Source organism: Mesorhizobium sp. WSM4906, assembly GCF_029674625.1.
GTDB lineage: Bacteria > Pseudomonadota > Alphaproteobacteria > Rhizobiales > Rhizobiaceae > Mesorhizobium.
On record NZ_CP121355.1, the window covers coordinates 3,414,049 to 3,470,512 of the forward strand.

Annotated in this window: 50 protein-coding genes and 1 other RNA gene (1 of these 51 cut by a window edge); 38 read left to right on the forward strand and 13 right to left on the reverse strand. The window is 64.4% G+C overall.

Annotated features, from left to right (window positions below; all coding sequences use genetic code 11):
- Positions 1–176: 176 nt before the first annotated feature.
- Entirely contained in the window at positions 177–968 is a 792-nt protein-coding gene (locus QAZ22_RS16235; protein ID WP_278201770.1) for a GH25 family lysozyme, read from the reverse strand.
- A 281-nt stretch (positions 969–1,249) separates the two neighbouring features.
- Here QAZ22_RS16235 and QAZ22_RS16240 point away from each other — a divergent pair, with 281 nt between their 5' ends.
- Complete coding sequence (locus tag QAZ22_RS16240; RefSeq protein WP_278201771.1) at positions 1,250–2,638, forward strand: serine hydrolase; 1,389 nt, start codon at positions 1,250–1,252, stop codon at positions 2,636–2,638.
- A gap of 7 nt (positions 2,639–2,645) precedes the next feature.
- Here QAZ22_RS16240 and QAZ22_RS16245 read toward each other — a convergent pair whose 3' ends face one another.
- The 3 genes from QAZ22_RS16245 to QAZ22_RS16255 are packed head-to-tail and all read right to left on the reverse strand — an operon-like array spanning position 2,646 to position 8,399.
- Positions 2,646–3,311 (reverse strand): class I SAM-dependent methyltransferase, encoded by a 666-nt coding sequence (locus QAZ22_RS16245; RefSeq protein ID WP_278201772.1) that lies wholly within the window; start codon positions 3,309–3,311, stop codon positions 2,646–2,648.
- The gene (locus tag QAZ22_RS16250) at positions 3,308–4,606 is read right to left on the reverse strand and encodes a DUF3419 family protein (RefSeq protein ID WP_278201773.1); all 1,299 of its coding nucleotides are present in this window, start codon (positions 4,604–4,606) and stop codon (positions 3,308–3,310) included. The genes QAZ22_RS16245 and QAZ22_RS16250 overlap by 4 nt, the downstream gene beginning before the upstream one ends.
- A gap of 43 nt (positions 4,607–4,649) precedes the next feature.
- On the reverse strand, positions 4,650–8,399 hold the full coding sequence (locus QAZ22_RS16255; protein ID WP_278201774.1) for a hydantoinase B/oxoprolinase family protein: 3,750 nt from the start codon (positions 8,397–8,399) through the stop codon (positions 4,650–4,652).
- A gap of 174 nt (positions 8,400–8,573) precedes the next feature.
- Between QAZ22_RS16255 and QAZ22_RS16260 the strand changes: the two genes are divergently transcribed.
- The 7 genes from QAZ22_RS16260 to QAZ22_RS16290 all read left to right on the forward strand — a co-directional run bounded on the left by QAZ22_RS16260 (position 8,574) and on the right by QAZ22_RS16290 (position 12,592).
- On the forward strand, positions 8,574–8,777 hold the full coding sequence (locus tag QAZ22_RS16260; RefSeq protein ID WP_278201775.1) for a hypothetical protein: 204 nt from the start codon (positions 8,574–8,576) through the stop codon (positions 8,775–8,777).
- Between the two features lie 132 nt (positions 8,778–8,909).
- Positions 8,910–9,629 carry a DnaJ family molecular chaperone gene (locus tag QAZ22_RS16265; RefSeq protein ID WP_278201776.1) on the forward strand — a complete coding sequence of 240 codons (720 nt, stop codon included), beginning with the start codon at positions 8,910–8,912 and terminating at the stop codon, positions 9,627–9,629.
- Positions 9,626–10,393 carry an N-acetylmuramoyl-L-alanine amidase gene (locus QAZ22_RS16270; protein WP_278201777.1) on the forward strand — a complete coding sequence of 256 codons (768 nt, stop codon included), beginning with the start codon at positions 9,626–9,628 and terminating at the stop codon, positions 10,391–10,393. Before QAZ22_RS16265 ends, QAZ22_RS16270 begins: the two co-directional genes overlap by 4 nt.
- A 186-nt stretch (positions 10,394–10,579) precedes the next feature.
- Positions 10,580–11,290 (forward strand): lytic transglycosylase domain-containing protein, encoded by a 711-nt coding sequence (locus tag QAZ22_RS16275; protein ID WP_278201778.1) that lies wholly within the window; start codon positions 10,580–10,582, stop codon positions 11,288–11,290.
- Positions 11,291–11,451: 161 nt separating this feature from the next.
- An RNA gene (rnpB, locus tag QAZ22_RS16280) (RNase P RNA component class A) lies at positions 11,452–11,852 on the forward strand.
- Positions 11,853–12,017: 165 nt separating this feature from the next.
- On the forward strand, positions 12,018–12,302 hold the full coding sequence (locus QAZ22_RS16285; RefSeq protein ID WP_278201779.1) for a type II toxin-antitoxin system ParD family antitoxin: 285 nt from the start codon (positions 12,018–12,020) through the stop codon (positions 12,300–12,302).
- Positions 12,299–12,592: a type II toxin-antitoxin system RelE/ParE family toxin gene (locus QAZ22_RS16290; RefSeq protein ID WP_278201780.1), complete on the forward strand. Its 294-nt coding sequence runs from the start codon at positions 12,299–12,301 to the stop codon at positions 12,590–12,592. Before QAZ22_RS16285 ends, QAZ22_RS16290 begins: the two co-directional genes overlap by 4 nt.
- A 20-nt stretch (positions 12,593–12,612) precedes the next feature.
- On the opposite strand, the gene QAZ22_RS16295 is transcribed toward QAZ22_RS16290, so the two are convergent.
- A complete protein-coding gene (locus tag QAZ22_RS16295) occupies positions 12,613–13,728 on the reverse strand; it encodes a cystathionine gamma-lyase (RefSeq protein ID WP_278201781.1) in 1,116 nt (371 codons plus the stop codon).
- A gap of 398 nt (positions 13,729–14,126) precedes the next feature.
- Between QAZ22_RS16295 and mraZ the strand changes: the two genes are divergently transcribed.
- The 23 genes from mraZ (at position 14,127) to QAZ22_RS16410 (ending at position 41,441) form a co-directional block, all read left to right on the forward strand.
- Positions 14,127–14,585, forward strand: a complete 459-nt coding sequence (mraZ, locus tag QAZ22_RS16300; RefSeq protein ID WP_278207863.1) for a division/cell wall cluster transcriptional repressor MraZ — start codon at positions 14,127–14,129, stop codon at positions 14,583–14,585.
- The gene (rsmH, locus tag QAZ22_RS16305) at positions 14,582–15,598 is read left to right on the forward strand and encodes a 16S rRNA (cytosine(1402)-N(4))-methyltransferase RsmH (RefSeq protein WP_278201782.1); all 1,017 of its coding nucleotides are present in this window, start codon (positions 14,582–14,584) and stop codon (positions 15,596–15,598) included. The genes mraZ and rsmH overlap by 4 nt, the downstream gene beginning before the upstream one ends.
- Before the next feature lie 4 nt (positions 15,599–15,602).
- A complete protein-coding gene (locus QAZ22_RS16310; RefSeq protein WP_278201783.1) occupies positions 15,603–15,998 on the forward strand; it encodes a hypothetical protein in 396 nt (131 codons plus the stop codon).
- The gene (locus tag QAZ22_RS16315; RefSeq protein WP_278201784.1) at positions 15,995–17,719 is read left to right on the forward strand and encodes a penicillin-binding protein 2; all 1,725 of its coding nucleotides are present in this window, start codon (positions 15,995–15,997) and stop codon (positions 17,717–17,719) included. Before QAZ22_RS16310 ends, QAZ22_RS16315 begins: the two co-directional genes overlap by 4 nt.
- A 54-nt stretch (positions 17,720–17,773) precedes the next feature.
- A complete protein-coding gene (locus QAZ22_RS16320) occupies positions 17,774–19,228 on the forward strand; it encodes a UDP-N-acetylmuramoyl-L-alanyl-D-glutamate--2,6-diaminopimelate ligase (protein WP_278201785.1) in 1,455 nt (484 codons plus the stop codon).
- On the forward strand, positions 19,225–20,658 hold the full coding sequence (locus tag QAZ22_RS16325; protein ID WP_278201786.1) for a UDP-N-acetylmuramoylalanyl-D-glutamyl-2,6-diaminopimelate--D-alanyl-D-alanine ligase: 1,434 nt from the start codon (positions 19,225–19,227) through the stop codon (positions 20,656–20,658). The genes QAZ22_RS16320 and QAZ22_RS16325 overlap by 4 nt, the downstream gene beginning before the upstream one ends.
- 20 nt (positions 20,659–20,678) lie before the next feature.
- On the forward strand, positions 20,679–21,761 hold the full coding sequence (gene mraY / locus QAZ22_RS16330) for a phospho-N-acetylmuramoyl-pentapeptide-transferase (protein ID WP_066990736.1): 1,083 nt from the start codon (positions 20,679–20,681) through the stop codon (positions 21,759–21,761).
- 8 nt (positions 21,762–21,769) lie between these two features.
- Entirely contained in the window at positions 21,770–23,170 is a 1,401-nt protein-coding gene (gene murD / locus QAZ22_RS16335) for a UDP-N-acetylmuramoyl-L-alanine--D-glutamate ligase (protein ID WP_278201787.1), read from the forward strand.
- Positions 23,170–24,321: a putative lipid II flippase FtsW gene (gene ftsW, locus QAZ22_RS16340; protein WP_278072732.1), complete on the forward strand. Its 1,152-nt coding sequence runs from the start codon at positions 23,170–23,172 to the stop codon at positions 24,319–24,321. Before murD ends, ftsW begins: the two co-directional genes overlap by 1 nt.
- Positions 24,322–24,327: 6 nt before the next feature.
- Positions 24,328–25,452, forward strand: a complete 1,125-nt coding sequence (gene murG, locus QAZ22_RS16345; RefSeq protein WP_278201788.1) for an undecaprenyldiphospho-muramoylpentapeptide beta-N-acetylglucosaminyltransferase — start codon at positions 24,328–24,330, stop codon at positions 25,450–25,452.
- Positions 25,449–26,855, forward strand: coding sequence for a UDP-N-acetylmuramate--L-alanine ligase (gene murC, locus QAZ22_RS16350; protein WP_278201789.1), 1,407 nt, complete (start codon positions 25,449–25,451; stop codon positions 26,853–26,855). Before murG ends, murC begins: the two co-directional genes overlap by 4 nt.
- Entirely contained in the window at positions 26,852–27,817 is a 966-nt protein-coding gene (murB, locus tag QAZ22_RS16355) for a UDP-N-acetylmuramate dehydrogenase (RefSeq protein WP_278201790.1), read from the forward strand. The genes murC and murB overlap by 4 nt, the downstream gene beginning before the upstream one ends.
- A 310-nt stretch (positions 27,818–28,127) precedes the next feature.
- Complete coding sequence (locus tag QAZ22_RS16360; protein WP_278201791.1) at positions 28,128–29,054, forward strand: D-alanine--D-alanine ligase; 927 nt, start codon at positions 28,128–28,130, stop codon at positions 29,052–29,054.
- Positions 29,042–29,983, forward strand: a complete 942-nt coding sequence (locus tag QAZ22_RS16365) for a cell division protein FtsQ/DivIB (RefSeq protein WP_278201792.1) — start codon at positions 29,042–29,044, stop codon at positions 29,981–29,983. Before QAZ22_RS16360 ends, QAZ22_RS16365 begins: the two co-directional genes overlap by 13 nt.
- Positions 29,980–31,287: a cell division protein FtsA gene (gene ftsA, locus QAZ22_RS16370; protein ID WP_278072738.1), complete on the forward strand. Its 1,308-nt coding sequence runs from the start codon at positions 29,980–29,982 to the stop codon at positions 31,285–31,287. Before QAZ22_RS16365 ends, ftsA begins: the two co-directional genes overlap by 4 nt.
- A gap of 67 nt (positions 31,288–31,354) precedes the next feature.
- Positions 31,355–33,010 carry a cell division protein FtsZ gene (gene ftsZ, locus QAZ22_RS16375; RefSeq protein ID WP_278201793.1) on the forward strand — a complete coding sequence of 552 codons (1,656 nt, stop codon included), beginning with the start codon at positions 31,355–31,357 and terminating at the stop codon, positions 33,008–33,010.
- A gap of 370 nt (positions 33,011–33,380) precedes the next feature.
- Positions 33,381–34,316, forward strand: coding sequence for a UDP-3-O-acyl-N-acetylglucosamine deacetylase (lpxC, locus tag QAZ22_RS16380; RefSeq protein WP_278201794.1), 936 nt, complete (start codon positions 33,381–33,383; stop codon positions 34,314–34,316).
- 203 nt (positions 34,317–34,519) lie between these two features.
- Positions 34,520–35,389: an outer membrane protein assembly factor BamD gene (locus QAZ22_RS16385; protein WP_278201795.1), complete on the forward strand. Its 870-nt coding sequence runs from the start codon at positions 34,520–34,522 to the stop codon at positions 35,387–35,389.
- 10 nt (positions 35,390–35,399) lie between these two features.
- Complete coding sequence (gene recN, locus QAZ22_RS16390; RefSeq protein WP_278201796.1) at positions 35,400–37,073, forward strand: DNA repair protein RecN; 1,674 nt, start codon at positions 35,400–35,402, stop codon at positions 37,071–37,073.
- Between the two features lie 246 nt (positions 37,074–37,319).
- Complete coding sequence (gene ligA / locus QAZ22_RS16395; RefSeq protein ID WP_278201797.1) at positions 37,320–39,527, forward strand: NAD-dependent DNA ligase LigA; 2,208 nt, start codon at positions 37,320–37,322, stop codon at positions 39,525–39,527.
- On the forward strand, positions 39,527–40,213 hold the full coding sequence (locus tag QAZ22_RS16400) for a TIGR02453 family protein (RefSeq protein WP_278201798.1): 687 nt from the start codon (positions 39,527–39,529) through the stop codon (positions 40,211–40,213). Before ligA ends, QAZ22_RS16400 begins: the two co-directional genes overlap by 1 nt.
- A 206-nt stretch (positions 40,214–40,419) precedes the next feature.
- Complete coding sequence (locus QAZ22_RS16405; protein WP_278201799.1) at positions 40,420–41,148, forward strand: AzlC family ABC transporter permease; 729 nt, start codon at positions 40,420–40,422, stop codon at positions 41,146–41,148.
- Positions 41,145–41,441, forward strand: a complete 297-nt coding sequence (locus QAZ22_RS16410) for an AzlD family protein (protein ID WP_278201800.1) — start codon at positions 41,145–41,147, stop codon at positions 41,439–41,441. Before QAZ22_RS16405 ends, QAZ22_RS16410 begins: the two co-directional genes overlap by 4 nt.
- 1 nt (position 41,442) lies before the next feature.
- On the opposite strand, the gene QAZ22_RS16415 is transcribed toward QAZ22_RS16410, so the two are convergent.
- The 3 genes from QAZ22_RS16415 to QAZ22_RS16425 all read right to left on the reverse strand — a co-directional run bounded on the left by QAZ22_RS16415 (position 41,443) and on the right by QAZ22_RS16425 (position 44,976).
- Complete coding sequence (locus QAZ22_RS16415) at positions 41,443–43,287, reverse strand: aminopeptidase P family protein (RefSeq protein ID WP_278201801.1); 1,845 nt, start codon at positions 43,285–43,287, stop codon at positions 41,443–41,445.
- A 153-nt stretch (positions 43,288–43,440) separates the two neighbouring features.
- On the reverse strand, positions 43,441–44,313 hold the full coding sequence (locus tag QAZ22_RS16420) for a 50S ribosomal protein L11 methyltransferase (protein ID WP_278201802.1): 873 nt from the start codon (positions 44,311–44,313) through the stop codon (positions 43,441–43,443).
- 78 nt (positions 44,314–44,391) lie between these two features.
- Complete coding sequence (locus tag QAZ22_RS16425) at positions 44,392–44,976, reverse strand: SCO family protein (RefSeq protein WP_278201803.1); 585 nt, start codon at positions 44,974–44,976, stop codon at positions 44,392–44,394.
- A gap of 223 nt (positions 44,977–45,199) precedes the next feature.
- On the opposite strand from QAZ22_RS16425, the gene QAZ22_RS16430 reads away from it, so the two are divergent.
- From QAZ22_RS16430 to QAZ22_RS16440, 3 genes are all read left to right on the forward strand, one after another.
- On the forward strand, positions 45,200–45,685 hold the full coding sequence (locus QAZ22_RS16430; RefSeq protein ID WP_278201804.1) for a CreA family protein: 486 nt from the start codon (positions 45,200–45,202) through the stop codon (positions 45,683–45,685).
- Between the two features lie 52 nt (positions 45,686–45,737).
- Positions 45,738–46,379 (forward strand): DapH/DapD/GlmU-related protein, encoded by a 642-nt coding sequence (locus tag QAZ22_RS16435; protein WP_278201805.1) that lies wholly within the window; start codon positions 45,738–45,740, stop codon positions 46,377–46,379.
- A 304-nt stretch (positions 46,380–46,683) separates the two neighbouring features.
- A complete protein-coding gene (locus tag QAZ22_RS16440; protein ID WP_278207864.1) occupies positions 46,684–47,112 on the forward strand; it encodes a low affinity iron permease family protein in 429 nt (142 codons plus the stop codon).
- A 39-nt stretch (positions 47,113–47,151) separates the two neighbouring features.
- Here QAZ22_RS16440 and QAZ22_RS16445 read toward each other — a convergent pair whose 3' ends face one another.
- On the reverse strand, positions 47,152–48,018 hold the full coding sequence (locus QAZ22_RS16445; RefSeq protein WP_278201806.1) for an SDR family NAD(P)-dependent oxidoreductase: 867 nt from the start codon (positions 48,016–48,018) through the stop codon (positions 47,152–47,154).
- A gap of 196 nt (positions 48,019–48,214) precedes the next feature.
- Here QAZ22_RS16445 and QAZ22_RS16450 point away from each other — a divergent pair, with 196 nt between their 5' ends.
- Positions 48,215–48,496, forward strand: coding sequence for a hypothetical protein (locus QAZ22_RS16450; RefSeq protein ID WP_278201807.1), 282 nt, complete (start codon positions 48,215–48,217; stop codon positions 48,494–48,496).
- 63 nt (positions 48,497–48,559) lie between these two features.
- Here QAZ22_RS16450 and QAZ22_RS16455 read toward each other — a convergent pair whose 3' ends face one another.
- A complete protein-coding gene (locus QAZ22_RS16455) occupies positions 48,560–49,135 on the reverse strand; it encodes a TMEM175 family protein (protein ID WP_278201808.1) in 576 nt (191 codons plus the stop codon).
- 142 nt (positions 49,136–49,277) lie between these two features.
- Here QAZ22_RS16455 and QAZ22_RS16460 point away from each other — a divergent pair, with 142 nt between their 5' ends.
- Complete coding sequence (locus QAZ22_RS16460; RefSeq protein ID WP_278201809.1) at positions 49,278–50,486, forward strand: MFS transporter; 1,209 nt, start codon at positions 49,278–49,280, stop codon at positions 50,484–50,486.
- Between the two features lie 22 nt (positions 50,487–50,508).
- On the opposite strand, the gene QAZ22_RS16465 is transcribed toward QAZ22_RS16460, so the two are convergent.
- From QAZ22_RS16465 to QAZ22_RS16475, 3 genes are all read right to left on the reverse strand, one after another.
- Positions 50,509–51,981, reverse strand: a complete 1,473-nt coding sequence (locus QAZ22_RS16465) for an MATE family efflux transporter (protein WP_278201810.1) — start codon at positions 51,979–51,981, stop codon at positions 50,509–50,511.
- 122 nt (positions 51,982–52,103) lie between these two features.
- Positions 52,104–53,585, reverse strand: a complete 1,482-nt coding sequence (locus QAZ22_RS16470) for an esterase-like activity of phytase family protein (protein ID WP_278201811.1) — start codon at positions 53,583–53,585, stop codon at positions 52,104–52,106.
- 174 nt (positions 53,586–53,759) lie between these two features.
- Complete coding sequence (locus QAZ22_RS16475) at positions 53,760–54,785, reverse strand: LacI family DNA-binding transcriptional regulator (protein ID WP_278201812.1); 1,026 nt, start codon at positions 54,783–54,785, stop codon at positions 53,760–53,762.
- 193 nt (positions 54,786–54,978) lie between these two features.
- Between QAZ22_RS16475 and QAZ22_RS16480 the strand changes: the two genes are divergently transcribed.
- Positions 54,979–56,010 (forward strand): Gfo/Idh/MocA family oxidoreductase, encoded by a 1,032-nt coding sequence (locus tag QAZ22_RS16480; RefSeq protein ID WP_278201813.1) that lies wholly within the window; start codon positions 54,979–54,981, stop codon positions 56,008–56,010.
- Positions 56,011–56,012: 2 nt separating this feature from the next.
- Positions 56,013–56,464, forward strand: the 5' portion of a protein-coding gene (locus QAZ22_RS16485; RefSeq protein ID WP_278201814.1) for a sugar phosphate isomerase/epimerase. 454 nt of this gene lie beyond the right edge of the window; only the first 452 of its 906 coding nucleotides appear in the window; its start codon is at positions 56,013–56,015; its stop codon lies off the right edge, out of view.

The window sequence follows — 56,464 nt, forward strand, 5'->3', positions numbered from 1 at the left end:
CCCTTTCGAGACCGCCGCATGATCGCCAGCACCCGGCCGGGTCTGAATAGGATCATGCGTAGATTTCAAAGCCCAGGAGCGCCATTCGGCACCCTGGTGGGGTGCGCCGCTCCGCATCACCAGCGGTTGCAACTATCGCCGCCCGCCCTGTCGAAAAGCAGGCACGGGGGCCGATGTCAACGGGTGTTCTGCCGCAGCCACTTGTTCCAGGCAGCTTCCGAGCCGTTGAAAACGTTGATGTCGGACTTGCCGGTCATGCCGGGTACGATGCCGGTGCCGGTGTACTGCCAGAAGGTGAAGGGATGGCTGCCATACTTCTGACGCGGATGACCGGCGACCGAGCGCAGCCAATAGGGATAGCCGCGGAATGTCGCCAGTTGGTTGTCGTCGAAGAAGTCGAGCGAGGTGTAGATGATCGGCTTCTTGCCGTAATGGCGCTCGACGATCTCGAGGAAGGTGGTCATCTCGGTGCGCACGGTCGCGGGATCTGGGCGCAGCCTGCAGGTCGGCGACTTGGGGTTCCATTCCATGTCGAGCACCGGCGGCATTGCCGACGCATCTCTTGGAACGTTGGCGATGAACCATCTCGCCTGGGTGGCGGCCGGCGTGCAGAAATAGAAGAAATGATAGGCCGCGCGCGGGATTCCGGCGGCCTTGGTGCGTGCCCAGTGTTCGTTGAAATAGTCGTCGAACCGGTCGCCGCCCTCGGTCGCCTTGATGAAGGCGAAGGAAATACCGTTGGCCTTGGCCGTCGGCCAGTCGACCGAGGTCTGGTATTTGGAGACGTCGGTGCCGTGGATGGCATAGTTCCATGGCGCGCCGCTGTCCCATTCATGCGGCTTGGAATCTTCGAAGCGCGGCGCGCGCACCGCGACTGCCTGCGACGACGGCGACAGCGGCGAAAGATCGTCGACGGTCGAGCAGGCGCCCAACAGCGTAAGCATCAGGATGGCCGCAAGACGGCGCATGGTATCCCCCGAGCCGGGATCAGCCGGCCGCTGATGGGTCCTTCACTGATGGTGGTCGCTTACGCGGGCCCCCTCCGGACGATCGCCCCACAGGACCGCCCTTCTTTCATGCATGTCGGTGTCCCAAAGCAGCTTGGCGCTTTTGGGCGTCATCCCTCCGTGATCGCCGAACATGGTTGATAATCCATTGACGGCGCTCGACATCGGTCGTGATTTTGCGGAAGCAATGGCGGCAAATCGATGACATAAAGCGTGCCGGAAATCCAAGGGGCGGGAAAAAGATGCGGGCTGTCGTGAAATTCATCAAGTGGCTGCTGGGCCTCGTGGTGCTGGCGGTGGTCGCGCTCTTCGCCTGGCTTTATCTTGCGCCGCCCGAATTGATCCGCGTCGGCTCCGGCTATTCGGCCAAGATCGTCTGCTCGAACGTGTTCATCGTCGGCCGCGACCCGAATGAAGTGCTGGCGGTCGACGTTCAGGCACCAGGCCATCCGCTGCTTCGCCTGATGAAGGTTTCGGTCGACAAGGAAAGAGGGCTGGTTTCGGCTGGTCTGTTCTGGGTGCTGGGCAAGAGCGTCGCCGTCGAGCGCGACGGAGTCGGCTGCGCGTCGGTTCCCGATGGCGACACCGGCAAGGCAAGGCAGGCCGTCCCGCATGTGGCGCCGGCCGCTCCGACGACGCAGCCAGATGCGCTCTGGCCTGATGGCGAGCGCGTGGATGCGTCGCAAAATCCGGAGGTTTCAAAGATCATCGACGATGCCGCCATGGCCGGGACCGGCATGCGTGCGGTCGTGGTGGTGAAAAACGGCCGCATCGTCGCGGAACGCTATGGCGACGGCTTTTCGGTCAAGACGCCGCTGCTCGGATGGTCGATGACCAAGACGGTGAATGCGGCGATCGTCGGCACGCTGATGAAGGACGGCAAGATGGCGCTCGACAGCAAGGGCCTGTTCGCGTCGTGGAAGGCCGATGGGCGGGCGGCGATCAGCCTTGCCGACATGATGGCGATGTCGAGCGGACTGGAGTTCAACGAGGACTACGGCGACGTCGCCGACGTGACGCGTATGCTCTATCTCGAGCCGGACATGGCGGGCTTCGCGGATGCCAAACCGCTCAGCGGCGAAGTGGGCAAGGTGTTTTCCTATTCGAGCGGCACGGCCGTCATGCTGTCGCGGCTGTGGCAGGACGCGATCGGCGACAAGGCGAAGGCGCTGGCATGGCCGCGGACCGCGCTGTTCGAGCCGCTCGGTATGCACAGCGCCGTGCTCGAGACCGACGAGCAGGGCACCTTCGTCGGCTCGTCCTACCTCTACGCCACGGCGCATGACTGGGCGCGCTTCGGCCAGTTCCTGCTGCAGGGCGGCGTCTGGAACGGCGCACAGATCCTGCCGGCTGGCTTCGTCGATTGGATGCGGCAACCCGCGCCGGCATCGAAAGTCTACGGCAAGGGCCAGGTCTGGATCGAGGGTCCGGGCGACGAGGGTAGTCCAGGCGCGGGCGCCGCGGCCGGGCTGCCCAAAGACACCTATTGGATGGAAGGCCATGACGGCCAGACAGTGGCCATCATCCCATCGGAGCAATTGGTGGTGGTGCGTCTTGGGCTGACGCCGGCCAAGCTCGGCTACCGGCCGCAGACGATGGTGGCCGCATTGGTGAAGGCCCTGCATCACTGAGGGCAGGCTACTTTCGGGGGCCGATCACGCCAAGCCAGGCATAGCCGCGATAAAGCGTTCTGAAATGGAAGGTTGCGCCGATCCGTTCGGATTCCGATACAAGCACGTCGCGCAACGAGGCGCGCGGCTCGACATGGAATTTCCGCAGCCAGCCGCGGAGCAAGGTCCTGAACCAGCGCGGCAGCCCTTCCTGCTGGCCGAAATCGACGACATGCAGCGAACCGCCGGGTGCAAGCGCGGCGAGCGCCGCCGAAACCGTCTTTTCCCAGCCGGGGATCATCGACAGCGAATAGGATACGAAGACGCGGTCGAAATGCGAGGTGCCGAAAAGCGCCCTGGCATCGAAATCCGTGGCGTCGCCGCGCGCCAGGTCGACCCTTGCCGCAAGTCCTTCGCGGGCCATTGCGGCCTTGGCCGTTTCCAGCATTTCGGCCGAGATATCGAGGCCGAAGAATCGGGCGTCCGGATAGCGGCGGGCGGCAAGAACGATGTTGCGGCCGGTACCGCAGCCGAGCTCGAGCACGGTGCCGCCTCGCGGCACGTCGAGCCCCGCGATCAGCCGGTCGCGGCCGAGCAGGTAGTATTTACGGGTGAGGTCGTAGATGTGGCGCTGCCAGCGATAGACGCCATCCATCAGCTCGGCATGGCTGGCCGGCAGCTCCGTCGTACTCATGCGGCGCGCTTCACGTAGAGATGGAAGCCGCCATAGATTGCCGAGCGGTCCTTGGCCGAGAATTCGCGCGAGGCCTCGCTGTCATAGTGCCACTGGTCGAGCAGGGAGTTGGAGACGCGGCCGGGCAGCAGGCTGGGCTCGGCCGCGGTGCGGAAGATCACGCGCGCGCCAACCGAGGCCGTGCGGGTGATCTCTGTCCACAGATCGTTGAGCAGGTCGTCTGTCATCCAGTCCTGCGCGTCGAGCAGGACGAAACGGTCGACCGAGCCCGCATCCTTGCCGGCCAGGAATTTGATCAGGTTGGCATGATGGATGGCGACGCGATCGATGTTGGCGCGGATCGTCTCGTAATTGCGCTTTTCCAGATAGGCGGGAAGCGCAGCCTCGCCGGGTTCCGGGTAGCGGCGGGCAAAGGCCTGCCAGGCGAAATAGTTGTTCTTCAGCGGGAAATCGCAAGCGAGCTTTTCCAGCCGCGCTTTCAGGACACTCGCCATCGAGCCGTCGCCGGAGGTAATCAGCGAATCGTACTGTGCCGGCGGGATGCCGAGGCCGAACAGCGAGGCCTTGCGCGACGTCGCCCAGCGCAGGAGCTTCTTGTCGAAGATCGGCGCCAACTCCTCGTTGAAGAAGCGGCGCTGCTCGCCGATGTTTTCGGCCCTCATGATGCCGGCCGGATCGACGCCGAACAGCTTGCCGACGCGATGGCCCATGGCGATGAACAGGCCAAGCAGGCCAGTTTGGTAGAAGTTGCGGTCGAAGACCGAGATGCGGCGTCGGCCGCGCCAGTTCCTACGCTCCCAGTAGTGGCGGCTGACCGGATCGAGATGCGGCGCGATGAAACGGTCGTAAGCTTCAGAATTGTGGCTGGTGTCGGCGGCGCCGAAGAAGCGGAACAGGTCACCCTGCGATGGCAGATGGCGCACGGCTTCCAGCTTCATGCGGTTCAGCGCGATGTGCGCGGCGTTGAGGTCGACGGCGTCGACCCGGGCCGGCGAGCGGGTCAGGTAAGCCAGAATGTTGCAGCCGCCTGACGCGATTGTGACGATGCGATGGCCGGCGCCGAGTTGCATGGCCTCGATGTCGACGTCCGGGTCCTCCCAGATCTGCGGATAGACGAGGCCGGAAAACAAGAAGGCGAAGAGCCGCTCGGAAATGCCGTCCTTCGACAGTGCGCGGTTCTGATAGACCGCTTTTCCAACTTCCTTGCCGCGCCGAAAAACGAGTTCTCCCGAAACATCCGACATGGCAAGGTGATTCCCCGTTTGCGTTGGCGCAAGCGGGTAGCGCAGCGTCATGACAGACAGGTGACAGCCTGTTGACGTTAAGTTTACGCTTCCCTCACGCCTTGCCGAATCCGCCGGGCGTCGGCGTGACGACGATGACTGCCTCGCCGGCATCGAGCGTGGTCTGGTCGCAGGCCTTCAGCACATCGACCGACCCATAGTTGCGCCTGATCTTGGTCGAGCCGGCCTCGCCGTCGCCGCCGCCGTTCAGACCCTGGGGCGGGCGGTTGCGGTGCGAGGAGAGGATCGCGCATTCCATTCTTTCAAGGAAGCGGATGGTGCGCTTGGTGCCGTCTCCGGCGTTCCACTTGCCTTTGCCGCCGGAGCCCCCGCGGATGTGGAAATCCTCCAGCACGACCGGGAAGCGCAGTTCCAGCACTTCGGGGTCGGTGAGCCGCGAATTGGTCATGTGCGTGTGGACGCCGGAGGTGCCGGCGAAGCCGCGGCCCGAATTCATCCGGCCGGCCGGGGAGCCCGAGCAGATCGTCTCGTAGTACTGGTATTGCTTGTTGCCGAAGGTGAGGTTGTTCATCGTGCCTTGCGCGTTGGCCATCGCGCCCATGGCGCCGAATAGCGCGTTGGTGACGTGCTGCGAGGTCTCGACATTGCCGGCGACGACCGCGGCCGGGTAGGCGGGCTTCAGCATGCAGCCGTCGGGGATGACGATGTTGATCGGCCGCAGACACCCGGCATTCATTGGGATCATGTCCTCGACCATGACGCGGAAGGCATAGAGCACGGCGGCCCGGGCGACCGGCTCCGGCGCGTTGAAATTGTTCTTCTCGACCTTCGAGGTCCCGGTGAAGTCGACCGTCGCCTCGCGCTTTTCCCGGTCGACGGTAATCCTGACCTTGATCACCTGGCCGGTGTCGGTCGGGTATTCGTAGTCGGAGCTGTCGGGCAGCCGTTCCAGCACGCGGCGCACGCTCTCGGCGGCATTGTCCTGGACATGGCCCATATAGGCCTCAACGACATCAAGGCCGAAATGCGCGACCATCTTGCGCAGCTCCGCCACGCCCTTTTCGTTGGCGGCGATCTGCGCCTTGAGGTCGGCGATGTTCTGGGCGGGATTGCGGGCTGGATAGGGATGGTCGGTCAGCAGCGTTTCCAGCTCCTTCTCGCGGAAACGGCCGCGATCGACGATGCGGAAATTGTCGAACAGCACGCCTTCCTCGTCGACGTTGGTAGCCAAAGGCGTCATCGAGCCGGGCGCCGTGCCGCCGACATCGGCGTGGTGGCCGCGGGAGGCGACGTAGAACAATATCTCCTCCCCCCTTGAGGGGGAGGTGCCGCCGAAGGCGGCGGAGGGGGTCGTTGCGGCAGTGCTCGACGCTTCGGCTGTGCCTTCTGAGGCGACCCCACCCGACCGCTTCGCGGCCACCCTCCCCTCAAGGGGGAGGGAAAAAACCGGCGTCACCACGGTGATATCGGGCAAATGCGTGCCGCCATTGTAAGGCGCATTGAGCGCGAAGACGTCGCCCGGGTGGATGTCGCCTGAGTTCAGGCGGATGACGGTTTCGACCGAGCGGTCCATGGACCCGAGATGCACCGGCATGTGCGGCGCGTTGGCGACCAGCGCGCCGTTGCGGTCGAACACGGCGCAGGAAAAGTCCAGCCGTTCCTTGATGTTGACCGAATAGGCGGTGTTCTGCAGCGTCACGCCCATCTGCTCGGCGATCGACATGAAAAGGTTGTTGAAGACCTCCAGCATCACGGGATCGGCTTCGGTGCCGAGCGCCGCTTGCCGGCGCTTCCTTTCGACACGACGCAGGAGCACATGGTTCCTGGCCGTGATCTCGGCCTGCCAGCCCGGCTCGACGACGATGGTCTGGTTCGGCTCGATGACGAGCGCGGGGCCGGCCACCTTATGGCCGGGCTTCAAATCCTCGCGCCGGAAGATGCCGGCATCGCGCCAGGCGCCGTCGGCAAAGAATTGCCGGTTCTGCCAGGGACTTGCCGTTCTGTCTTCGAGTTCTGATTCACTTTCTCCGCGTCTGTCGGCTCCGGCATCACTGCCTTCGACGCCGACCGCCTCGACGATCATCGGCTTGTTCTCGTAGACGAAGCCGAACTGTGCCTTGTGGGCGGCCTCGAAATCGCCTCTCGCGCGGAAGATCGAGCCATGCTCGAAATTCACCGGCAACGCCGTATCGGTGCCGTCATAGCGGATTTGCAGGATCGGCTTGGAGGCGATGGCGGCTTCCGTAATGCCTTGCGCGGCAAGCTCGGCGATGACATCTTGGCGCAGTGTCGCAATCAGGTCCTCGATCGAGGAGCGGGACTCTTCGGCGAGCGGTTTGAGCAAGGCCTGCTGGCGCGAGGCGAAAACCGTCGACAGCCCGATGCCGTAAGCCGAAAGCAGGCCCGAGAACGGGTGCATGAGCACCGCTTCCATGCCGAGCGCATCGGCGACCAGGCAGGCATGCTGGCCGCCAGCGCCGCCAAAGCAGTTCAAGAGGTATTCGGTGACATCGTAGCCGCGCTGCACCGAGATCTTCTTGATGGCGTTGGCCATGTTCTCGACGGCGATGGTGACGAAGCCCTCAGCTACCGCTTCCGGCGAGCGTCCATCGCCGATCTCGGCGGCCAAAGCCGTGAATTTTTCGCGCACGGCGTCGACGTCGAGCGGCTGGTCCTGGCTGGGGCCGAAGATCGCCGGGAAGACATCGGGCTGCAGCTTGCCGAGCATGACATTGGCGTCGGTGACGGCGAGCGGCCCACCACGTCGGTAGGCGGCGGGGCCAGGATTGGCGCCGGCGGAGTCAGGGCCGACGCGAAAGCGGCCGGCCTCATAATGCAGGATCGAGCCGCCGCCTGCAGCGACGGTGTGGATGCGCATCATCGGCGCGCGGATGCGCACGCCGGCGACTTCGGTGTCGAAGGCGCGCTCGTATTCGCCGTCATAATGGGCGACGTCGGTCGAGGTGCCGCCCATGTCGAAGCCGATGACCTTGTCGAAGCCGGCGAGCTTCGCCGTCTCAACCATGCCGACGACGCCGCCTGCCGGACCCGACAGCAGCGCGTCCTTGCCCTGGAACATGTCGGCGGCGGTCAGCCCGCCCGACGACATCATGAACATCAGGCGGGGGCCGGCACCCAACTCTCCCGCAACCTTCTGCACGTAGCGCGACAGGATCGGCGACAGATAGGCATCGACCACCGTGGTGTCGCCGCGGCCGACCAGCTTGATCAGCGGCGAGACCTCATGGCTGACCGAGATCTGGCTGAAGCCGACCTTGCGGCAGACCTTGGCCACGGCCTTTTCGTGGTCCGGGTATTTCCAGGCATGCATGAAGACGATGGCGACCGCGTCGATGCCGTCGACCTTGGCCTGCTCGATCGCCGGGCGGCAGGCGGCGATGTCGAGCAGGTGCTCGACGCAGCCATCGGCGCGCACACGTTCGTCGATCTCGATGACGCGCTCGTAGAGCTGCTCCGGCAGGATGATTTCCTTGGCGAAAATATCTGGTCGCGCCTGATAGGCGATGCGCAGCGCGTCGCGAAAACCCTTGGTGATGAGCAGGAGCACGCGGTCGCCCTTGCGCTCGAGCAGCGCGTTGGTGGCGACAGTGGTACCCATCTTGACGTCGCCGATCCGGTCCGCGGGAATGGCGCCGCCGGATTCAAGCCCAAGCAGATCTCGGATACCCTGGATGGCGGCATCGGCATAGGCTTCAGGATTCTCAGACAGGAGCTTGCGCGGATGCAATTGGCCGTGCGGATCGCGGCCGATGATGTCGGTGAAGGTACCGCCCCGGTCGACCCAGAAATCCCATTTCTCATTGGTGGCTGCGGCGTCCGACATCTGACTATCCAATGTATGCGAGCTAAGGCCTTGTTAGTTCGCCTTTTTAGCCCCGGCAATCGCCCGTTGATGTTACATATGGAAACGCAACGTTACGAAACCCGTGGGGTGCCTGATGCATTTCTTCTGCGACCCGTTCACCGAAACGTGAACGTTTACTGAAGGAGAGATACCATGAAGAAGCTCATTCTGGCGTCTGTTTCGGCGGTCGCCCTGCTGGGGGTCGCGGCTTGTAGCAACAGTGGTACCGGTACAGACAATACAACCACCCAGAGCACCAATCCGCCGGCTGCCGAGCAGCCGATGAAGCCGGCTACGCCTGATGCTACAAAGCCCGCCGAACCGGCTCCGGCAAAACCTGCTGCACCCGCGCAGTAAACGTCAATCTGCTCAAATCGGGAGGCCGGCCAAAGGCCGGCCTTCTTTTGTCGGTACTGCGGCCAGCAATCTGCGGACCTGCGGCATCGTCCCGGCTTGATAGCGGTGGCCGGTTCGCACTAAGAAGCCGGCATGTCGATTTGGGACCGCCTCGGCGACTTCATCGCTCGTGTTTCGTCGTCGGCGTCCTCGGGCGTCGCCGATGTCGTCGAGGCCGTGCGGACAGTGTTCTCCGGCGATGCGGATCTGCGCCGGCGCGTTGCCTTCTCGGTGGCGATGATCGCGCTCTCGGCCAAGATGGCCAAGGCCGACGGCATCGTCACCCAGGACGAGGTGCGCGCCTTCCAGGAAATCTTCGAGGTGCCGCCGAGCGAAACGCGCAACGTGGCGCGTCTCTACGATCTCGCCAAGCGCGATGTTGCCGGATTCGAAATCTATGCCCAGCGCATGGCGCAGCTTTGTGGTTCGGGTCATCCGAATTGCATGATGCTGGAGGACATACTCGACGGGCTGTTCCACATCGCCAAGGCGGACGGGCTGATCCACGAGCGGGAAGGGCAATTCCTGCATCGCATCGCCGAGATTTTCCGGATCGACGAGGCGCATTACCAGGCGATCCTGTCGCGTCACGTCAATCTCGGTGCCGCAGATCCTTATGTCGTTCTCGGCATCGAGCGCGGCAAGCCGCTCGAGGAGGTCAGGAAGCGCTACCGCAAGCTGATCTCCGACAATCACCCGGACAGGCTGATCGCCCGCGGCCTGCCGCAGGAGTTCATCAAGATCGCCACGACAAGGGTCGCCGCGATCAATGCCGCCTATGAGATGATCGAACGGGGTCTCAGGCACGTATGAGCGGTTTCCTGCCCGACCAGCCGGGTGCCGAGGTCAGGGTGTCACCGAATTTCGGCCCGCGACGCGAGACGTTCAGGCCCGACATGATCGTACTGCACTATACCGGCATGGCAACAGGCGCCGGCGCCGAGGCTTGGCTGTGCGATCCGGCGAGCGAGGTGTCCTCGCACTATCTTGTCCATGAGGACGGCCGGATCGTGCAGATGGTGCGCGAGAGCGACCGCGCCTGGCATGCCGGCAAGAGCTCGTGGTTCGGGCGTACCGACATCAACTCCTGCTCGGTCGGTATCGAGATCGTCAATCCCGGGCATTCGCTCGGCTACAAAGCCTTTCCGAAGCGGCAGATCGATGCCGTCATCGGCCTGTGCGCGGGGATCTCCGACCGGCATTCCATTGCGCCGCAAAGGGTGCTGGCACACTCTGATGTGGCGCCGGGGCGCAAGGTCGACCCGGGCGAGAAGTTTCCCTGGAAAGCTCTTTTCGCGGCCGGCGTCGGCCATCTCGTTCCCGCGGCTCCGATCAGGCAGGGAGCGGCGCTGAAGGCGGGTGACACCGGCGCCGAAGTCGAGGCACTGCAGTCGATGCTGGCGCTCTATGGCTATGGCGTCGAGATAACGGGGGTCTTCGATCGCCAGACGGAAATCGTCGTGGCGGCGTTTCAGCGGCATTTCCGGAGGCGGCTCGTCGATGGCGTGGCGGATGGCTCGACGATCCGCACGCTGCAACGGTTGCTGGCTGCCGTAAAGGCAACCTCATCCAAATAGTCTGGCCAGGCTGCCTAAATTACAATTTGTCATACAAAGTGAATTGCCTCGCCTTCATTGGCGCCAAATCGCTCTCCAAACGCATCTCCCGCAAGTTGTCGGACATCTATCCCCCAAAGATGCTCCGATGTTGAATTGGCCAAGCTGCGCGAAGTTCTTCGCGCGGTTCTAACAGAACAGGACTACATGCAGAGATTGACCGTTTTAGCGGCAGCCGTTGCTGCCGGAGTGATGACTTTTGCCTTCAGCCCGGCGAATGGCGCGCCCCTTAGCCTGCGGGCGGCCGACAATGGGTTCGCGGCAACCCCCGCGACGCCGAAGGCGACCCAAGATCGCAAAACCGCAAAATCCGACAAAGTCGCCGAGGCAAAGGTGCAGAAAGCCGCCACATCGAAGCCGGCGAAATCGACGGTCAAACGCAGTGCAAGGCGCGGCAGGCAAACGATCGATCTGACGGCGACAGCCTCCATCCGTCCCGAAAAGACCGCCCTTTCGTCCCCCGCTTCCGGCGACGGCCAATATTCGGCAATCATCGCCCGTTATGCGGCGAGCTATGGCGTTCCGGTGTCGCTCGCCAAGGCCGTCATCAAGATCGAGAGCAACTACCGCCCGAACATGGTCGGCAGCGCCGGCGAGATCGGCCTGATGCAGATCAAGCCGGCGACGGCGCGGATGATGGGCTATACCGGTTCGGCCAAGGGACTGTTCGATCCCGACACCAACATCAAATACGGCATGAAGTACCTCGCCATGGCGCAGGGCCTCGGCGGCGGCACGACCTGCGGCACGATCCTCAAATACAATGCAGGCCATGGCGCGAGGCGGATGAACCCGGTTTCCGCCGCCTATTGCAGCAAGGTGAAGGTGCAGATGGCGGCGCTCGGTTCGCCTGCCTAACGTATGTCGCCCAAAAGTGCGCAGCGGTTTTGGGAGAACGACATGCATAAATACAAGACTTAAAGCGCGTCGCCTGAATTCGCTTCGGCGCGACGCGCTTTAAAAGCGGATAGCTGCTTTTTTGTTTGCGTTTTCAGGTGCGAACCCCTTTATACGCGCTGCCAGCTGGCCGGGCGGCCGCGCCCGCGAGAGCCGAAAGGCTGCGGGTGAGGAAAGTCCGGGCTCCATGGAGACACGGTGCCGGCTAACGGCCGGCGGGGGAAACCCCAGGGAAAGTGCCACAGAAAGCAAACCGCCGCGGCACTTGCCGCGGCAAGGGTGAAAGGGTGGGGTAAGAGCCCACCGCGCGACTGGCAACAGGAGCGGCACGGCAAACCCCACCGGGAGCAAGACCGAATAGGGGCGGTGCGAGGGGAAACCTTCGAGGGCTGTTTCCGGCCCACCGCCCGGGTAGGTTGCGTGAGGCGCGTGGCAACACGCGCCCAAGATGAATGGCCGCCACGTTCTCGCGCCGCAAGGCGCGAGGGCCATACAGAACCCGGCTTACAGGCCAGCTGGCATTTTCCGATATCGACAATGCCCTTGATATCAACAGGTTGCAGCCATGGGCGTGCCTGCTGATTCAAGCGCCTGGAGTTGGCTCGGTTCCACGGCTCTACCGATGCGTTCCTTGAAACCGGTACGATTAAATCGTACCTTGGTTACAGGGAAGGCATCGGAGCGCGTCATGGGCCAGGTCGACAAACGCAGCATCACACTTTCGCCCGAGCTGGCGCGGGCGGTCGACGACGTGGTCGCCGCCGGCGAGTACGCTTCGGCGAGCGAAGTGATCCGGGATGCGCTCAGGCAATGGAAGGACCGGCGCGACCTGCTCGGCTATACTGTCGAGGAACTGCGCAAGCTGGTGCAAGAGGGGATCGACAGCGGGCCGGGCCGGGACGGCCAGCCAATCATGGAGCGTTTGCGCGCCAAATATGCAAAGATGGCCGACGCCCGAGGCTTCGAGGAGTGAAATACCGGCTGCTTCCCCGGGCAGAATCCGACGTTGAAGCTATCGGCGACTATATCGCCGAACGAAATCCCAGTGCTGCGGTCCGCCTCGTCCACGCGCTGGAGAGGCGATGGGATTTGTTGACCTTGCATCCTTTCTCCGGCGCTCCCCGTGACGAGATCGGGCCAGGCATCCGCCACCTGATCGTGGGCGAATATCTTACTCTTTATCGCGTTACCGAGGATGCGATCGAAATCATCCGCGTGCTGCACGGGCGGCGTAACATAGAAGCTGGCGACGTGAGTTTGTAATCGACTGGACTGGGCGACAGTCAACCGCCAAGCCGGTCCAGAGACGCCTCGATCGCCTGCCACAATACCTCCACCGGCTCGCAGCCGATGGCCAGCCTTACGAAGCCGGGCGGCACGGCATCGCCGCGCTTCGATCGCCGTTCGGCCGATGTATGCACGCCGCCGAAGGACGTCGCCGATTCAATCAGCGGGCAGTTGTCGATGAAATCCTCGGCCTTTTGCTCGGAGGCCAGCTCGAACGAGATGAGGAAGCCGAAGCGTTCCATCTGCGCTCGCGCCAGATTGTGCGAGGGGTCGCCCTCGAGGCCCGGAAAGCGCAGGCCGCTCACGGCGCGATGCCCCTTGAGACGACGGGCGATCGTTTCCGCCGAAGAGCACATGCGGTCGAAGCGCACCTCCAGTGTTTCGAGGCCGCGATGCACGAGCCAGGCCTCGAACGGGCCGGGGATGCCGCCGGCCGTCTCGCGCCAATCCTTGACCCTTGCGACAATGTCCGGATCGCGGCTGGCGACATGGCCGAACAGCACATCCGAGTGACCATTGATCGCCTTGGTGTCGGCCGACACGACGATGTCGGCGCCGAGGTCGAGCGGGCGCTGGCCGAAGGGCGTCATCGTGGTGTTGTCGACGATGAGAAGCGCGCCTTGCTCGTGGGCGGCCTTGGCGACGGCGGCGATGTCGCAGATGTCCAGCCGCGGGTTGGACGGGGTTTCGACGAAGACCAGCCGGTAGCCGGCGAAACCGCCGTCTAACATGTTGGACGTCGCTCTCACGTCATAGGTGACGCCGAGCGGTTTCAGGAAACGCTCCGCCAGCGCGCGTGTCGTGTGGTAGCCGTCCGAGGGCAGGAGGATGCGGTCGCCCGATTTGACGAGCGCGAAAAATGCCGCCGAAATCGCGGCCATTCCCGATGGAAAGGCGACGCACTGAGCATCTTCGAGGTGGGCCAACATATGCTCGACAGCATGCCAGGTCGGATTGCTGAAGCGGCCATATTGATCGAAGCCGGTCGCGTCGCCCGGCGAATGAAAGATCGAGGCCATGATCAGCGGCAAGGGGATCGGATCGCCCTTGGCGAAATCGCCGCTGCGCAGATGGGCAAGTGTCGCGGCGCGTGACTTCGCGGTTTCGGACATGGGCTCATTCCTTCGCTGAACAGGGGTTCGACGCTAGGCGCGCCGGCTGTTCCCAGCAAGCCGCGTCTTTTTGGGCCAGATCGTTCTAAACGCTTCGTTAGGCTTAATGGACGATAAAGACGGGACGTGCCGTCAGCCTGCTCCTTCTGGTTGTGGCGCGTGCGTTTGTGATACCTCTTCCCGTTGACGCCCATAGTGCCCCATGATATCCCATTCGCATCATCAAGCCTTCGTTCCGCGTCAGGGTGAAGCGTGCGCCAATCGGGCAGTCGCGGCGGCTGCGCGTTTGCCGGTTTTCGCCTTGGTGAATGAAGCGATTTGTCGCGAGGCGATGCGCGGCGGCGGCGCGGAGAAAAACATGGGAAGGGGTGCGGCGGCGACAGCGGCTGTAACGTGTGGTGGACCGATTTCTGTCGAACGCAGTGAACAGGATCGATGCGAAGGGGCGGGTGTCCGTCCCGGCGCATTTCCGCGCGGTCGTGCAGAAACGTGGCTATGCGGAGCTCTATGCGCTACGCTGCCTGGACCTTCCGGCGATGGACGTCGGCGGGCTCGATCTGCTCGACCGCTACGAGCAGCGGATCGCGCTCGAGGATCCCTTCCTGCAGACGGCGGACGATATGTCCTTCTTCTGCCATGGCGACGGGACGTTCCTGAAACTCGACCAGGACGGCCGCATCACGATGACCGATTTCATCCGCGAGCACACGGGCATCTCGAACGAGGTGGCGTTTGTCGGCCGCGGCAATTTCTTTCAGATCTGGGAACCGGGCCGGCTTGCCGCCTATGGCGCGCAGGCGCGGGCCAGGCTTTTGCAGCTTCGGCAGGGGACGAAGCCTGGGGAGCGACCGGAATGATGGCTGGCCACGGCGATGATCCTCACGCCGTTGGCGGACTGGTCCGTCACATTCCGGTCCTCCTTGCCGAAGTGCTGGAGGCGCTTCAGCCCAAGGCGGGCGAGACGATCATCGACGGGACGTTCGGCGCCGGCGGTTACACCGGCGCCATCCTCGAGCGCGGCGCCTCGGTCGTGGCCATCGACCGCGACCCGGATGCGATTGCCGCGGGCAGGGCTCTTGAGCGGCAGGCCGGCGGCAGGCTGACGCTCGTGCAGGCGCCGTTCTCGACACTCGACGAACACGTCGATAGCGCCGACGGCGTCGTGCTCGACATCGGCGTTTCTTCCATGCAGCTCGACCAGGCCGAGCGCGGCTTTTCCTTTCGCGCCGACGGACCGCTCGACATGCGCATGGCGCAGGCGGGCCTGAGCGCCGCCGACGTCGTCAACACATTCAAGGCGGGTGACCTTGCCCGCATCTTCGGTTTTCTTGGCGAGGAGCGGCATGCCGGCCGCATCGCCCGCATGATCGAGAGCCGGCGCGAGAAGCGGCCTTTCGAGCGCACGCTCGACCTCGCGGACGCCATCGCCACCCATATCGGCCGAGCGCCGAAGGACAAGATCCATCCGGCCACACGCGTCTTCCAGGCGCTGCGCATCTTCGTCAACGACGAGCTTGGCGAGCTGGCGAGCGCGCTGTTTGCCGCCGAGCGCGTGCTCAAGCCCGGCGGGCGGCTTGCGGTGGTCACCTTCCACTCGCTGGAGGACCGCATCGTCAAGCGCTTCATCGCCGATCGCGCCGATGCGGCATCGGGCTCGCGCCACATGCCCGACGCGCCGGCGCGGCTGGCGACCTTCCGCAAATCCGGCGGCGGGGTCACGCCGGGAGAGGCCGAGATCGCCGCCAATCCGCGGGCGCGCTCGGCCAGGCTGCGCGCGGCGATCCGCACCGACGTGCCGGCGCGCGCCGGCGATTTTTCGATTTTCGGCCTTCCAAAGCTTCCCGCCGTCGAGCGGCCGGGGGAGAGGTAAGCACGTGTTTCGTACCAGCGACATAGTCCTGATCGCCGTCATGGTCTCGGCGGCGGCGTTGACCTACAAGACCAAGCGCGAAGCCGAGGACCAGCTGGCGGCGGTGCAGAAGATCCAGGCGCAGATCCGCTACGAGGAAGACACGATCGATCTTCTGAAGGCCGACTGGAGCCTGCTCACCCAGCCGGCGCGGCTGCAGAAGCTTGCCGAAATCTACAAGACGCAGCTCGGGCTCGAGCCGCTCAATGCCCACCAGATCGGCGGCCTCGACGACGTGCCCGTGAAGCCGGTCAACATCGAGGACCTGTCCTCGCAGCGGCTTGGCGGCATGGCCGACAATTCCGGCAAAGGGCCCTCGGGCGGCAAGGATCCGGTGGTGACGGGGAGCACCGTTCAATGATCAGCAGGCTTCCAAGGATCGGTAACCTGCTGAAACGTCGAAAGAAGGTGGCTGAGGACGGCTCGATCGTCGTCGACGCCGCCCGCAAGGCGACCGGCGGCAAGGCCAAAACCCGCATCGTCATGACGATGGCGGTGTTCTTCACCATCTATTCGACGATTGCCGGCCGGCTGGTCTATCTCGGCCTGCAGAATCCGGACATGTCCGGCGGCCCGCAAAGCCGCGTCACGGCCTCACGGCCGGATATCGTCGATCGCAATGGCGAGGTGCTGGCGACCGACATCAAGACCGCATCGCTGTTCGCCGAGCCGCGCCGCATCGTCGATGCCGACGAGGCGATCGAGAAGCTCTCGACGGTGCTTCCCGAGATCGACTATGAGCAGACCTATCACAAGCTCAAGAGCGGCGCCGGCTTCGTCTGGTTGCAGCGGCAGCTGACGCCGAAGCAGCAGGCCGACGTCATGGCGCTCGGCATTCCCGGCCTTGGCTTCCGCACCGAAAAGCGCCGCTTCTATCCGAGCGGCGAGACGTCTTCCTACGTTGTCGGGCTCACCAACATCGACAATAAGGGCATCTCCGGCATGGAGAAATATATCGACGACCAGGGTCTGACCGACCTGCAGGCGTCGGGACTGGCGGTGGCCAGAGACCTGAAGCCGGTGAAGCTGTCGATCGATCTGCGCGTCCAGCACGTGGTGCGCGACGAGGTAGCGACCGGCATGGAGCGGTTCCACGCGATAGCTGCGGGCGCGGTCGTCCTCAACATCAAGACCGGCGAAGTGCTGGCCATGGCCTCGGTGCCGGATTTCGATCCCAACAATCCCTACAACGCCCAGGACAAGGACCGGCTGAACCGCATGTCGGCCGGCCTCTACGAGATGGGCTCGACCTTCAAGAGCTTCACCACAGGCATGGCGCTCGACTCGGGCAAGGTGACCCTGGAGAGCCGCTTCGACGCGTCGCGTCCGATCAGGATCGGCCGGCAGACCATCCATGACTTCCACAGCAAGGGCCGTGTGCTTTCGGTGCCTGAAGTGTTCATCTATTCGTCCAACATCGGCTCGGCCAAGGAAGCCGAGGCTGTCGGCATCGAAGGGCATCGCGAGTTCCTGCATCGGCTTGGCGTGCTCGAAAAGATGCAGACGGAATTGCCGGAAGTGGCGCGCCCGACCGAGCCAAAAGTCTGGAAGCAGGTCAATTCGATCACCATCGCCTTCGGCCATGGCGTCTCGACGACGCCGCTGCAGACCGCCGTCGGCTGCGCCGCGCTGATGAGCGGCTATCTGATCGAGCCGACCTTCTTGCCGCGCACGGCAGAACAGGCGATGGAAGTGGCCAAAAGGGTGGTCAAGGACAAGACCGTCGAAGGGATGCGCTATCTCTACGCGCTCAACGCCGAGAAGGGGTCCGGCAAGAACGCCAGGGTTCCGGGCTACCGTGTCGGCGGCAAGACCGGCACAGCGGAGAAGGTCGTCAACGGACGCTACTCGAAGGAAAAGAACTTCAATGCCTTCGTCGCCGCTTTCCCGATGGACGATCCACAATATATCGTGCTGACGATCGCCGACGAGCCGAAGCCGGAAAAGCCCGGCATGGGGGCCACCGCCGCCTCGAACGCGGGCATCATGGCAGCCAACATCATCAGGCGTGCGGCTTCCATGCTTGGCGTGAAGCCAGATTTCAGCCATGAAAATGGTGCAACGCTGGTTTCCTATCAGTGATTCTTGGGGCGCGCCGGCAACTGCGCGCTATTTTGTTGCGATGAACGGGACTCGATGCATCTGAAAGATCTAGCCGGTATCCTACCTGTCGAGGGGACAGCTTCCCGCGATCTGGAGGTTACCGGAATTTCCTCCGATTCCCGCCAGGTAAGACCGGGCGTCGTCTTCTTCGCGCTTGCCGGCAGCAAGGCCGATGGCGCGGCCTACGCGGCTGACGCCGCCGGCCGCGGTGCTGCGGCGATCGTCGCCGGCCGCGGCAACGCGATCTCAGCACTGCCGATCCCGGTTCTTGCCGTGGACGATCCGCGCCTGGCATTGGCGCTGAGCGCCGCGCGCTTCTTCGGCAAGCAACCCGGGACGATGGTCGCCGTCACCGGCACCAGCGGCAAGACGTCGGTTGCCGCGTTCACCCGTCAGATCTGGGAGCAGGCGGGTTTTGCCGCCGCGTCGATCGGGACGACGGGCGTGGTGGCGCCAGGGCGCAACGAGTATGGTTCTCTGACCACGCCGGATCCGGTGGCGCTGCACAGACTGCTCAAGGAATTGGCGGATGAAGGCGTCACCCACGCTTCGATGGAAGCCTCCAGTCACGGCCTCGATCAGCGCCGCCTCGACGGCGTAAAACTGGCAGCCGGCGGTTTCACCAATCTCGGCCGCGACCACATGGACTACCACCCGACGGTCGAGGACTATCATCGCGCCAAGCTGCGGCTGTTCGACACGCTGCTGCCGAAGGGCGCGCCGGCAGTGATCTTCGCCGACGATCCCTGGTCGGAGCAGACGATTCATGCCGCGCGAACAGCTGGCCTGAATGTGCTGACCGTCGGCCGCCATGGCGAATTCCTCACGCTCAAGCGCGTCGAGCATGAGCGGCGGCGCCAGCGTGCCGAGGTCGAGGCCGACGGCGTGCTTTACGAGATCGACCTGCCGCTGGCCGGCGATTTCCAGATCGCCAACGCGCTGGTTTCGGCCGGTCTTGCCATCTCGACTGGAACATCGGCCGGCAAAGCCTTGGCGGCATTGGAGAAACTGAAAGGCGCGCCCGGGCGGCTCGACCTCGTCGGCACGACGGCAGCCGGCGCTCCGGTCTATGTCGATTATGCGCATAAGCCCGACGCGCTGGAGAACGTGCTCTCTTCGGTGCGTCCCTTCACCACGGGCCGCGTCGTCGTCGTGTTCGGCTGCGGCGGCGATCGCGACCGCGGCAAGCGGCCGATCATGGGCGAGATCGCCACCCGGCTCGCCGACGTCGTTATCGTCACCGACGACAATCCGCGCACCGAAATTCCGGAAACCATTCGCGCTGCAATCCTTGCCGCGGCACCCGGCGCCATCGAGATCGGCGACCGCCGCAAGGCGATCCATGAGGCGGTCGCCATGCTTCATGCCGGCGACACGCTGATCGTTGCCGGCAAGGGGCATGAAGAAGGCCAGACGATCGGCACCGAGACTTTCCACTTCTCCGACCACGAGGAAGTGCGCGAGGCGCTCCAGGAGCGCGTCGCATGAGCTTGCTCTGGACGTCGGAGGCACTAGTCGAGGCCATGGGAGGCAGGCCGATAGGCTCGCTGCCGGCAGGCATTACCGGCATCTCCATCGACAGTCGCAGCCTCGAGCCCGGGAACGCCTTCTTCGCCATCAAGGGCGAGACGATGGACGGCCACGATTTCGCGACCGCAGCGGTGAAGGCGGGTGCTGCCGTGCTGGTCGTCGCCGAGGGCAAGCTGCCGTCGCTCGGAAGGCTTACGGCACCGATGATCGTGGTGCAGGACGTACTCGCAGCCCTTGAAAAGCTCGGCGTTGCGGCTCGCGCGCGGTCACGGTCCAAGATCATCGCGGTGACCGGTTCCGCCGGCAAGACGACGACGAAGGAAGCGCTGCGCCATGTGCTGTCGGCGGTCGGCAAAGTGCATGCCTCCGCGCAATCGTTCAACAACCACTGGGGCGTGCCGCTGACCTTGGCGCGCATGCCGCAAGACTGCGACTACGCGGTTTTCGAGATCGGCATGAACCATCCGGGTGAGATCAGGCCGCTCGTCAGGATGGTCAGGCCGCATGTCGCGATCGTGACGCTGATTGCCGCCGCGCATCTCGGCTTCTTCAAGAATCTCGACGAGATCGCCATGGCCAAGGCCGAGATTTTCGAGGGCATAGAGCCCGGCGGCGCAGCACTGCTCAACCGCGACGATCCGCGCTGGAAGCTGCTCGGGAAAATGGCGAGAGAGGCCGGCGTCGAGCATGTCTTCGGCTTCGGCGAAAACGTCCGCTCGGCCTTCCGCCTTGTCGGCTGCGAGCTTCATGCCGACCATTCCGACATCGCCGTCAAAATCGGCAAGAAGGACGTGACGGCCCGTGTCGGGGCGCCTGGCCGACACATCGTACAGAATGTGCTGGCCGTGTTGGGGGCCGCGCAACTGGTCGGCGCCAACCTCGACAAGGTGGCAGCAGCGCTTGCCGACCTCTCGGCCGAGCGCGGGCGCGGCAGGCGCCACATATTGCGTCATCCGAACGGTCCGATCACGCTGATCGACGAGAGCTACAATGCCAACCCGGCGTCGATGGCGGCAGCCATGGCGCTGCTCAACGCCACGCCTGTCTCAGGCGAGGGCAGGCGCATCGCCGTGCTTGGCGACATGCTGGAACTCGGCAGCCATTCGGCGAAACTCCATGCGGCACTGGCCGAGCTCATCGTCGGTACCGGGACGCGCAACGTCTTTCTCGGCGGTCCGGAGATGCGGGCGCTGGCCGACGTTCTGCCCTCCGATGTCGAAACCGAATACCGGTCAGGCGCGGAAGAGCTGAAACCGGTCGTGATGTCGGCAATCAGGCCGGGCGACGTGGTCATGGTCAAGTCGTCGAAAGGCATCGGATTTTCAAAGCTGGTCGAGGCATTGCTCGGCAAATTTCCGGCGGAAGCCACAACCATCGAACCGACCTGAGGTCGGGATCCGGGGGACGGATGCTCACTTTACTCGTTGATTTCGCGGACAAGATCTCGGCCTTCAATGTCTTCCGCTACATCACTTTTCGCACCGGCGGCGCGCTGATCACGTCGGCGCTGATCGTCTTCATATTCGGGCCGACGATCATCAATTCGCTGCGGCTTCGCCAAGGCAAGGGCCAGCCGATCCGCGCCGACGGACCGCAGACGCATTTCAAGAAGGCGGGAACGCCGACCATGGGCGGGCTGATGATCCTGTCCGGCATCATCGGCTCTTCGCTCCTGTGGGCGAACCTTTCCAGCATCTATGTCTGGGTGGTGCTTCTGGTCACCGTCGGCTTCGGCTCGATCGGCTTCTACGACGATTATCTCAAGGTCACCAAGCAGTCGCATCTGGGCTTTTCCGGCAAGGCGCGGCTGGCGATCGAATTCGTCGTCGCCGGCATCGCCGCCTGGGTGATCATGCATAATGGTCAGGCGCCGTTCTCGTCCTCGCTGACCTTCCCCTTCGCCAAGGAATTCCTGATCAATCTCGGCTGGTTCTTCGTGCCGTTCTCCTGCTTCGTCATCGTCGGCGCGGGCAATGCGGTGAACCTGACCGACGGCCTCGACGGCCTGGCGATCGTGCCCATCATGATCGCGGCGGCATCCTTCGGCGTCATCGCCTATCTTTCCGGTAACGCGGTCTTCGCCGAATACCTGCAGATCCACTTCGTTCCCGGCACCGGCGAACTCGCCGTCGTGCTCGGCGCGGTGATCGGCGCCGGCCTCGGCTTCCTGTGGTTCAACGCCCCGCCGGCCGCGATCTTCATGGGCGACACCGGCTCGCTGGCGATGGGTGGCCTGATCGGCACCATCGCGGTCGCCACCAAGCACGAGATCGTGCTGGTCATCGTCGGCGGCCTGTTCGTGGTGGAGATCTTGTCGGTCATCATCCAGGTCGGCTACTTCAAGATGACCGGCAAGCGCGTCTTCCTGATGGCGCCGATCCATCACCATTTCGAAAAGCTGGGCTGGACCGAGAGCCAGGTGGTGATCCGCTTCTGGATCATCGCCGTCATCCTGGCGCTGGTCGGCCTCTCCACCCTCAAGCTCAGATAGGATACCGCTTGATCGCCGCCGCTTCCTTCGCAGGCAAACGCGTTTCGCTCTTCGGGCTCGGCGGTTCGGGGATTGCCACCGCGCATGCGCTGATCGCCGGCGGCGCCGAGATCCTCGCCTTTGACGACAATCCCGACAGCGTCGCCAAGGCGGCCGCCGCCGGCATTGCGACCGGCGACCTGCGCGCCGCCGACTGGTCGCGCTTCGCGGCCTTCGTCCTGTCCCCCGGCGTGCCGCTCACGCATCCGAAGCCGCATTGGGCGGTGGAGCTGGCGCGCGGCGCCGGCGTCGAGGTGATCGGCGACATCGAGCTGTTCTGCCGCGAGCGCATCCAGCGCGCGCCGAGCGCGCCCTTCATCGCCATCACCGGCACCAACGGCAAATCGACGACGACGGCGCTGACGGCGCACATCCTGAAATCGGCCGGACGTGATACCCAAATGGGCGGCAATATCGGCCGCGCCGTCATGACGCTCGATACACCGGAACCCGAGCGGCACTATGTGGTGGAGTGCTCCTCCTACCAGATCGATCTCGCGCCCTCGATCAATCCGACCGCCGGCATCCTGCTCAACCTGACGCCCGACCATCTCGACCGGCACGGCACGATGGCGCATTACGCCTCGATCAAGGAAAGACTGGTCGCCGGCAGCGACGCCGCGATCATCGGCGTCGACGATTCCTGGTGCGCCCAGATCGCCGACCGGCTGGAACGAGCCGGAAAGCAAGTGATCCGCATCTCCAAGCGCCTGCCGCTGACCGACGGCTATTTCGCCGACGGCACCAATCTGATGGAGGCCGTGAACGGCCGTTACAGCCGTGTCGCTTTCCTCGAAGGCATCGGCTCGCTGCGCGGCCAGCACAATGCGCAGAACGCGCTCGCCGCGGTCGCGGCCTGCCTCAGGGTCGGTCTCGAGCTCGGCGAGATCCAGGCGGGGCTGGAAAGCTTCCCCGGGTTGGCGCACCGCATGGAGCAGGTAGGCCGCAAGGACCATGTTCTGTTTGTCAACGATTCCAAGGCGACCAATGCCGACGCGGCGGCACCCGCGCTGTCGAGCTTCAACCGCATCTACTGGATCGCCGGCGGCCTGCCCAAGGAAGGCGGCATCGAGCCGCTGCGCGGCTTCTTCCCGCGCATCGCCAAGGCTTATCTGATCGGCGAGGCAGCACCTGCTTTCTCCGCCACTCTCGGCGAGGCGGTGCCTTACGAAATCTCCGGAACGCTGGCGGCCGCGGTCGAGCATGCCGCCCACGACGCCGCGGGCGACACCAGTGGCGAAGCGGTGGTGCTGCTTTCGCCGGCCTGCGCCAGTTTCGACCAGTTCAAGAATTTCGAGGTTCGCGGCGAAGCCTTCAGGCAAGCTGCGACTGCTATTGATGGAGTGAAACCCATCGGAGGGCCACGTTGATGCAAAGCCGTCTCGACAAAAGTCCAGTCGCAACCTGGTGGTGGACGATCGATCGCTGGTTCCTGGCGGCATTCCTGTCGCTGATGGGGCTGGGCATCGTCCTGTCCTTCGCGGCAAGCCCAGCGGTCGCCGAGCGCATCGGCCTCGACAGCTTCCACTTCGCCACAAGGCAGATCATCTTCACCATCCCGGCGCTTGTCGTGATGCTGGCCGTTTCCTTCCTGGAAGCACGGCAAATCAGGCGCATGTCGCTGGTGATGATCTGCATCATGCTGGTGCTGATGGTGGCGGTGCTCTATATCGGCGTCGAGGTGAAGGGTGCGCGGCGCTGGGTGTCGCTGGCCGGGCTTTCGATCCAGCCGTCCGAATTCCTGAAGCCTGCCTTCGTCATCATCTGCGCCTGGCTGTTCGCCGAGCACAAGCGCCAGCCCGACATCCCCGGCAATCTCTTCGCCATGCTCTTGCTTGCGCTGGTGATCTCACTGCTCGTGGCACAGCCTGATCTCGGCCAGACGATGCTGGTGTTGGGCACGTGGGGTGTGATGTTCTTCATGGCCGGCTTGCCCTGGTTCTGGATCGTCGCACTGGGTGCCGCCGGCGTCGGCGGCGTGTTCGCTGCCTATACCGTCTTCCCGCACGTCGCCGCCCGCATCGACAAGTTCCTCACCGGCGAAGGCGACACATTCCAGGTCGACATGGGCCGCGAAGCGCTGATCAATGGCGGCTGGTTCGGCGTCGGCCCGGGCGAGGGCACGGTGAAGCGGGTCATTCCGGACAGTCACGCCGACTTCGTGTTCTCGGTCGCGGGCGAGGAATTCGGGCTGATCATGTGCTTCTTCATCATGTCGATCTTCGCCTTCATTGTGCTGCGCGGATTGAGCATCGCACTCAAGGAGCATGACGATTTCACCCGCTACGCCGTTGGTGGGCTGGTCACCATCTTCGGCCTGCAATCGGCCATCAACATGTGCGTGAACCTGCAGCTGATGCCCGCCAAAGGCATGACGCTGCCCTTCATCTCCTATGGCGGCTCCTCGCAGATCGCGATTGCCGTCTCGATGGGCATGGTGCTGGCGCTGACGCGCAGACATCCCGAAAAGCGCAAGCAGATGGGCTATGCTTTCTCGCAGCGCACTATCGCGGCGGAATGAGGCTGGATGTCGAAGGGTGTTATCCTGCTTGCGGCCGGCGGAACGGGCGGGCATCTGTTCCCGGCCGAGGCGCTTGCGCATGAACTGATCGAGCGCGGCTGGAAGGTGCATCTTGCCACCGACCACCGCGCCGAACGCTATTCGCGCCAGTTTCCCGCCGTCGAAGTCCACTCGATCGCGTCGGCGACATTAGGCTCGAAAAATCCGATTGCCATGCTCTCGGCCTTCTGGAGCATCTGGCAAGGCGTGCGGCAAGCGGGGCGGGTGATCGCCAGGATCAAGCCCGAAGCCGTCGTCGGCTTCGGCGGCTATCCGACGCTGCCGCCGCTCTATGCGGCGACCCGGCGCAAGGTGCCGACGCTGATCCATGAGCAGAACGCCGTCATGGGCCGCGCCAACAAGGCGTTGTCGAGCCGGGTCGACGCGATTGCCGGCGGCTTCCTGCCGGAAGGGGCAAGTGCCGCCGGCGCCAAGACGGTGACCACCGGCAATCCGGTCAGGCCGCAAATCCTCGAAGCGGCGAAGACGCCCTACACGGTGTCCAACGACGGCGAACCGTTCCGCTTCCTGGTGTTCGGCGGCAGCCAGGGCGCGCAGTTCTTTTCCGACGCCGTGCCGGCGGCGATCGCGCTCCTGCCCGAAGCGCAGCGCAAACGGCTGGCGATCACCCAGCAAGCGCGCGCCGAAGACGTGGCGCGGGTAAAGGCGGCGTACGCCAGTCTCGGCGTCGACGCGCAGGTCTCGCCCTTCTTCACCGACATGGCGGCGCGCATGGCGGCGGCGCATCTGGTGATGTCGCGCTCCGGCGCCTCGACCGTATCGGAAATCGCCGTCATCGGCCGCCCGGCGCTGCTGGTGCCGTATCCGCATGCCCTCGATCACGACCAGGCGGCGAATGCCGCGGCACTCGCTGCCGCCGGCGGCGCCGAGCTCCATCCGCAGTCGACGCTCTCGGCCGAGCGGATTGCCGAGCTGGTCGGCGGGCTGATGCAGGACCCCGGTCGGCTGGCGGCGATGGCCGCGGCCGCCCGTTCGGCCGGAAAACCGGACGCAGCGCGGTTGCTCGCCGATCTGACAGAGGCTATTGCGTCCGGCAAAACGGTTTCGGACTATAGGAGGACGCGCGCATGAAGATGCCGCAGACGATCGGCCTCGTGCATTTCATCGGCATCGGCGGAATCGGCATGAGCGGCATCGCCGAGGTGCTGCACAATCTCGGCTACAAGGTGCAGGGCTCCGACCAGGCGGACGGCGCCAATGTGCAGCGGCTGCGCGACAAGGGCATCGAATGCTTCGTCGGCCACAAGGCCGAGAATATTGGCGACGCCGAGGTGGTCGTCGTGTCGACGGCCATCAAGAAGTCCAATCCCGAGCTCAAGGCGGCGCGCGAAAAACTGCTGCCGATCGTGCGGCGTGCGGAAATGCTCGCCGAGCTGATGCGCTTCCGCCAGGCGGTCGCCATCGGCGGCACGCATGGCAAGACGACGACCACTTCCATGGTGGCGACGCTGCTCGAGGCCGGCGGGCTCGATCCGACCGTCATCAACGGTGGCATCATCAACGCCTATGGCACCAATGCGCGCATGGGCGACGGCGAATGGATGGTGGTCGAAGCCGACGAGAGCGACGGCACCTTCCTGAAGCTGCCGGCCGACATCGCGGTCGTCACCAACATCGATCCCGAGCACCTTGACCACTATGGCAGCTTCGACAAGGTGCGCGAAGCCTTCCGCCAGTTCGTCGAGAACGTGCCGTTCTACGGCTTCGGCGTGATGTGCACCGACCATCCGGAGGTGCAAGCGCTGGTCGGCCGCATCGAGGATCGGCGCGTCATCACCTATGGCGAGAACGCCCAGGCCGACGTGCGCTTCACCAATCACCGCATGGACGGAGCGGTGTCGGAGTTCGACGTGGTGATCCGCGACCGCAAGGGCCGCGGCTCGACGACGATCAAGGACCTGCGGCTGCCGATGCCTGGCCGGCACAATGTCTCCAACGCGACGGCGGCGATCGCGGTCGCGCATGAGCTTGGCCTGTCAGCCGAGGCGATCAAGAAGGGCCTGTCGTCCTTTGCCGGCGTCAAGCGGCGCTTCACCCACACCGGCTCCTGGAACGGGGTCGAGGTTTTCGACGACTACGGCCACCATCCGGTCGAGATCGCCGCGGTGCTCAAGGCCGCACGCGGTGCCAGCAAGGGTCGCGTCATCGCGATCGCGCAGCCGCACCGTTTTACCCGGCTGCATGACCTGTTCAACGAGTTTTCCGTCTGCTTCAACGACGCCGACACGGTGATGGTGGCGCCGGTCTACCCGGCCGGCGAGGAGCCGATCGAAGGTGTCTCCTCGGACGCGCTGGTGTCGCGTATCCGCGCCGGCGGCCACCGCGACGCGCGCTATATCGAAGGCCCGGCGGCGATCGCGCCGGCCATCCGCGACCTGGCAAAGCCCGGCGACTTCGTCGTCTTCCTCGGCGCAGGCAACATCACGCAGTGGGCTTATGCGCTGCCCAAGGAACTTGGGGGAACGCCCTCATGATGCGCGGCCAGGCCCTGATAGACAAACTCGGCGACAAGCTTACCGGCCTGCGCGGCCGCATCACGCCCAACGCCGAGATGGACAAGATCACCTGGTTCCGTGCCGGCGGACTGGCGGAAGCGCTGTTCCAGCCGGCCGACGAGGAGGATCTCGCCGCTTTCCTGCGCGCCGTGCCGGAAGAGGTGCCGATCACGGTCGTCGGCGTCGGCTCGAACCTTCTGGTGCGCGACGGCGGCATCCCCGGCTTCGTGATCAGGCTGTCGGCCAAGGGCTTTGGCGAGGCCGAAGTCACCGGACCGACCACCATCGAGGCCGGCGCCGCGACACCGGACAAGCGCCTGGCGGCGGTGGCTTACGAAGCCGGCATCGGCGGTTTCCATTTCTATCACGGGATTCCAGGCGCCGTCGGCGGGGCACTGCGGATGAATGCCGGCGCCAATGGCGCCGAGACGCGCGAGCGAGTCGTCGAGGTGCGGGCGCTCGACCGCGCGGGCAATGTCCATACGCTGAGCAATGCCGACATGGGCTATGCCTATCGTCATTCGTCGGCGCCTGGCGGATTGATCTTCACCTCCGCCATCTTCGAGGGCATCCCGGAAGACAAGGCGGTCATCAAGGCGGCGATGGATGCCGTGCAGAACCATCGCGAGACGGTGCAGCCGATCCGCGAGAAGACCGGCGGCTCTACCTTCAAGAATCCCGAGGGCACTTCCGCCTGGAAGGAGATCGACAAGGCCGGCTGCCGCGGACTGATGATCGGCGGCGCGCAGATGTCGCCGATGCACTGCAACTTCATGATCAACACCGGCACTGCGACCGGCTACGACCTCGAATATCTCGGCGAGACGGTGCGGGCGAGGGTGCTGGAGAATTCCGGCATCCGGCTGCACTGGGAGATCAAGCGGCTGGGCGATTTTCGCCCCGGCCATGCCGTGCAGGAATTCCTGGGGCAGCTTCTTTAGCTCGCTGCGATCTTCAAGTAGTGCTTGAACATGCGCGGTCGGCGACGACGTCAAGCGTTGCTGCAAAGACTCAACAACACACTTTTCTCGCCCGTTTTCGCGGAAAGTGAATCTCTCGGAATCATAGGCACTTGCCAGGGAATCAACTCTCTGATTCTCTGCCCTAAAGCGTTTCCTGATTTGAGTCGTTTGACGCGTTACCCGCGTTTTCCGTCTGGGGGGCAACCTGCCGGAAGACTCGGACTCAATGTGCGGAAATGTTGCGTGCGGAAATGGCGGTTGCGGACCCGGCGTGAGAGGGAATGACGGGATGAAGAAGAAGCATGTGGCTGTTCTCCTGGGGGGATTCTCCTCGGAGCGGCCCGTGTCTCTGTCCTCGGGGAAGGCATGTGCGGATGCGCTCGAGAATGAAGGCTATCAGGTCACCCGTATCGATGTTTCGCGCGATGTCGGGACTGTGCTTGCCGAGCTCAAGCCCGATGTCGCCTTCAATGCGCTGCATGGCCCGTTCGGTGAGGATGGCACCATCCAGGGAATTCTCGAATATCTCGGAATTCCCTACACCCATTCGGGCGTGCTCGCTTCGGCGCTGGCCATGAACAAGGAACAGGCCAAGAAAGTCGCCAAGGCGTCCGGCATCCCGGTCGCGGAATCGAAGGTGGTCAACCGCTTCGCAGTCCAGAACAAGCATCCGATGAAGCCGCCTTACGTGGTGAAGCCGGTCAACGAGGGTTCGAGCTTCGGCGTCGTCATCGTGCATGAGGGGCAGTCGCATCCGCCACAGGTGATCGGCTCGTCCGAGTGGCAATATGGCGAGATCGTCATGGTCGAGCGCTACATCCATGGGCGCGAACTGACCTGCGCGGTGATGGGCGACGTGGCGCTCGGGGTCTGCGAGATCATTCCGACCGGCCATTCCTTCTACGACTACGATTCAAAGTACGTGCCCGGCGGATCAAAACACGAAACCCCTGCAAAAATTTCACCGAATATTTACCAAAAAATACAGACACTGGCCCTCAAGGCTCATCTTGCTATCGGTTGCCGGGGCGTTTCCCGGTCGGACTTCCGTTACGACGACCGTCACTCCGAAAACGGCGAGGTTGTCTGGCTCGAGATCAACACCCAGCCGGGCATGACGCCGACGTCTCTGGTGCCTGAAATCGCCGCGCAAGCGGGACACTCGTTCGGCGATTTGTTGAGTTGGATGGTGGAGGACGCTTCGTGTCTGCGTTGAGGTGGGGACAGGGCAAAGGCGGCGGGGCTGGGCCTACGCTGTTTGGTGTGTCGCTGTCGTTCGACCATTTCGTCTTGCCGCGCCAGCTTCGCCGGCCGGTGCGCTTGCTTGCTCGCCTCTGTGATGGCGAGTATGAGGCGCCGCGCTTTTCCGCCGCGATCCTCTCGGCTGCCTTGCTGGCTTCGGCTGGAGCCTATGGCGCTTATCTCGGCGGCTATAGCGACGCCATCGTGCAGGGTGTGACCGCCCGGACCGGATTCGCCGTCGACCAGATCAAGGTCGTCGGCAATCGCCAGACTTCGGAGATCGACATACTGGGCCAGCTCGGCCTCGACGGCTGGACGTCGCTGATCGGCTTCGATGCCGAGGCCGCGCGCGAGCGCATCGCGACCTTGCCTTGGGTCGAGGTTGCCGCGGTGCGCAAGATCTATCCGCACACGCTGGAGGTGCGTGTCGAGGAGCGTGAGCCTTTCGCGCTCTGGCAGCAGGGCAATTCGGTTTCGGTCATCGAGCGCTCGGGCGAGGTGATCGCGCCGTTCTCGGGTGGCAAGGAGGCTTTGCTGCCGCTGATCATCGGCACCGGCGCGCCGGCCAAGGCGCCGGAGTTTCTCGGCAAGATCAAGCGCTATCCCGAGCTTGCGGCTCGGGTCAAAGGCTATGTCCGTGTCGGCGAGCGGCGCTGGGATCTCAAGCTCGAGAACGGCATCACGGTGAAGCTGCCGGAAGACGGCGAGGATCAGGCGGTCGCCGAGCTCGTGAAGCTCGATCACGACAATGGGCTTTTGACGCGCGACATCGCCGCCGTCGACATGCGGCTCTCCGACCGGCTGGTGGTGGAGCTTTCGCCAGAAGCCGCGAGCCAGCGCGAAGCCGCTCTTAGCGAAAAGCCGAAGAGCCTGACGAAGCGCAAGTCGGAGACGAAGATATGAGCTGGCTTGGCGGCAGCGGTGATGCATCTTCGCGCCGGTCGGGCACGCTTACGGTGCTCGATGTCGGCTCGAGCAAGGTTTGCTGCGTGGTGGCGAAGCTGAAGCCGCGCGAGGACGGCAAGCTTCTGCGCGGGCGCTCGCATCGCATCCAGGTGATCGGCATCGGCCATCAGAAATCGCAAGGCGTGAAGTCGGGTGTCGTCGTCGATCTCGACCGAGCCGAGCATGCCATTCGCCTCGCCGTCGACGCGGCCGAGCGCATGGCGGGGCTCACCGTCGATTCCCTCATCGTCAACATGACGGCCGGCAGGCTGAAGAGCGAAGCCTTCTCGGCGACCATCAATCTTGGCGGCCATCAGGTCGAGGAAGCCGACATCAAGCGCGTGCTCGCCGCCGGCGCCAAGCAGGCGCTGCGGGCCGAGCGGGAAGTGGTCCATTCGCTTCCGGTGGGCTTTTCGCTCGACGCCGAACGCGGTGTGCGCGATCCGCGCGGCATGGTCGGCGATGCGCTCGGTGTCGACATGCATGTGCTGACAGGCGACGCCGCGCCTATGCGCAATCTGGAGCTTTGCATCAACCGCTCGCATCTGTCGGTCGAGCGCATGGTGGCGACGCCTTATGCGAGCGGTCTCGCGGCGCTGGTCGACGACGAACTCGAAATGGGCGCTGCCTGCATCGACATGGGCGGCGGCACCACGACGATCTCCGTGTTCGCGGAGGGCAAGTTCGTGCACGGCGACGCCATCGCCATCGGCGGCAACCATGTGACGCTCGACATGGCCAAGGGCCTGTCGACCTCGCTCGACGCCGCCGAACGGCTGAAGGTGATGCATGGCTCGGCGCTGCCCGGCAGCGCCGACGACCGCGACCTGGTCTCCATCCAGCCGATCGGCGAGGAAGGCGAGCTGCCGCTGCAGATCCCGCGCTCGATGATGACGCGCATCATCCGCGCGCGCATCGACGAGACGCTGGAGCTCTTGCGCGACCGGTTGAACAAATCGGGCTATGGCAACGCCGTCGGCAAGCGTGTCGTTCTCACCGGCGGTGCCAGCCAACTGGCTGGCCTGCCGGAGGCGGCGCGCCGCATCCTCGGACGCAATGTGCGCATCGGCCGGCCCCTCGGCGTGGCTGGCTTGCCGGAAGCGGCCAAGGGCCCGGCGTTTTCGACCCCGGTCGGACTTCTGATCTATCCGCAGATGGCGAGCTTCGAGAGCCATTCGGCGAAGGGACTTTCCGGTTTCAGGATGACCGGAACGGGCGGAAAACTGCATCGCATGAGTCAGTGGTTGAGAGACAGTTTTTAATTTGACGGGGACAGCCCCATAGGCGGCCGCAGCGGCGAGGCGGCGGGAAAGGCAAAGGACGGAGACAATGACGATCAATCTGCAAAAGCCGGACATCACCGAGCTGAAGCCACGCATCACCGTGTTCGGTGTCGGCGGCGGCGGCGGCAATGCCGTCAACAACATGATCACAGCCGGCTTGCGCGGCGTCGAGTTCGTGGTGGCCAATACCGACGCGCAGGCGCTGACGATGTCGAAGGCCGAGCGGCTGATCCAGCTCGGCGCGCATGTCACCGAAGGCCTCGGCGCCGGCTCGCAGCCGGAAGTCGGCCGCGCGGCGGCGGAAGAGTGCATCGACGAGATCATCGATCATCTCTCCAACACGCATATGTGCTTCGTCACCGCCGGCATGGGCGGCGGCACCGGCACGGGTGCTGCTCCGGTCGTTGCCCGCGCCGCGCGCGAGAAGGGCATCCTTACGGTCGGCGTCGTCACCAAGCCGTTCCATTTCGAAGGTCAGCGCCGCATGAAGACGGCCGACATGGGCATCGAGGAACTGCAGAAATGCGTCGATACCCTCATCGTCATCCCGAACCAGAACCTGTTCCGGCTGGCCAATGACAAGACCACCTTCGCCGATGCCTTCGCCATGGCCGACCAGGTGCTCTACTCGGGCGTTGCCTGCATCACCGACCTGATGGTCAAGGAAGGCCTGATCAACCTCGACTTCGCCGACGTCCGTTCGGTGATGCGCGAGATGGGCAAGGCGATGATGGGCACCGGCGAGGCTTCAGGCGAGGGCCGTGCGATGGCCGCCGCCGAAGCGGCGATCGCCAACCCGCTGCTCGACGAAACCTCGATGAAGGGCGCCAAGGGCCTGCTGATCTCGATCACAGGTGGCCGCGACCTCACCCTGTTCGAGGTCGATGAAGCGGCGACCCGCATCCGCGAGGAGGTCGACCAGGACGCCAACATCATCCTCGGCGCCACCTTCGACGAGGAGCTGGAAGGCGTGATCCGCGTTTCGGTGGTCGCCACCGGCATCGACAAGTCGGCGGCCGAAATCGCCGCGGCGCCGATTTCGATCCGCGCGCCGCAGAAGCCGGTCGCCCGTCCGGCGGCGCCTGTTCAGGAAAGCCGTCCTGCGCCGGTTCAGCAGCAGGCTTACGAGCCGCGCGCGGTCGATCCGGTCGCCGAGGCGATCCAGCTTGCCGAGGCAAACGCCGCCGCGATGGCGCAGCCGCGCCAGGCGCCGGTCGACGACTTCCGTCCGCAGAGCAAGATCTTCCAGGCCCCGCCGGCGCAGCCGCAGCCTCAACCGGTGGTGCAGCAGCAGGTCGTGCAGCCCGCGCCGCAGCGTGAGATGCCGCAGCCGGTGGCGGCGGCACCGCAGCGCATGCCACGCGTTGAGGACTTTCCGCCGGTTGTGAGGGCGGAAGTGGAAGCCAAGACCCGCCCTGCCGATCATGAGAACAGCGGACCGATGGGGCTGATCAAGCGGCTGACGAACGGCCTGACCCGCCGCGAGGAAGAACCGGCCCGGCTGCAGCCGGCACAGCCGCGCGAGCCGAAACTGCGCCAGGCGGCACCGGAAATGCGCCGTCTCGCCAGCCAGGACCCGCAGCTTTACGCACCGCGTCGCGGCCAGCTCGCCGACCAGGGCCGACTCACACCGCAGAGCCGCACGGTCCAGGAAGACGACCAGCTGGAGATTCCGGCATTCCTGCGCCGCCAAGCCAACTGATCGATACAGCGGGTCGCTGACCGTTAACGATATATAACGGTTGTTAACAGGCAGACGAGAGATCGTCTGCCTGTTGGCGTTAGAAAATGCCTGTAAAACAGAGGGTTATAAGCGCCTTCTCGTTCAGGGTAGCGGTTACATGGGGTAAGAAACCGTGATTTGGAGTCTCCCGGACGGGTCATTATCTTCGCGTCGGACTAAGTCGGTTAGCCGGGATTCGGGGAGTTAGCCCTGCCTGCCGATCATATCAGAGCCGCATGCCTTGTTCATTTTGCCGCATTTGCTGCGGACGTCAGGTGATCCATCTGGCTGAAAATGCTCAAGAGTCTGACAAAGCGGACGCTGGCAGCTAGGGCTTACGGGGTTTGTCTTGCACGACTATCAGACGACAGTTAAAGCGCGCGTGACGTTGACCGGCACGGGCGTGCACAGCGGCAGGCCCGTCACCGTTCATTTCCTGCCCGCAGACGCCGACACCGGTATCGTGTTCCACCTTTCCACCGGCGATCAAAGCCGTGAATTCCGCGCGTTGGTCTCCGAGGTCGGCGCCACCGACCTTTGCACCATGCTCGGTGATCCGGACGGCGAGCATATCGGAACCGTCGAGCACCTGATGGCGACGGTGTTCGGACTTGGCATCGACAACCTCATCATCGAGATCGACGGCTCGGAAGTCCCCATTCTCGACGGCAGCGCCATGGCCTTTGTCGAGGCGTTCGATCAGGCGGGCATCGAGACGCTTTCGGTCAGGCGTCGCTATATACGCGTGGTCAAGCCGGTTCGCATCGAGGCCGGCGCATCATGGGCGGAGTTCCGCCCCTATGACGGCACGCGCTTCGAGGTCGAGATCGATTTCGAGAGCCCGGCCATCGGCCGCCAGCTCTTTGCCTCCGACATCAACCCCGACATCTTCCGCCACGACATCGCGCGGGCCCGCACCTTCGGCTTCATGAAAGATGTCGAGCGGCTGTGGGCCGCAGGCTACGCGCTCGGCTCGTCGCTGGAAAACTCGCTGGTCATCGGCGACGATAACCGCGTCATCAATGTCGGCGGGCTGCGCTATCCGAACGAATTCGCCCGCCACAAGACGCTCGACGCCATGGGCGACCTGGCGCTGGCCGGCGCGCGCTTCATCGGCTGCTTCCGCTCCTATCGCGGCGGCCACCGGATGAATGCTGCGGCTCTGCGCCGCCTGCTGTCCGACCGCACGGCCTTCGAGATTGTCGAGACGCGACGCCGCGAGCGTGGTCGCGCCGCCGAGATGATCGCCGTCAGCGGGCCTGTCTACGCGCCCTGGGTGATCTGATTCTTAACGGTTTTCTGGCTTTGTAGGCGGAGCTTGTGTTGCATGGTTGCATCACAAGCCCGTGAAATCGCGCAGCTTTGGGCACGGCGCCAAACCGCCACAAAAATGCGCGATTGGCCGCAGATAGCGTTGCCGCATTAGGCAGTTATGGTTTATGGCTGCTGCCCCAGATCGAAATGACGCCGAAAGGGCGGAAATCAATCATGTTGCTTAAGCGAGTTGGTCAATCGAATGCGCCGCGTAGGGCTGTTTTCCTGGCGTTTTCGTTGATCGCCCCTTCGCTCGTGCTGTCAGCCTGCATGTCGTCCGAGAAGGATGTCAACCTGGCGACCTATGTCGACCAGACTGAGCCGGCCGACGTTCTTTACAACCAGGGCTTGGCCAACATGAACGCCGGCCGCCTCGACGAGGCGAGCAAGAAGTTCGACGCCGTCGACCGCCAGCATCCCTATTCGGAATTCGCCCGCAAATCGATGGTGATGGGTGCTTTCGCCGACTATCGCGCCGGCAACTATGACGAGGCGATCGGCACCGCCAAGCGCTATCTCACGCTCTACCCGTCGACCGACGATGCCGCCTACGCCCAGTATATAATCGGGTTGAGCTACTACCGGCAGATCAAGGACGTCACCCAGGACCAGAAGGAAGCGCGCCAGACGGTGCAGACCATGCAGGACCTGGTGACGCGCTGGCCGACCTCCGAATATGTCGACGACGCCAAGGACAAGATCCGCTTCGCCACCGACCAGCTCGCCGGCAAGGAGATGCAGATCGGCCGCTATTATCTCGAACGGCGCGAATATATCGCCGCCGTCAAGCGCTTCCGTACAGTGGTCGAGACCTACTCCAACACACGCCATGTCGAGGAGGCGCTCGCGCGCCTGACCGAAGCTTATTATGCGATGGGCCTGACCTCGGAAGCGCAGACGGCCGCGGCGGTGCTCGGCCACAACTATCCAGACAGCCAGTGGTACAAGGATTCCTACAAGCTCCTGCAGAGCAATGGGCTTGAACCACGCGAGAATGCCGGGTCGTGGATCTCCAAGGCCGGGAAGCTGATCACCGGCGCCTGAAGCTTCCCTGATGCTGTCCAGACTGTCGATCCGCGATATCGTCCTGATCGAGAAGCTGGACATCGACTTCCTGCCTGGGCTCTCCGTGCTGACCGGCGAGACCGGGGCCGGCAAATCGATCCTGCTCGATGCACTGTCGCTGGCGCTTGGCGCGCGCGGCGACGCTTCGCTGGTCCGTCATGGCGCGACACAGGGCCAGGTCATTGCCGTGTTCGACGTGCCGCGCAATCATCCGGCGCGCGCGCTGCTCGCCGAAAACGACATCGAGGACGATGGCGACGTCATCCTGCGGCGCGTGCAGACCGCCGATGGCCGCACGCGCGTCTTCGTCAACGACCAGCCGTCCAGCGTGACCCTGATGCGCGACGTTGGCCGAGCCTTGGTCGAGATTCATGGCCAGCATGACGAGCGCGCGCTTGTCGATCCCGGCGCGCATCGCGAGTTGCTTGACAGCTTTGGCGGTCATCTTGGCGCCGTGCGCGGCAACGGCGAGGCTTGGCGCTACTGGCGAAGCTGCGAGCAGGAGCTTTCCCGGCATCGCGCCAAGGTCGAGGCGGCGGCGCGCGAGGCGGATTATCTCAGAGCGTCCGTCGCCGAGCTGGCGAAGCTCGATCCGCAGCCGGGCGAGGAAACCGAGCTGGCAGAACTGCGCGCCCAGATGATGCGCGCCGAAAAGATCGCTTCCGAGATCCACGATGCACAGGACGTGTTGTCGGGGCCGTCCTCGCCCTTGCCGCAGCTCGCCAGCCTGCTGCGCAGGCTGCAGCGCAAGTCGGGCGAGGTGCCGGGCCTGCTCGACGAGGTGGTGAAGTCGCTGGACGAGGCGATGATCTCGCTCGACGCGGCGCAGTCCGGCGTCGAGACGGCGCTTCGCGCCACCGAATACGATCCGCAGCGCCTGGAAAAGGCCGAGGAGCGGTTGTTCTCGCTGCGCGCGGCCTCGCGCAAGCACAATGTCGCGGTCGACGACCTGGCGCAGCTGCGCGACACGATGGCGGCCGACCTCGCCGACCTCGACGCCGGCGAGGAGCGGCTACACGGACTGGAGAAGCAAGCCGCCGCCGCGCGCGAGGCTTACGACATTTCCGCGGCGCAACTCTCTTCGCTGCGCCACGCGGCGGCGGTCGGGCTGACCAAGGCGGTGATGGCGGAACTGCCGGCGCTCAAGCTCGAGCGGGCCGAGTTCATCGTCGAGATGCTGAGCGACGCCGAAAGTCGCATGGAAGAAGGCATAGACCAGGTCGAGTTCTGGGTGCGCACCAATCCGGGTACAAGGCCGGGACCGATGATGAAGGTCGCGTCGGGCGGCGAGCTGTCGCGCTTCCTTCTGGCGCTGAAAGTGGCGCTGGCCGACCGCGGCTCGGCGCCGACCCTGGTTTTCGACGAGATCGACACCGGTGTCGGCGGCGCGGTGGCCGACGCCATCGGCCAGCGGCTGGCCAGGTTGTCGAAGCGGGTGCAGGTGCTTTCGGTCACGCATGCGCCGCAGGTGGCGGCGCGCGCCGCCACACACTTCCTCATCTCGAAATCCGGCGGCAAGGACCGTGTCGCCACCGGCATCGCCGAAATGGACCGCGCGGCGCGCCAGGAAGAGATCGCGCGTATGCTGGCCGGCGCCACCATCACGGATGAAGCGCGCGCCGCGGCGGAACGCCTGCTGCGCGAGAACACGGCGGCAGCCTAAAGCGCGTCGCGATCTTTCAGATTCGCGCCATGCGCTTTAGGTTTCTGATTTCACGCATGTCTTTGTCCCGAAACCGGTTCCCACTTTCGGGGACATGCTTTTAGGCGGCTTGAATTCTTTCACGTTCGGAAGATGAGTCAGCAGATGGCTGCATCCTGCTGTTCAGGAATGATTTTTGCGCAAGCCGACTCCCTGCCGACGATTCCTGATTTATAGTGGCCCGCCATAATTCGAGGACCGCACTTCATGTCGGAAAAACCAGTCGAATCGCTGAGCGAAAGCGAGGCCGCGGATGAGTTGAAGCGGCTGGCCGCGGAGATCGCCGAGCACGACCGGCGCTACCACACCGAAGACGCGCCGACGATTTCGGACGCCGAGTATGACGCGCTGGCGCGGCGCAACCTCGCGATAGAGGAACGCTTTCCCGATCTCGTGCGCGAGGATTCGCCGTCGCGGCGGGTCGGCGCACCGCCTGCGGAAGGCTTTACCAAGGTGCGCCACGCGGTGCCGATGCTGAGCCTCGCCAAAGCCTATACCGACCAGGACGTCGCCGATTTCATCGAGCGCGGCCGGCGCTTCTTCGACCGCGACAAGGACCTCGACATCGCCTTCACCGCGGAGCCCAAGATCGACGGGTTGTCGGCCTCGCTGCGCTATGAAAACGGCGTGTTCGTGCAGGGCGCGACGCGCGGCGACGGCGCCGTCGGCGAGGACATCACCGCCAATCTGAAGACGATTGCCGATATTCCGAAGAAGCTGCACGGCTCGGGCTGGCCGGAGGTCATCGAGATCCGCGGCGAGGTGTACATGACCTATGCGGAGTTCGAGGCGCTGAAGGAACGCTCGGCGGCCGTCGGCGGCCAGGACTATGTCAATCCGCGCAACACGGCGGCCGGATCGCTGCGCCAGAAGGATCCCTCGGTCACCGCCAGCCGCAACCTGAAATTCTTCGCCTATGCCTGGGGCTATACGACGGCGGATCCGGCTCCGACCCAGTACGATTCCGTGCAGAAGTTCAAGGAGTGGGGGTTCAAGGTCAGCCCGCTGATGGTGCGCGCGAAGTCGATAGACGAACTCATTGCCCACTACCATCGCATCGAGGAGCAGCGCTCCTCGCTCGGCTACGACATCGACGGCGTCGTCTACAAGATCGACCAGCTCGAGCTGCAGCGCCGCTGGGGGTTCGTCACGGGTGAGCCGCGCTGGGCGGTCGCCCACAAATTTCCAGCCGAACAGGCGATGACGACGGTGCAGAGGATCGACATCCAGGTTGGACGCACCGGCACGCTGGCGCCGGTGGCCCGGCTTGCGCCCGTGACGGTCGGCGGCGTGGTGGTCGAGAACGTGACGCTGCACAATGAAGACTACATCAAGGGCTTCGACAGCAACGGCCAGCCGATCCGCGACGGCATCGACGTGCGTATCGGCGACACGGTGGTGATCCAGCGGGCGGGCGACGTCATTCCGCAGATCGTCAGCGTCGTCATCGACAAGCGGCCGGCCGCCGCGGTGCCTTACGAGTTCCCGCATACCTGCCCGGTCTGCGGCTCGCCGGCGACGCGCGAGATCAACGAGAAGACCGGCAAGGAGGATTCCCGCCGGCGCTGCACCGGCGAGTTGATCTGCGCCGCGCAAGCGGTGGAAGGATTGCGCCATTTCGTGTCGCGCGGCGCGCTCGATATCGAAGGCCTGGGCGCTGAAAACATCGACCTCTTCTTCAATGCCGGGCTGGTCAAGACGGCGGCCGATATCTTCACGCTGAAGGACCGCCGGCCGGCCGTCACCAAGGCGCTGGCCGAGCGGCGCGAAGAGCAGGCGAGGCTGCGCGAGGAGGCATCGGGCAAGACGCGCAAGAATGTGCGCAGCATCGAGGAGCGCAACTACGAAGGGCTGGACAAGCTGTTTGCCGCTATCGACGCGCGCCGCGAGCCGGAGCTCGACCGCTTCATCTTCGCGCTCGGCATTCGTCATATCGGCGAGACGACGGCCGCCGTGCTTGCCCGCCAGTTCTCGACAATCGAAGAACTGATCCGTGTCGGCAAGGAGACGGCAAAGGCGGAGGATCCGCACGACGTCTTCCCGTCGATCAACGGCATCGGCGACACGGTGATCAACGCGCTGCGGGATTTCTTCGGCAACGAGCGCAACGACGATGTGCTCGACGCGCTGCTCGCGCAAGTCCATCCGAAGCCGTATGTCATGGAGATCTCGGCCGGCAGCGAGGTCTCCGGCAAGACGGTGGTGTTCACCGGCACGCTGGAAAAGATGACGCGCTCCGAGGCCAAGGCGATGGCCGAGCGCCTTGGCGCCAAGGTCGCGGGCTCGGTTTCGGCCAAGACCGACCTAGTCGTCGCAGGTCCCGGCGCCGGCTCCAAGCTCAAAACGGCGACCGATCTCGGCATCGAGGTTATCGACGAGGACACCTGGCTGCAGCGCATCGGCAGGGGCGGCTGATGGCGGGCGCGTTCAAAGGTTTTGGCGAGAAGGCCATCCCGTTCCTGAAGGCGCTCGATTTCCACCAGAGCCGCGAGTGGTTCCAGGAAAACCGCGACCTCTACGAGAGCCAATTGCACGAGCCGTTCTGCGATCTCGTCGAGACGCTCAGCGAGCGTTTTGCGGCGGCGAGACTTGGCCTGCGCGGCGACCGCAAGAAATCGCTTTTCCGCATCAATCGCGACGTGCGCTTTTCCAAGGACAAGCGACCCTACAACCGGCATCTATCGGCCATCCTTTCGCCGGACGGCACCAAGATGGAGCAGGGCGTATTCTACGTGCATATCGGATTGGAGCGCTGCTTTGCCGGCGTCGCTTGGTGGCAGCCGGGGCCTGAACTGCTGCAGGCGATGCGCAAGGCGATCGTGACGAAGCCGGCGGCGTTCCGTGGCACGGTGGCGGCGCTGAAGAAGGGCGGCCTCGCGCTCGATTCGGAAGATCGCCTGAAGCGCGCGCCGCGCGGCTTCGAGGACGTCACCGATGACGATCTCGCCCAGGCGGTGCGCAACCGGCATTTCGTGGTCCGGCACGAGATCGATCCGACGACGATTTACTCGGCCGGGCTGGTCGACGATCTCGTCGATTTCACCTCGCGCGCCAGGCCGCTGCTCGATTGGGGCAGGGCGATTCAGGGCAAGACCGGATAACCGGAAATCCTTCGCGATCAGTTCCGCTGATCGTCGGCTCAAGCGAATTGGTGTGACAAGGAGGGCGACGCTCCCTACATCAAACCGTCTGAAGCGCGTCACCTGAAACGGGTTCAGGCGACGCGCTTCAAGTCCTTGTTTTGATGCATGTCGTTATCCCAGAACCGCTGCGCACTTCTGGGCGACATGCAAAAGGGAGCAGTTGGATGTCAGCGGAAGCAATCTCCGAAGGCCGTGCGCAGAGCGATTTCTGGGAAGGCGTGCGGCTGTCGATGCCGGTGGTCGTCGCCTCGGCGCCGTTCGCGGTGCTGTTCGGCGCTTTAGCGGTCGACAACGGCCTTTCCGTTCTCGAAGCCTTTCTGATGAGCGCCATGATCTATGGCGGCGCCAGCCAGATGGTTGGCATCGAGCTGTTCGGCCAGCATGTCGCGCCGTGGCTGGTCGTGCTGTCGATCTTCGCGGTGAATTTCCGCCACGTGCTCTATTCCGCCGGCATCGGCCGGCGCATCGCGCATTGGCCGGTGCTGCAGCAGGCGCTCGGCTACTTCATCCTGACCGATCCGCAATATGCGATCGCCGAGGCGAGGGCAGAGTCCGGCCGGCCGATCGGCTTCGTCTGGTATCTGGGACTCGGCCTGCCGGTCTATGTGTTCTGGGTGATCGAAAGCGGCCTGGGTGCGGTGTTCGGCAAGATGATCCCGGATACCCATGCGCTGGGTATCGATTTCCTGCTGCCGATCTATTTCCTCGGCCTCGTCATGGGCTTCCGCAAACGGCCGCTCTGGCTGCCGGTGGTCGCCGCGAGCGCGGCCGCCTCGATCGTCGCCTACAGGACGGTCGGCTCGCCATGGCATGTCTCGATCGGCGCGATCGCAGGCGTGCTCCTGGCGGTGATCCTGCCGCCGCATCACAGCGGCGTGGGGGAGCGGCCATGAGCACGACCTTCTGGATCATCCTTGCCGGCGCCATCGCCACCTATCTCACGCGCGTCGGCGGCCACCTCGTCATCTCGCGCTTCGAAAACATCCATCCGCGCGTCGAGGCGGGCTTGAACGCCGTGCCGGCCGCCGTGCTGACGACGCTGGTGGCGCCGGAACTCCTGCATGCCGGACCCGCCGAATGGGCGGCGCTGATCGTCACCGCGCTGGTGTCGTTGCGCGGCGGCCTGATGGCGATGTTTTTGGCGGGCACTGCCGCACTGATATTGGCGCGGCAGTTCGTGGGATAGGTCAGATCTTCGCGTCGTGCGGAAGCGGCGCGGTCGCCTTCTCCAGCCAAGCCAGCGTCTCGCCGTCCACCATCGGACCGATCTCGGCCAGGACTCGCGCGTGATACTGGTCGAGCCAGTGCAGTTCGTCGCGGGTCAGCAGATCGCTGCGGATAAGGCGCTTGTCGATCGGCGCCAGCGTCAGCGTCTCGAAGCCGTGCATGGCGATGTCGCCGCCCTCGATCTGCTCGGCGGACGTGACCAGGATAAGGTTCTCGATGCGGATGCCGTAGGAGCCTTCCTTGTAGTAGCCAGGTTCGTTGGACAGCATCATACCGGCAAGCAGCTTCTCGGTGCCGGTGCGGGCGATGCGCTGCGGGCCTTCATGCACGGCAAGATAGGAGCCGACGCCGTGACCGGTGCCATGGGCGAAGTCGCAGCCATACCTCCACAGCGCCATGCGGGCAACTGCATCGATTTCCGAGCCGCGCGTGCCGGCAGGGAAGCGCAGCGTCGAGATCCCGATCATGCCTTTCAGCACCAGGGTGAAGCGCTCGCGCATCTCCTCGGTCGGCTGGCCGATCGGCACGGTGCGGGTGATGTCGGTGGTGCCGTCCTGATATTGTCCGCCGGAATCGAGCAGGAACAACTCGCCGCTCTGAAGCTTGCGGCTGGTGGCGCGTGACACGCGATAATGCATGATGGCGCCGTTCGGGCCGGCGCCGGAAATGGTGTCGAAGGAGACGTCGCGCAGAGGCATCTGCGTTTCCTCGCCGGTCTGCTGGCGGATTTCTTCGAGCTTGGTCACAACGTCGATCTCGTCGAGCGTGTCCGGCTTCTGCCGGTCGAGCCAGCAGAGCAGCTTGGCGACCGCGGCACCGTCGCGACGATGCGCGGCGCGGCTGCCCGCGATCTCGGCCTGGCTCTTGGTGGCGCGCGGGATGCGGGCCGGATCGGCGGCGGATATCACCTTGCCGCCATTGCTCTCGACCAGCATCTTCAGCTTTTCCGCAGCCAGCACCGGATCGAGCGCGATTTTTGCACCATCGTCGGCAAGCCCAGCGATGGCTGCTTCGAACTCGCCCGGATCGTGCAGGTCGGCGAGCTGGGTGAGATAGGCCGCGACCTGACGCGAGAATTTGCGCGGGTCCATGAAGAGCTGGTGCTTGCCGTCGGCAGCCAGGATGGCGAAGCCTAAGGCCAGCGGCGTGTGCGCCACGTCGCCGCCACGGATGTTGAAGGCCCAGGCGATGGAGGAGGGGTCGGTCAGCACGGCGTGCGTCGCGCCGTCCTTTTCGATCGTGCCGGCCAGCCGCGCCAGCTTGTCCTTGGCAAGCTCGCCGGCAAAGGCGATCGGGTGGAGCTCCACCGGCGCGCGCGGCGGCTCCGGCTGGTCCTTCCAGATGAGGTCGATCGGGTTCTTGTCGAGCGGCACCAGCGTCGCGCCGGACTGCTCGGCCGATGCCCTCAGCAACTTGACCTCACCGATCGTATGCAGCCACGGATCGAAACCAAGCCTGGCGCCCTTGCCGAGATTGTCCTTGATCCAGGAGGCCGGCGGATTGTCGATAAGGCTTTCGATGGTGAAGATGGAAAGGTCGACCTCGCCGCGCACCTGCAGCGTGTAGCGGCCGTCGACGAAGATGAACGCGCGGTCGCGCAGGACGATTGCGACGCCGGCCGAGCCGGAAAAGCCGGTCAGCCATTTCAGCCGCGCCGAACGGTCGGCGACATACTCGCCCTGGTGCTCGTCGGCACGCGGCACCATGAAGCCGTCCAGGCCGTTCTCCACCAGCCACTGGCGCAGCATCGCCACGCGCGGCTTGCCGACAGCCGGATCGCCGGCGGAATCAAAGGTCTGGAACATTGTGGCATCTCCCTCGAATGGCTTGCCGCGACCCTAGAGCGGTTCACCGTTTCATGGAAACGGCTAACCGCTTCACACTTTTCGTGGAATTGCTGTAGCGCATACCCCTGGCAACCGGAATCGATTTCGGCAGGGCCAGAGTACGGCTGTGTCTCAGCGCTTGAGGTGGATCGTCACCCAGCCCTCGCGATGCAAGGTGCGGACGTGGCGGAAGCTCTGGCCGACATAGGCCGAGATCACCGCATCGCGCTGGCGGTCGAGGATGCCCGACAGCACCAGCGACCCGCCCAGCTTGACGTGCCTTGCCATCTCGGGAGCCAGCCGCATCAGCGGCCGTGCCAAAATGTTGGCGACGATCAGGTCGAAGGGCGCGCGCCTGGCGAAGATCGGGTGATGGAAGCCAGGCGCCGCCACCGTCTCGACCAGCGCCTTGACATGATTGAGGCGCGCATTGGCGGCGGCGACGCGAACCGCGACCGGGTCGATGTCGGTCGCCAGCACGGGGATATGCGCGAGCTTCGCCAGCGCTATCGCCAGCACGGCACTGCCGGTGCCGAGATCGAGCGCGTTGCGCGGCCGTTCGCGCAGCACCACCTGCTCCAGCATTTCGAGGCAGCCGGCGGTTGTGCCGTGATGGCCGGTGCCGAAGGCAAGGCCCGCCTCGATCTCGATAGCGAGATCGCTGCTGTGGCGCTTGCCGCGATCATGCGCGCCGTGGACGAAGAAACGTCCGGCGCGGACCGGCTTCAATCCTTCGAGCGAGCGCGCCACCCAGTCGATGTCGGGGAGCGTTTCGCGTTCGACCTGCTTCGGCAGGGCGAGTCCAGCGAGGATGTCGTTGATCCGGGCTTCGACGGCATCGACATCGCCATCGGCATAAAGCGACACTTCATGGATGTCGTTGGCCTCGTCGACCTCCAGCACGGCGAGCGGCAAGCCGTCATCCTCGAAAGCAGCGTCGAGCGCCGCGAAGATGCGGTCGGCCTCGGCCTTGCCCGCGGTGAAATGGAGCCTGGTCTGCCCCATCAGGGCGACTCATGTTCGAGCATGATCATTTTCGAGAACCGGTTCCCACTTCTTGCTACGCCGACCTTCGGTTCGGGATCATGCCTGGCCGCCCGCCGCAAGCCGCTTCAGCTTGGCAATCGCGGTGTCGGCGCTTTCGCCATAGGCGATGGTGCCGGCGAACTCGCCCTTGGCGTTGAGCAGCAGAACCGAGGCCGTGTGGTCCATCGTGTAGTCGCCGTCGCCGGTGTCGACCTTCCTCCAGTAGATGCCGAAGGCCTTTGCCATGGCGTGCACCTTGTCCGGATCGCCGGTGATGCCGGTGATGCGGTCGGAGAAATTGCTGACGTAGGAATTCATGATCTCCGGCGTGTCGCGCTCAGGATCCACCGTGACGAAGTAGGCGTTGAGGTTCTTGCCGTCGTCGCCCATCGTCTTCAGCCAGCCGGCCAGTTCGAAGAGCGTGGTAGGGCAGACTTCCGGGCAGTGGGTGAAGCCGAAGAAGACGACGCTCGGATGACCCCGGAACGCGGCCTCGGTGATCGGCGCTTTCTTCTGGTCGATCAACGTGAACGGCGCGCCGTACGGCTCGCCGCCGTAGTGGCCGCGGTACCAGTCGAAGGTGAGCCAGCCGATGCCCGCCGCCATCAGGACGAGAATGCCGACCAGGATTGAGCGCATCATCAGAAATTATCCGTCGTGATTGCCATGGCGTGCCGGATCGGGCGCGGGCCTGTTTCGACAGACAGTTCTAGCGGTTCGTCGCCACGGGCGCAAAGATGTCGCGTTGCCGCAACCGTGACGACCCGAATGGTGCACGAGGCCCAGCGCCGTGATCGAACGGCTTGCAAATGCCTCGGTCTTATCCCACCTGACATCGGCTAAACGCGAACCCGAGGAGGTCTCCTTGCGAAAACTGATCGGCTTATTCGCCGCATGTCTTGCCCTGAGCGCCGGCGCAGCGGTGGCGGACGAAGTCGGCAAAGTCGGCGTCGACTGGGTCGGCAACGACATCATGATCGACGCGATCAAGGACCCGAAAGTCGACGGCGTCACCTGCCATGTCGCCTATTTCGACCGCAGCATCATCGATCGATTGCACAAGGGCAATTGGTTCGAAGACCCGTCGGATTCGTCGATCTCATGCCGCCAGACCGGGCCGATCACCGTCGGCGACATCGACATGAGCGAAGGCGGCGAGGAGGTGTTCAAGCAGGGCCTCAGCCTGATCTGGAAGAAGCAGGTGGTGAACCGCATCTACGACAGGAAGAACGAGACGCTGATCTATCTGTCGCATTCGCGTCAGGTGCAGAACGGTTCGGCGAAGATGTCGGTCACCACCGTGCCTCTCTATGGCCAGAACGTCGTGTGGACGAAGGGCAAGCCGCAATAGGCTCCGACTGCTCCCGCTTGCGGGACCAATCGCTCGGGCGTAAAGCCGCGCCATGGACCGCCCCGAACACCTCGTCCTGAAAGACCCTGAACCGCGCATCCATCCGACGGCGGAGCTGAAGGGATGCAAGCTCGGTCGCTATGCCTCGATCGGCGAGCGGGTGATCCTGCGCGAGGTGACTGTCGGCGACTTTTCCTATTTCGAGCGCCACTCGGAAGCGATCTACACGACGATCGGCAAGTTCTGCTCGATCGCCGCCAACAGCCGCATCAACGCGCTCGAGCACCCGATCGAGCGGCTGACCCAGCACAAGGTCAGCTACCGGCCGAACGAGTATTTCCGCTGGCTCGGCGTCGATGCGGCGTTCCGCGAGCGGCGGCAGGCGAGGTCGGTCAGCATCGGCCACGATGTCTGGATCGGCCACGGCGCCGTGATCATGCCTGGCGTGACGATCGGCAACGGTGCCGTCATCGGTGCTAACGCCGTGGTGACGCATGACGTGCCGCCTTACGCGATCGTCGCCGGCGTTCCGGCCAAACCCCTGCGTCAGCGGTTCGCCGCCGACGTTGCGGTACGCATCGAGAGCCTCGCCTGGTGGGACTGGGCGCCAGAAAGACTCGCCAGGGCGATCCCGGACATGCAGTCGTTGCCGATCGAGGCCTTCCTCGATCGTTGGGAAGACGAAGCCTCCTGATCCGTCACGATTTCAGGAATCAGTGCCCCTTCCGCCATGCGGGGGTGGCGCGGCGGAAGGGGCTGGAGGTAAACCCGCTGTGAAGCGGAGCAGCAGGCTTCTTCACCTGCACCGAAACTATCGCAACAAACCCATAAGGTGGTTTTTCCTGAAGCTGCCCTTTTGGCGTGTGCTCAATTGTACAGGATACAGTCGCAAAAATACTGCCGGCAGGGAACCGGGAGCGGCTGCCGCCTGTTTTTGATCAGGATCTGTATTCAGCCCTCGGCCGAATCCAGAACGCTTGGCCATTCAAGGATTTTCGATGATTGAAAAGTTTTTCACCAGGATCGCCAATGCCGTGGCGCATCTCGCGGGGATGCCGCCGACATTTGCCTTGTGCGGGTTGGTCATTGTCGTTTGGGCTTTGAGCGGACCGGTCTTCGGCTTTTCGGATACTTGGCAGCTGGTCATCAACACCGGGACGACGATCGTCACCTTTCTGATGGTGTTCCTCATCCAAAACACGCAGAACCGCGATAGCGCCGCGATCCAGACCAAGCTCGACGAGCTGATCCGCGTCAGCCGCGCTCATAACACCTTCATTGGCATCGAGCATCTGACCGAATCCGAGGTCGAGGAGATCCGCGAAAAATGCGAAAAAGCCGCAAAGCGGCATGACCGGGAGGTTGCCGCCGTGACCGTCAAGAAGGCCGCCGGGCAAAAGCACGCCCCCAAAAAACACGCCGCTTGAGCGCCGCCTTATCGTTCGGGATGCGGCTCGTTCGGTGGCTCAGCCGTCCATAAAGGCCGCGAACGCATCCTTGTGATCGGGATGCCAGCGCGACAGGGCAGGGCGGTTTTCGATGATGTCGCCAATCGCCCAGGCCATGCGCTTTTCATCCGTGGGCCGCGCAACCTCGTTGTCCGGGCAAAGGATGTAGAAGTCGCCCTGCTTGAGCGACGCCAGCATGAAATCGATCACCTGCTCGCCCGTCCAGGCGCCGGCCGGCTTTTCCGTCGCGCCCTCGGTCAAGCCGGTATAGGTGAAGCCCGGGATGAGCAAATGCGCGGAAACCTTTGCTCCGGGTTCGTTGCGCAGCGCATGGGCCAGGCCTTCGGTGAATGTCTTCACGCCAGCCTTGGAGACGTTGTAGGCGAGATTGCCGGGCGGCGTCGTGATGCCCTGCTTGGAGCCTGTATTGATGATCAGGCTAGGCTTATCCCCGGCCAGCATGCGCGGCGCGAAGGCCTCGACGCCGTGCACGACGCCCCAGAAATTGATGTCCAGCAGCCGCTTCCAGGCGTCGCGGTTTTCCCACGGCTTGCCCGGATTGTTGCCGACGCCGGCATTGTTCATCAGGACCGAGACGGCGCCGAATGCACCGTAAGCGAGTTCGGCCAGGCGGTCGACCTCGTCGGCCTTCGAGACGTCGGTTGGAATTGGGAGAACGGCATCGTCCCCGGCAATGTCGGCGACCGCCTGCCGGGCCTGGTCGAGGCGCACGCCGCCGATATCGGCAATGACCGTCTTCATGCCCATGGCCGCAAATCGTTTCACGGCGGCAAGGCCGATGCCGCTCGCGCCGCCGGTGACGACGGCGACATTGCCGGAAGCGAAAGCGGGCAGGGCGGTCTGGATTTCGGCGTCGCTGGTCATGGTCGATGTCCTTGTTCCGGGTCGAGCCGAACTTAACGCCAGTCGGGGCCGAGACAAGCCTCGATCGCCGCAGTAATTGACCGCGACAGCGGCAACGGGTTGACCGCGACAGCGGCAACGGGTTGACCGCGACAGCGGCAACGGGTTGACCGCGACAGCTGCCGGCGCGCATGCTGCCGCAAAAAGGAGTTGGGTATTGACCGATTGGATCGGCATCCTGAAGGAGCAGACCGCCACCGGCGAGCAGATGGGCCGCGACGTGCCGAAAATGCTTGCCAATCCCGATATCAGCGAGACACAGGTAAAGACGTTGTTCGCGGCGCTGGAGGAACAGGCTGACTTCGCCGAGAAGCTGCGTCTGGCGCTGGAGAAGTTCGGCCACGACTTTCCCGTCATCAAGGCGGCCGAGCGGCTGGAGGAGCGCTACGCCGACCTTGCCGCCTCGGCGGCCGAGAAGCTGAAGGCGATGAGGAAGTAGCGCGGTTTTTTCGCAATTTCCGAACAGGAAACCGCTACGCACTTTTTCCTGGAATCGCCCTGGCTATTTTTCGATTAGACGTTCGAAACGTTTGTCGGGCGCAAACCAGATGGTGGCCACCAGCACATAGATGGCCACGCCGATCCATTGGCTGACGAAGGTCAGCGCTATCCCGGCCAGATAAAGGGCCAGCGAAATCTTGCCCTTGCGGTCCTGGCCCAAGGCCCGGGCAAAGGTCGTCTCGGCGCCGTGCAGATGGCGCAGTTTGATGGCCAGGATGTTGTAGGCAACGGCGCAGAGCGCCAGATCGACGCCGTAGACGGCAACCGGCACCGGGGCGAAATGATTTTCGCCCATGAAGGCCGTGGTCACCGGCATCAGCGACAGCCAGAACAGAAGGTTGAGGTTGGCCCACAGGACGCGGCCGTCGACGCGTTGCACGGTGTGGAACATGTTGTGCAGATTGTTCCAGTAGATGCCGACATTGATGAAGGACAGCACGTAGCAGAAGAAGACCGGCCAAAGCGGCACCAGCGCGGCCAGGTCCTCGCCGTGCGGCACCTTCAATTCCAGCACCATGATGGTGATGATGATGGCGACGACGCCATCGGTGAATGCCTCGACCCGTCCCTTGCCCATGGTTCCTCCTTCGTCGGTTGACAGACGTTACGCAAGGATTTCGCGCAAGGCCATACTGCCAGAATTGTCAGGAGGGCGTTCGGAATGCGGGACGGCCGCCACTACATGAGTGTCGGGGCTTGCAAACTGGCCGGAGGTTCCGATGACCAGCTACGCTCAGACAATCACGCGCGACAATGAACTCAGCGGCGGCGGCGCGATGGCTGCCGTCGCCGCCATGATTGCAGCGCTCTTTGCCGGGAGCACGGCTTTGACGCCGCTCTATGTGATCTACAAACAGGCCTTCGGATTCTCGCAGATCACCCTGACATTGGTCTATGCCGTGTATGTGGTCGGGAATCTGGCGGCGCTGCTGTTTTTCGGCCGATTGTCGGATGTCATCGGCCGCCGCCCGGCGGCGATGGCGGCAATGGGCGTCGCCGTGATCAGCGCGCTGTTTTTCCTCTTTGCCGAAAACCTGGCTTGGCTCGACATCGCCCGTATCCTCAGCGGGCTCGGCATCGGGATCGGCGCGGGAACCGGAACTGCCTGGCTCGCCGAACTGATCGAAGGCGAGGACAAGTCGCGCGCCGCCATCATTGCCACCAGCACCAACTTCGTCGGCCTCGGGGCCGGTGCGTTGGCGTCGGGGCTGCTCGCCGAATACGCGCCCTGGCCGCTCAGGCTGACGTTCGCAGTCTATCTCGCCTTGCTTCTGCTGGTGACCCTCATGCTCTGGCGCACGCGAGAAACCGTGCCGCAAACCAGGCGGCTCGTCGAAATTTCGATGCGGCCGCGGCTTTCGGTTCCCGCCGGCATTCGCGCGCAATTCGTGGCGCCGGCGGTCACCGGCTTCGGCGCCATGGCGCTGGTCGGCTTCTATGCGGCGCTGGCGCCGAGCATCATGGCGCAGCAGCTTCACGTGACCAACCACGCCGAGGCCGGCGGGCTGTTCTTCGAACTGTCGATCGTGGCGGCCGCGACGATCCTGGCGACGGCACGACTGTCGAGCCGCTTCACGATGCTTGCCGCGCTCGTGTCAATGATCCCAACCGTGGCGCTGATCGTCGCGGCGCAGGTCTTCGCCTCCACGGCAGTCATGATCATCGGCACGGCGCTGTGCGGCGTTGCCGCCGCCTTCGGCTATCGTGGCGGCCTGCAAGTGGTAAACCACATAGCGCCGGCCGACCGCCGCGCCGAGGTGGTTTCGGCCTTCTTCGTCTGCTGCTTCTGCGGCAATGCGCTGCCGGTCATCGGCATCGGCGTGCTGTCGAGCCTGACCAGTGCTACCGTCGCAAGCCTGGCCTTTGCCGGCATGATCACGATCTTCGCGCTGGTGGCGCTGGGGTTCGGCCTGCGCTACGCGAGGTGATGTCGAACAGCGCAGCGATGCCTCAGCCGTTCGGCGTTTCGGGCGAAAGGTGCGCGCGCTGGCGCGGCACGCCGAGGCCGGTGTCCGGAGGCTCGCCCGCGGCCGGCCGCCCCTCGATCATTTGCATGACCCGCCAACGGCCGAAACGATAATAGGCGGCGGCCAGCATGAGCGAAGTTATCGAGCCAGCCGGGAAACTCCACCAAAGCGCCTCCTGGCCGATCACGCTCCTGAAGGAATAGGCGAAGCCGGTACGAACGATCAGCACCGAGATGATCAGGATGATGAGCGGCGGCATGACGGCGCCGGTGGCGCGCACCGTGGCAAACAGCACGATGGTGATGCCGAACAGGATGAAGGACCACGACGCCACCTTGTTGATGTGGGCGGCGATGTCGATCGCCGTGCTGTCGCCGGTCAGGAACAGGCTGAGCACCGCGCGATCGAAAACGAACAGCAGCGCCACCAGCGCGCCGGTGAGCACGAGGTTGAACCCGACTCCCGAAGCGGCGACCCTACCGATGCGATCCCAGCGCCCGGCGCCGACATTCTGCGCCGCCATCGAGGAGACTGCGGCGCCGATGGCCAGAGCCGGCATCTGGATATAGGTCCAGAGCTGCGCCGCGATGCCGTAGGCCGCTGCGACCTGCGAGCCGTAGGAATTGACGATCCCCATCACGGTCAGCGCCGCGGCCGAGATGACGATCATCTGCAGGCCCATCGGCACGCCCTTGAAGACGACGATGCGCAAAAGCGCCGGGTCCGGCTTGAGCAGGGCGAGGTCGCCGCCCGCCAGCCGCAGCGGATTCTTGCGCGCATAGAGCACGATCAGGATGGCGACCACGCTCACCGTCTGGCCGATCAGCGTCGAGGTGGCTGAACCGACAATGCCGAGCTCGGGGAAGGGGCCGATGCCGCGGATCAGCAGCGGGTTCAAAACGACGTCGAGCACGACCGCCAGCGCCATGAAGACAAACGGCGTGCGCGAATCGCCAGCGCCGCGCAGCACGGTCATGACAAAGGACAACAGGTTCATCATCGGCACGGCGACGAAGATGATGCGCAGATAGGCGCGCGCCAGCGGCAAGGCGTCCGCCGGCGTGCCGAGCCCGGTGAGGATGGCGTCGACCCAGATCCAGCCGCAGACCGCGAACACCATCGAGACGAGGAAGAAGAAGGTCGCGCTGGTGCCGACGATACGCCGCGCCTCGGCCAAGTCGCGGGCGCCGACGGACTGCGCGACCAGGATGGTCGCCGCCATGCCGATGCCGAACACCGTGCCGAGGATCAGGAACAGCACCAGATTGGCGTTCGAGGTCGCGGTCAGCGCCGCCTCGCCGAGGAAGCGCCCGACCCAGACGGCGTTGATCGAGCCGTTGAGCGACTGCAGCACGTTGGAGCCGAGCACCGGCAAGGCAAACAAAAGCAGCGTGCGCGGAATCGGGCCGCTGGTCAGGTCGCCGGTCCGCCGGCGAGCGGGCTTGTCGTCATCCATGTTGTTATCCATGGTGGGGCGGGCACCGAAAATGAATCAGGCCCGCGATGCTATCGCAGGCCTGATGGTGATGCATCCCTTGCGGGTTGGATGCCTCGTGGCACCCGACCCGATGAACGATGTTAGTTCGCGGCGAGGCTGTTTCCAGACAGGCCGGGGATCGTAACCTGATAGACCAGGAAGGTGGTGTCGACATCGGCGCCATCCTCGGCCTTGTAGGGCGCGCCGACCTGGAAGCCGTCCTGGGTGAGGAAGTCGTTGTCGTTGGCGACGAACAGGAAATAGTCGTCGGGCAGCTTCGGATCGAGCACGCTCACCAGCGACATCGCTTCCCATTTCTCCGAGAGGTTGTTCTTGTCGTTCGGCGCGCCATTGTGCAGGCCGAAGCGGCCGAGCTCACCCTTGTCGTTGATATCGATGAAGGTCGTGAGCTTGGCCGGCGTCACCGACGGATCGAGCACGCCCTTCGGCGCGACCGGCTTGTCGGCGGCGTCGAACGGACCATTGGCGATATCGGTCGCGCCCGTCAGGTCGACAATGTTGATCTTGCGGTAGAGCGACTCGGCGTCCTTCAGGCCCTGGCCGTTGCCGCTGTCGCGAGCCAGCATCAGGAAACTCTTGTCGGACAGCGCCACGATCTCGCTCTGCGCGGCCACCTTGGTCTTGCCTTTGGCGTCCTTGAACACCGGCAGCGGCACGACATATTCGTGCGCCAGCTTGAGGTGGGCGAGGTCGGAGGCGTCATAGACGAGCGCGCGGGTGTTCTGGCGCGTCGAACCGGAATCGCCGCCATCCTGGCGCGGCGCTGACTGCAGCACCGCGATCAGGAACTTGCCGTCCGGCGTCATCGACATGCCTTCGAGGCCCTGGTTGTTCTGGCGACCGGTCTCGGGATCCTTCGGATCGGGCTCGGCCGCGCCAGGGCCGGGGTTGTCGGAAGCGAAGTTCGGCTTGCCATGGCGCATCGGCACCAGAGCCGCCGGCGGCTGGGTGGCCGACATCAGATGACCGTCGGCCGAGAAGCGGTAGATGTTGGGGCCATATTCGTCGGAGATGAACATGGTGCCGTCGGGCAGGCGCACGATCGCCTCGTCGTCCAGCGCCAGCTTGCCGTTGTCGGCCTGCGGCAGGATCGGCATGTCGCCGGCGGCCGGGCGCACGCCGTTGAGCGGATCAAGGCCGGTGGCGTCAGCGCCCTTGTCGTCGGTCAAGAGCATGGTGTCGGCTAGCGTCGCCTTGACGCTCGACTGTTCCTGGCCGGCGGCGGGCGCGGCGCCCGGAGCGGTCGGGGTCAGCTCGATCGAAATGGTGTTGAGGCGCGGCCGGTAGTCTGTGGTGCCGACGACGTTGTAGCCGCGGTCCGGCAGCAGCCACAGCGAGCCCTTGTAGCCGGCGCCGTCACGCGTCCAGGACTTGGTGTCGATCGACATGCCGGAGCCCGAACCGAAGGTCTCGCCGAACTTGTCCTTCTGGCTGGCCGGAATGCGGCCGATCCCGACAAGCCCCTTGTTGACATAGGCGACGCCGTCGGCGAGCGCCGGGGTCAGGGTGGTGAACAGGGCAAGCGCGATGCCGAGCGAGACAGTGCGGTTCAAACTTTTCATGGATATCCCCTTCTTGACGAACAGATCGGCCAATGCCTGGAAGGGCGCGGCATCGAAGATGCGGCGAGCCGGTTTCCGTCGAGCGGTCTAGGACTTGAACGTGATGGTTGCGTGACAGTTTCCCTTCTCCTACAAGGGGAGAAGGGAAAAGCCAAGGGGAGAAGGGAAAAGCGCTCAATCGCTTTCCCGCGCGATCAGCTCCAGCGGCCAGACCTCGCGGATGGTTCGCGGTCCCTCCGGGCCGGCGAAGGCAGGGAGCGAGGCGAGCAGCATCTCGGCCAGTCGCCGGCCCATGGGCTCCAGCGACGGACGGAAGGCGGTCAACGCCGGCGAGAAGTAGCGGCAAAGCGGCGTGTCGACGATGACGATCACCGCTATGTCGTGGCCGGGCCTGATGCCCATCTCGGCCAGCGCCTTGCAGCCGCCGAGCGCCATGGCGTCATTGTTGAAGATGATCGCCGTCGGCCGGTCCTTGGAGAGCATCACGCGCGGCGTCACCTGGTAGCCGCCGGGCTCGTTGATGAAGCCGTCGGCGATCAGGCCGGGGTCGACTTCGATGCCGTGCCTCTTCAGCGCCTTGCGGTAGCCGTCGAGGAACAGGTAGCCGAAGTTGAGATCAAGCGAAGGGCGGATGGCGGCAATGCGGCGGTGGCCGTGCGCGACCAGCCGGTCGACGGCTTCATCACCCGCCCTCTCGAAATCGATATCGAGCGAAGGATAGGTGTCCCCGCCGGATTGACTTCGGCCAAGCGTGGCGAAGGGAAAGCCGGCCTTGCTGAGGTAGTCGATCCGATCGTCTTCCCGCCGTGTATTGGCCAACACGACCGCGTCGGCCCGGCGCGTCTCAACCACGCGGCGCAGCCTCTCCTGCTGATATTGGCCTGGCTCACCCATGACGACCATCAGATCTAGGTCATACTCGGCGAGCCGCGCCTGCAGCCCGGTCAGGAAGGGAATGAAGAACGGCTCGCCATATTGCTGGTCGCCCGGATGCGGCTGCAGCATGAAGGCGATCGAGCGGGTGGCGCCCTGGCGCAGGCTGCGGCCGGACTGGTTGGGCGAATAGTTCAGCTTCCTGGCCGCCTCCAGCACGCGCTGGCGGGTCTCGGCATTGACGTCGGCGCGACCGTTCAAGGCGCGCGACACGGTGCCGATCGAAATGTTCAGGTGACGCGCGAGATCGTGGATGCTGGACGCCAAGGCAGGTTCTCCCCCTTCTTCGCTAGCACCGGCCGGCGCTCAGGCCAAGCAGCCGATGACGATTTTCGCGAGTGGGTGATTGACATTCTACGCCATCGGGTGTGTTGTCGTAAACGTTTACGGGAAAACGTTTACGGTACGCCGTGGATGCCGTGACGGTCGGCCTGGAGGGGCCGAACGGGAGGAGTGCTGGATGATGAAGGTCGTCCTGGTCGGGTGCGGAGCCATGAGCAGGCACTGGCTCGATGCCGCAAGGCAGATCGACGGGCTTGCCGTCGTCGGTCTCGTCGATCTCGATGCCGAGCGGGCGAAGGCGAGGGCGCGCGAATACGGGCTTGCCGCCGCCGTCGTCGGCACCAGCGTTGACGCCGTTCTCGGCCAGACGAAGCCCGACGCCGTGTTCGACGTCGTGGTTCCCGCGGCCCGGCGCGAAGTGGCCTTCTCCGCTTTCGCCCATCATTGCCATCTGCTTACCGAAAAGCCGCTCGCCGACAGTCCGCAAAATGCCCGCGCCATCATCGAGGCTGCCCGTCGCGCCGGACGCGTTCACGCCGTCGTCCAGAACCGCCGCTATGTCGCCAATGTCAGGCGGATCCGGCGGTTTCTGGACTCCGGCGCCATCGGCAAGCCGACCAGCATCCATGCCGACTTCTTCGTCGCGCCGCATTTCGGCGGCTTTCGCGAGGAGATGGCCCATGTGCTGCTGCTCGACATGGCGATCCACACTTTCGATGCCGCGCGCTACATGGTCGCCGGCGAGCCTGCCGGCGTCTACTGCCAGGAATGGGAGCCGGCCAATTCCTGGTACCGGCAGGGATCGTCCGCCAGCGCCGTCTTCGACTTTGGCGGCGGCAAGGTCTTCACCTACGCCGGCTCGTGGTGCGCCGACGGCTTTCGCACCAGCTGGGAGGGCAGCTGGCGCATCGTCGCCGAGCGCGGCAGCCTGTTGTGGGACGGCCATGAGGAGCTGAGGGCGGAGGTGGTTGCGTCCGGCCGCGACGGTATCATCGACAAGACCCAGCTGATCGAGGTGCCGGCGCTCGACCCCGCCGATCGGGTGGGCGGCCATCTCGGTATCATCAAAGATTTCATGCACGCGGTCGAAACCGGGACCGAGCCCGAAACGCGCGGCGCCGACAACATCAAGAGCCTGGCCATGGTCTTCGGCGCCATCGAAAGCGCGGAGACCGGACGGCGCGTGGCGATCGCGACCCAGGAAGGATGACGATGCCAAACCCGCTTCTCGACATCAGGATCGGCACCATGGTGCGGGCCAATCTCGACGATCCGGCCGCCTATATCAGACAGATCCTGCCGCTTGGCTTCGAAAGCATCCAGCCCTTCTTCTGGCAGACGCTGGGCGGCAAGGACCTGCCGCGGCTGGCCGGCGAGATCCGCGAGGCGATCGGCGATGCCGACGTGACCGTGTCCTCGATCGGCGTGTTCGGCAATCCGCTGGAGAATGGCGATACCGATCGCGGCGTGCTGGCGGCCTGGGAGACGGTGATCGACAATGCGCATCTGTTCGGCGCTTCCACTGTCAGCGGCTTCACCGGCCGCATCCGCGGCAAACCGCTGACCGACAGCCTGCCGCGCTTCCGCGAGGTGTGGGGGCGATTGGCGAAGCGCGCCGCCGACAAGGGTGTGCGCATCGCCTTCGAGAATTGCGCGATGGACGG

What these genes read in the sequence shown, in the direction of transcription:
- QAZ22_RS16415 (WP_278201801.1), bottom strand. Translation starts at nt 43,287, where the DNA reads ATGTTCCAGACCTTTGATTCCGCCGGCGATCCGGCTGTCGGCAAGCCG.
- QAZ22_RS16320 (WP_278201785.1), top strand. Translation starts at nt 17,774, where the DNA reads ATGCATCTGAAAGATCTAGCCGGTATCCTACCTGTCGAGGGGACAGCT.
- murC (WP_278201789.1), top strand. Translation starts at nt 25,449, where the DNA reads ATGAAGATGCCGCAGACGATCGGCCTCGTGCATTTCATCGGCATCGGC.
- QAZ22_RS16360 (WP_278201791.1), top strand. Translation starts at nt 28,128, where the DNA reads ATGAAGAAGAAGCATGTGGCTGTTCTCCTGGGGGGATTCTCCTCGGAG.
- QAZ22_RS16285 (WP_278201779.1), top strand. Translation starts at nt 12,018, where the DNA reads ATGGGCCAGGTCGACAAACGCAGCATCACACTTTCGCCCGAGCTGGCG.
- QAZ22_RS16445 (WP_278201806.1), bottom strand. Translation starts at nt 48,018, where the DNA reads ATGACCAGCGACGCCGAAATCCAGACCGCCCTGCCCGCTTTCGCTTCC.
- rsmH (WP_278201782.1), top strand. Translation starts at nt 14,582, where the DNA reads ATGATGGCTGGCCACGGCGATGATCCTCACGCCGTTGGCGGACTGGTC.
- QAZ22_RS16410 (WP_278201800.1), top strand. Translation starts at nt 41,145, where the DNA reads ATGAGCACGACCTTCTGGATCATCCTTGCCGGCGCCATCGCCACCTAT.
- recN (WP_278201796.1), top strand. Translation starts at nt 35,400, where the DNA reads ATGCTGTCCAGACTGTCGATCCGCGATATCGTCCTGATCGAGAAGCTG.
- QAZ22_RS16385 (WP_278201795.1), top strand. Translation starts at nt 34,520, where the DNA reads ATGTTGCTTAAGCGAGTTGGTCAATCGAATGCGCCGCGTAGGGCTGTT.
- QAZ22_RS16245 (WP_278201772.1), bottom strand. Translation starts at nt 3,311, where the DNA reads ATGAGTACGACGGAGCTGCCGGCCAGCCATGCCGAGCTGATGGATGGC.
- QAZ22_RS16440 (WP_278207864.1), top strand. Translation starts at nt 46,684, where the DNA reads ATGATTGAAAAGTTTTTCACCAGGATCGCCAATGCCGTGGCGCATCTC.
- QAZ22_RS16315 (WP_278201784.1), top strand. Translation starts at nt 15,995, where the DNA reads ATGATCAGCAGGCTTCCAAGGATCGGTAACCTGCTGAAACGTCGAAAG.
- QAZ22_RS16235 (WP_278201770.1), bottom strand. Translation starts at nt 968, where the DNA reads ATGCGCCGTCTTGCGGCCATCCTGATGCTTACGCTGTTGGGCGCCTGC.
- ftsW (WP_278072732.1), top strand. Translation starts at nt 23,170, where the DNA reads ATGCAAAGCCGTCTCGACAAAAGTCCAGTCGCAACCTGGTGGTGGACG.
- murG (WP_278201788.1), top strand. Translation starts at nt 24,328, where the DNA reads ATGTCGAAGGGTGTTATCCTGCTTGCGGCCGGCGGAACGGGCGGGCAT.
- QAZ22_RS16260 (WP_278201775.1), top strand. Translation starts at nt 8,574, where the DNA reads ATGAAGAAGCTCATTCTGGCGTCTGTTTCGGCGGTCGCCCTGCTGGGG.
- QAZ22_RS16250 (WP_278201773.1), bottom strand. Translation starts at nt 4,606, where the DNA reads ATGACGCTGCGCTACCCGCTTGCGCCAACGCAAACGGGGAATCACCTT.
- QAZ22_RS16455 (WP_278201808.1), bottom strand. Translation starts at nt 49,135, where the DNA reads ATGGGCAAGGGACGGGTCGAGGCATTCACCGATGGCGTCGTCGCCATC.
- QAZ22_RS16425 (WP_278201803.1), bottom strand. Translation starts at nt 44,976, where the DNA reads ATGATGCGCTCAATCCTGGTCGGCATTCTCGTCCTGATGGCGGCGGGC.
- QAZ22_RS16295 (WP_278201781.1), bottom strand. Translation starts at nt 13,728, where the DNA reads ATGTCCGAAACCGCGAAGTCACGCGCCGCGACACTTGCCCATCTGCGC.
- QAZ22_RS16255 (WP_278201774.1), bottom strand. Translation starts at nt 8,399, where the DNA reads ATGTCGGACGCCGCAGCCACCAATGAGAAATGGGATTTCTGGGTCGAC.
- QAZ22_RS16470 (WP_278201811.1), bottom strand. Translation starts at nt 53,585, where the DNA reads ATGAAAAGTTTGAACCGCACTGTCTCGCTCGGCATCGCGCTTGCCCTG.
- mraY (WP_066990736.1), top strand. Translation starts at nt 20,679, where the DNA reads ATGCTCACTTTACTCGTTGATTTCGCGGACAAGATCTCGGCCTTCAAT.
- QAZ22_RS16270 (WP_278201777.1), top strand. Translation starts at nt 9,626, where the DNA reads ATGAGCGGTTTCCTGCCCGACCAGCCGGGTGCCGAGGTCAGGGTGTCA.
- QAZ22_RS16240 (WP_278201771.1), top strand. Translation starts at nt 1,250, where the DNA reads ATGCGGGCTGTCGTGAAATTCATCAAGTGGCTGCTGGGCCTCGTGGTG.
- murB (WP_278201790.1), top strand. Translation starts at nt 26,852, where the DNA reads ATGATGCGCGGCCAGGCCCTGATAGACAAACTCGGCGACAAGCTTACC.
- ligA (WP_278201797.1), top strand. Translation starts at nt 37,320, where the DNA reads ATGTCGGAAAAACCAGTCGAATCGCTGAGCGAAAGCGAGGCCGCGGAT.
- QAZ22_RS16465 (WP_278201810.1), bottom strand. Translation starts at nt 51,981, where the DNA reads ATGGATGACGACAAGCCCGCTCGCCGGCGGACCGGCGACCTGACCAGC.
- QAZ22_RS16435 (WP_278201805.1), top strand. Translation starts at nt 45,738, where the DNA reads ATGGACCGCCCCGAACACCTCGTCCTGAAAGACCCTGAACCGCGCATC.
- QAZ22_RS16420 (WP_278201802.1), bottom strand. Translation starts at nt 44,313, where the DNA reads ATGGGGCAGACCAGGCTCCATTTCACCGCGGGCAAGGCCGAGGCCGAC.
- QAZ22_RS16275 (WP_278201778.1), top strand. Translation starts at nt 10,580, where the DNA reads ATGCAGAGATTGACCGTTTTAGCGGCAGCCGTTGCTGCCGGAGTGATG.
- ftsA (WP_278072738.1), top strand. Translation starts at nt 29,980, where the DNA reads ATGAGCTGGCTTGGCGGCAGCGGTGATGCATCTTCGCGCCGGTCGGGC.
- ftsZ (WP_278201793.1), top strand. Translation starts at nt 31,355, where the DNA reads ATGACGATCAATCTGCAAAAGCCGGACATCACCGAGCTGAAGCCACGC.
- QAZ22_RS16405 (WP_278201799.1), top strand. Translation starts at nt 40,420, where the DNA reads ATGTCAGCGGAAGCAATCTCCGAAGGCCGTGCGCAGAGCGATTTCTGG.
- QAZ22_RS16325 (WP_278201786.1), top strand. Translation starts at nt 19,225, where the DNA reads ATGAGCTTGCTCTGGACGTCGGAGGCACTAGTCGAGGCCATGGGAGGC.
- QAZ22_RS16460 (WP_278201809.1), top strand. Translation starts at nt 49,278, where the DNA reads ATGACCAGCTACGCTCAGACAATCACGCGCGACAATGAACTCAGCGGC.
- QAZ22_RS16480 (WP_278201813.1), top strand. Translation starts at nt 54,979, where the DNA reads ATGATGAAGGTCGTCCTGGTCGGGTGCGGAGCCATGAGCAGGCACTGG.
- QAZ22_RS16400 (WP_278201798.1), top strand. Translation starts at nt 39,527, where the DNA reads ATGGCGGGCGCGTTCAAAGGTTTTGGCGAGAAGGCCATCCCGTTCCTG.
- QAZ22_RS16265 (WP_278201776.1), top strand. Translation starts at nt 8,910, where the DNA reads ATGTCGATTTGGGACCGCCTCGGCGACTTCATCGCTCGTGTTTCGTCG.